We start from the raw sequence: 57671 nt of genomic DNA on the forward strand, positions 1-57671 counted from the left end.
TTACGTAAAAAATATAAAAGTGTTTGAAGGTTCTATAGCCACTACAATGGAATAGAACAGTAATGGTTATAATTTCACTAGCAGACATGGTAAACTTCCTATTTCTTGTCTTTTTTCCTGTAGTAAGCTGTCTTTTCTTTAAAGCAGGGTTAAAAACCTTGCAAAATTCATCAATAGAAAAGAAAATTTCAGTAATTTTATCTTTAGAAATCATAAGCAGAAATTCATTTAAATATTTGAATGTTAGATACTTAAATATAATGTTTTTCTGCTTTTTCTACAAGTAAAAACCCTTTTTTCTTACGTCGAACTCAGGTTGATAGGGCCTTTAGCCCAAAAATTATCGCTTATAAGGGTCTGTTTATGGGCTAAAGGGGGGCATAATGACCCTTCGAACCATCAATGTATCGGCTCGAACTACCTTGGAGTGGGCTCGACCCCATACCTGTAAGGGGGTACCCCCTTACAGGTATGGGGTAAAAGAGCTAAAGTATTAACCTACAGGTTCAATTTATCTAAAATAAGTCAGGTTAAGACATCCAAATAGTACCCGAACTAAGGTTAATCCTATTTATGTAGTAAAAAATCTATTACATCTTGTAGCTGCTGTAAATACAGACGCTTTGCTTCGTTTTTTAATTTAACCATAGCGATGCGATGCTAAAATCAAGAAAACGTCTGTGTTTATGGCATATTCAAGCTTCATTACGAAGTTCTACTGCATAAAGCGGGGTAATAGTTTTTTTTATAGCGAATTATAATACGCAAAGGAATTAAGAATCAATTCGTCAGAGACAATACAATTATAGCTAGCTTCTCCAATAGTATTTAATAATACAAAATAGATATTTCCTTTTTCATTCTTTTTGTCATGGATAAGGAGCTCCATAATTTTAGGATGATCATTAGGATCGATTTCTATTTTTGGAAATGTAGCAAGAATAACATCACTAATATTTTGCAAATCATCTATAGTTAGGGACAATAATTCTACAGAGATAAATGCTTCCATTATCATTCCTATAGCAATAGCTTCGCCATGCAAAAGGGTTGGTTTTTCTGGATTAGTGAGATAAAAGGATTCAATAGCATGACCAAGAGTATGCCCAAAATTAAGGTATTTTCGAACATTTTGTTCTGTAGGATCTTCGGTTACAATTTTATTCTTAATCACTACAGAGTCATAGATCATTTGATCTAAATCTTCTAGATTAAGTTGCGAAAGATCACTTATTTTTTCCCAATAATTTCTATCTTGAATTAATCCATGTTTTAGCATTTCGGCAAACCCGCTACACATTTGATTTACTGGTAACGTATTTAGGTATTCGGTATCGACTAGTACCATTTCAGATTCGCTAATAACTCCCACCATATTCTTTAAATTACCTAGATCTACACCTGTTTTTCCTCCAACAGAAGCATCTACCATTGCTAATAAAGAAGTAGGAATATTGATATAGCTAATACCTCTTTTATATGTACAAGCTACAAAACCACCAAGATCAGTAATAACACCACCACCAAGGTTGATCATTAATCCTTTTCTGTCTACTCCTAATTCAGAAAGGGCATTCCAGATACCACTACAGGTTTCAATATTTTTGTGAATTTCACCACTTTCGATTTCGATAATTTCAATATCATATTCTTTTTCAATTTTACTCATTAATAAAGATAAACAGTGCTCATGAGTATTGTTATCTACAAGGATGCATATTTTTGAATGGTTGGCTGTATCTAAATAGGAGTTTAAAGCAGTATAGCATTCTTGACTAAAATATACAACGGAATCTTTTGAGATTATCGGTTTCATAATAATGTAAAATTAACAAGTGCGAAATTAAGCAGAATTTGTAATAAAATAAACCCGCAAGTTCTATATTTGCAGATATTATAAAATAAGTGCTTTTATATTTATAGAAACCTGAGGTATTTCTATAAATATGCTTTAAAAAATGAAGATTCTATAAATTAACTTTTGATGAGACAAAATAAATTGTTTGATAATACTGAAACTGCATTTGCTTTAAAAAGTGATTCAGAGTTAGAAAGAGCATACTTTCTGTTTAAAATGATATCTAACGAGCCTTTAGTTAGAATAGGAACCGCAGTTACAAATTTTGCTATAAAAGCACACTTACCAGTAGAGGGGTTGATTAGAGCTACTGTTTTTGACCATTTTTGTGGTGGAGTTAGTGAGGAAGATTGTTTATCGGTGGTAGACAAAATGTATGATAAAAAGGTATGTTCTGTATTGGATTATTCTGTAGAGGGTAAGGAAGAAGAAATACAATTTGATGCAGTATTAAATAAAACTTTAAAACTATTAGAATTTGCCGATGAAAAAGAAGCAATGCCTTTTGGCGTATTTAAACCAACAGGTTTTGGTCGTTTTTTAGTTTGGCAAAAGAAAACAGAAGGAATTCCATTAACAGAATCTGAAGAAAAAGAATGGAAACGTATCAAAGAACGGTTTGATATGGTGTGTAAAAAAGCATACGATTGTGATGTAGCTTTACTGATAGATGGAGAAGAAAGCTGGATGCAAGATGCAGCAGATGATTTGGTAACCGAAATGATGCGTAAGTATAATAAAGAAAAACCTATTGTCTATAATACATTACAATTGTATAGACATGATCGTTTAGAGTATTTAAAGAAACTACATGAAGAGGCTAGAGTATACGATTTTAAAATAGGTGTTAAGATTGTTCGTGGTGCATATATGGAAAAAGAAAATGAACGAGCTAAAGAAAAAGGATACCCAACACCTATTTGTAAAGATAAGCAGCATACCGATGAAAATTTTAATGAAACCATGAGATATATTCTTAATAATTTAAATGACATCTCTGTTTTTATAGGTACTCATAACGAAAATAGCAGTTATATAGCAATGGAGCTAATGGAAGAATTAGGTATTGCAAAAAATGATTTTAGAGTTTGGTTTGGTCAATTATTTGGTATGAGTGATCATATAAGCTTTAATATGTCTGAAGCTGGGTATAATGTAGCAAAATACCTTCCTTTTGGCCCTGTTAGAGATGTCATGCCATATTTAATTCGTAGGGCTGAAGAAAATACATCTGTTGCAGGGCAAACAAGTAGAGAGTTAAATTTACTTTCTCAAGAAAAGAAAAGAAGAAAGTCTTAGAAAAATATACGCTCTCCCTTAAAAAGAGAGCGTATATTTTTAATCCACATTGTGTGGCGTTTAATTCTCCGAGGCTTGCCTCGAAAACAAATATAAAATCTTTATTTTCTTTTCCAGTAAATTGAAACAATGACTGGTATACTAAAAAGGATACCCGATGGCAAAATTATAAGCAGGTTTTTTAAGATTAAAATCAAATCTTTCTCCTTTTGGTAAAAAAGGTTTTCTTATAGGTATAGCGGCGTCAAAGCGAATTACAAAGTTTTGAATATCTACTCGTATTCCAGCTCCAGTACCAACTCCAAGTTCACTAATAAAATCAGAAGAAAAAGTACCATTACGTAAAGCTTCGTTTTCTTTGGTTAACCAAATATTTCCTGCGTCTGCAAATACAGCACCTTTAAAATAAGAAAATAAGGGAAACCGGTATTCAATATTAGCTTCTAACCTAATATCTCCAACTCTATCAAAAAACTCTCCGGTATCATTATTTTTAGGGACATAACTCCCTGGGCCTAAAGATCTACTTTTAAATGCACGTACACTATATGGCCCTCCAGAAAAATATTGTTTAGAAAAAGGCAAGGTTTCAGAATTACCGTATGGTAGTCCTAATCCTGCAAATAATCTGGTCACAATTCTTTGGTCTTTACCAATTTTTAAATGGTATCTAAAATCTACATCTACTTTTGCATATTGGGCATATTCTAAACCAAGGAATGTATTAGGTTCTTCACTATTATTTTTATCAAAAATGCTTAATGTATTTCCTGCAATATCAATATTAGTATTAAAAAAAATAGGTTTTTTAATACTGTTATCATTTAACTCATTGTATATGAATGTGTAAGTAAGTCCTGCTATAAATTTTTGTTGAAAACTATTACTTAAAAAAGGGTTTTCTTTTAGGATAGCATCAAATTCTTGTGTTGTATTAGAAAGATTGACATAATTTATATTAATAGGGTTTAACTCATGATAGACAAAACGGTTTGCTTTCCAATTATACCCAAATGAAGTGTTTACTGAAAATAAACTGTACAATTTACTTCTATCTAGAAATTCTCCTCCAATACTTATTTTTGTATTTGGAATAGCATATTTAAAATCATTACCAATATTAACAGGAAATAAAACACGAGGAAAAATAAGATCTCCTTTTACTCCTAATTGAATACTACTTAACCCAGCATTTTCTCCACTAACTATCTGAGTTTCGTAACCTGCTGTTGTAGTTAAGTTAAAGGTTTCTCCTCCTTTAAATAAATTGCGATTACTATAACGTGCTAATAGGGTAGGGCCAATAAAACTATTGGACTTAGAAACTCCTTGAAGTTCTAATCGTAAGGCTCTTTTGTTTAGGGGAGAAAGATACACATTAGCATCTATTTTTTTGGGAGTTATTCCATCATTTATACTATCTATTTCTTTATATCTAATGGTTACAAATTTATAGGTTCCTATAGAAGATAAACGATTACTAGTTAGTTTAGATGTTTTTGGATTATAAAGCTGTCCTTTTTTAAAAAGGATATGAGGGGATAATCGTTTTGGCTTAAAAAATACAGTGTCTTGTATAAATTTGGTGTCATTATGTACTATTGTGTCTTTTATAACTCCTTCTGTTTCTAATGAATAATTAGGGTATACATTAATAGAATTAATACTATACGGAACTATAGATTTTTTTGGCACTTCTTTTTTTAATCGAAGAAAAAGATCGAATTTTTTATTTTTATATCGATTGGTATCTGCTTCAAAAATTAAAAAGTCAGCATTAAAGTTATAGTATCCTTTTGATTTTAACTTTCTGTCTATTCTTTCACGTTCTATTTTGAATAAGGATAGGTCAAACCTATCTCCTTTTTTAATAAGAGATTTATTCATTGTTTCTTTTATATCTCTTTGTATGGCAAAAGGCATACTATCTATTTGATAGGTTTTTAGTGTATATGGTTTTTTTGTAATTATAGCGTATTCTATTCTAGCAGTCTTATTATTATCGGTGATTTTATAAGATATTTCATTTTTAAAAAAACCTCTATTTTTAAGTCTATTGTCTAATAGTTCTTTTGATTTTTCTTTATTAATATTAGATAAATAAACAGGTTTTTCTCCAAATTTTTTATTAAGAAATTTATATATAAAACCAGGTTTTTGTTTTTGAGTTTTATAAAAAAAATAAAGACCAGGTCTAATACCCAATAGGGTAGTATTTGGTTTGGGGTGTATCACTGTTTCTAACTCTTCCTTTATTTTATGGATATGGTTTATAGTGTCTTCAGATTTTAGGGTAATCTCGGCACCATCATATAATTTTTCTCCTTGTGGAATAAATTTGTGAATACTACAGGAATATGTAATACTTATGAATAGTAACAAATAGAGTATTGATGCGTTTTTCAAGACTTAATTATCTTTTTTGTTATTTTGTTTACCTTTTCTTTCTTGTTCTCTTTTTTTTAATTCTTTTCTAACAGAGGAACTCCATAGTTCTTTAAATTGATTAAACTCTCTGTTAAAAATAAAAGCAATCCCTGTAACAATAAGTTGTCCGTCTATTACACTTTCAAATTCATTTTTTCTAAAGCCTTTTAATCTATATCTTCCGTTTTCAGACAATAGATACTCTAAACTAACATTACCTATAATAGGGCTAACTTCTTCTGTTGTCTGGCTATTTCCTTCTACATTTACAGTACTTCCTACTTGAGCAATTAAACGATTATTCATAAATTTCTTTTGTGCATTAATTTCTAGTTCTGTTTTGGTATCGTAAGAGTCTCCTTCATAGGAAGAGTAACTGTTTAACCCAAAATTAAGATCTAAATTAGATTTGCCTATAATTTTATCTGTAAAATTATTTAATTGCCCAGCTAATACTTTGTTTACATTATCTCTAGCTAAAGAAGCAACACCTCCATTACTACCATCGTTACCAGATTCAGGAAAAAATCTATTTAAAACTAATAAAGAAAATACTTGTTTGTTGCGTTCTTCTTCTTGATTATTTAATTGTTGAATACGACTATATACAGATCCTCCGAGCAATCCTTGTTCATCTTCGGGCATATCTAAAGCAAAAGATATCTTTGGAGATAGTAATTCACCATTTACATTAAGGTATACCAAAAAGGGCATATTTCTACTATAGTTACTAAAATTTTCTGCAGATTTTGATGACGTTTTACTAGCCATTAATGCAGATGCCGAAGTTTCTAAAGTATAGATGGCTCTAACATCTAGTTCTGCTTCTAGAGGGTCTCCTTTCCAAGTTATAGTACCTCCAGGAGCAATATCAAATTCGCGACTTACCAAATCATAAAGACTTACTTTATATTTTCCATCCTTTATTTTATACTGTCCGGTTAATGTAGTTCTTCCGTTGGGCTCCATACCAAATAAAAAATCTCCTTCACCAGATACTTGAAGAAAATCATTATTTCTTTCATCAATTATTATTTTAAATAAGGATTGTTTACCTACATTTAATCTAGTATCAATATCAAAACCTCTTAAAAAAGAAAAGTCTGATTTGTTTTTCTCTACACGAGTTAAAATTGCATCGGGATTTTCGCGATTAACAAAAATTACAACACCTTCTTGTTCTTTTATTTCTAATTCTGATTCTGGTATGATAAAAGTAATATCCGAATTTTCTTCAATATTTATATTTCCTCGTATTTTTGGTACTACAAGATCTCCTTTTATAGAAAGGTTGGTATTGATATTTACTTTTCCGAAAAATAGATCATTATCTTCTTTGGAGGCATTTATAATTCTAAAATTATTTGCTTTTAAGGATAGATCAAAAATAGGGTTAGATAGTGTTTCTGTTTTTATTTTTCCGTCTATGGTAAATTTGTTTTTATTTTCATCTTCAATAGTAAATTGATTTATAGAAATTCCTTTGTTGTCTATATTAATAGTTTCTTCTGGAAATATAAATTTTGTGTTTAGAGTATTGATAATAGCCCCTGTATTGTTAAAATTAAAACTACTATTATATTTAGGAGCAGTAATGCTTCCTTTTATTTTAGCTTTTCCTGATAGTGTTCCGGTTGTATTAGATATATGTTTTTTTGCAAAACTCTCTACAGTTTTCATATCTAATTTATTCAACACAAAATCTAAATCAATTTTTGCTCCTTCTTTGGATGCGATATAATCTCCTTGAAGATACATATCTATAGGATTACCTTTTAGTTTGAGATCAAAATCATAGGAAGCATATTCTTTACTTTTGGCCTTTAAGGTAATATCTCCTAATGGGATTTCGGTAACAGCAAGGTTTTGTATGGAGAGGTCTGCTAGAATACCGGTTTTACCAAATGGCTCTTCTATACAGATGTCACCGTTTATTTCTCCAGCTACCAATAGTTGGGTTTCATTTAAGAAATTCGTAAAATGCGAAAGTTTAAATTTTTTAAAATCAATATTAACATGGCTCTTTTTAATATCTGGCCTTTCAGAATTTATGTTTATTTCCTGTTCATTTTTCTTGATAGTAAAATCTTTAAAAAAGATATGTTTGTCTGCAATAATAATAGAGTTGTTTTTATGAATTTTCCAAGGAGTTTTATCCAGAATTAAAGAAACTGGGTCTACATGAAAATATAAAGTGTCTTTTGCTATCTCTAATTCAGATACTACATGTGCAATGGGAGATTCTTTTTTATCAAAAGAATCAAAATTTAAACGTAATTTTTGGTTGGACAAAGTTCCTGCAAATTTGGTTTTATTAATGGCTATAGGACTAGACTTAATAGAATCCCAACCCATAGTAAACCCTATTTTTTTTTCAGAACCATCTATATTGACCCTAAAGTTATCTAAACTACTTTGATTATAAGTAATGTTAGGGGCTTTGATATGGGCAGATATAGTATGGTTACTTTCATCAAATTTGGCATACAGGCTAATAGTATCCGAGTTTTTGAGTCCTTCAGTTAAAACATCACTTAATACAGAGGTTTCTTTAAATGATAGATTTAATTCCATTTTTACAGGACTGGATTGTATCGTATCTATATCTTTAACTACTAAATAATTTGCAAAATGTTTTTCTACAGCATTCATTACAGGATTAATACCAGCATTAGCAAAAAGTTTTCCGTTTAAAAAACCGCTTTTTATAGTGAGGTTTGTTTTTTTATTATTAGTTAGAATATCCAGATTGACATTTTGTAAAGTATAGGGTTCATTTTGGTACACAAAGGTAGCGTTAGAAACATCTGTTTTTAAAGTGAACTCTTCAGAACTCCCTTCAAATATAGTGTGTAGATCAAATTTTGTTTTGATACTTTTTTTAGTAATGCCTAATTTGTATAGATCTGCTCCAATAATATTTGCTTTCATATCAAATCTTGGAGTTATGGTATCTAATTGTATATCGGCAATAGCATTTAGATTTAGATTTTGATCTTTAAAATCAGCTTTTAGTTGTCCTATACCATTTTTTATATTTGCATTAAGGTGCAATGCAGAAAAGTCATATCCTTTAATATCAAGTTTTTGAAAATTGGATTGTAAAGAAGCATTTAAAGTGTTTACAGAAGTTCCTGAACCAGATATATCAGCAGTAAAAGAAACAGCACCTAATTCTTTATTGCTTAAAATTTGATCAAGTCGAAGTGTTTTAACATCTATAGTTCCATCAAAATTAATACTTTTTTGATTTTTAAAAGTTCCATTTACTAAAATATCCCCAAGTGAAGTGGATAGTTGTGCATTACCCAAAATACTTTGTAGTGTTCCTCTTCCTTTTGCATGTAAAGAAACAGAATCTGGTATTTTGATAGACAGTTGTTTTTCTGAAATAAAGCGAATCAAATCTTTTCTATGAGTATTCACAAAAGCCTTTGTTACATCAAAAGATATAGAATCTGGTATGGTAACATTTTTTATATTTCCATCCAAAGACATTTTAGTAGCATCTCCCCATTGTAAAAAAGAACGATCAAAGGATATATTATTAATTTGTCCGTTAGCAAACAAACTACCTTTGATTTCTTTTTCTGAAAGTGTTTGGATATATAGGTTTTCCTTTAAAGAAGGTTGAAAGAAATATGCATCTTTAACAGAGGCTTGTATCTTAGAAAGAGACAATTTAACTCTGCTTTTTCCGGGTGTATTGATAAAATCATGTATAGTTGTAAAATCAGCATTTAGGTTTCCTAGGATGCTACTTTGGTTTGTTTTTACTTTTAAATCTGTTATGGTAAGAAAAGAATTTGTTGCCTTTAATTTTGCATTAAATTGCCGAAGAGAGAAACCACTTCGATCTCTAAACGATACATTATTTACATTAATAGTAAAATTATCTGGTTCTAAATATATATCCAATAGTTTTATATCTAAATCAGTAAGTGCAATAGATTTAGGGTCAAAAACATTTTTTTGTACGGGCTTATTACTAGACGTATAGCTTATTTGATTGTTTTCTAATACAATTTCATTTATTTTTAATTTCCAGTCTGGCCATTTAAATTCTGGATTATTATTTTTAGATATTTTATCCTTGTTATTTTCAGATTCTTTTAAATCTTTAAAGTTAATAGTAGAGTTTTCTATTAAAAAGGAAGAAACAGAAATGTTTTTCTGATTTAGATCTAGTTCAGAACTTTGTATTTGAACTTTATTTAATTTGGTATACAGATCTTGTTTTTCTGGTTCTGAAACATAGGATAAAATAATATTATTAAAGTTAATATTCTTAGCTTTTATATATGGTAGAATAGTTTCTTGTAAAGATTGTTTTTCTACAATTGATTTATTTTGTTTGTATACTATATTGGTGTTTGATATATTAAAATCATTTAACTCGAACCTCATTTCATCCAAATCAAAATTTTGAATATTAGTGTGTAAACTCCCTAAATTTAAAAAGCTTTGCATTCCTGACTCTTTATCATTAAAATTAAGCTTTATAGAGTTTAAAGTAATAGTGCCCAATGAAATCTTAAAGGAATCGGATGTTGGAGGAGAGGATATAGTATCTGTATTAGAAGAAAAAGCGTCTATCAAAAAATCATAATTATAATTTTTAGCTCCGTTTTCTTTAGAAATTTTGGCAACTACACCAGACCAGTCCAGAGATTTTAAATTTAGAGATTTTCCTTGTACTAATGGTATTATGCCTATGGACGCTTCTAATTTTTTTGAATATAGAAGAGTATCTTTTTTTTGATCTTCAATATAAAAACCTTTCATTAATAAATTACCAGAAAAAGTAAGGTATAGTTTATCAATATTAATTTTAGTGTTTGTTTTTTCTGAAAGATAAGTAATTGCCTTCTCAACAATTATCTGTTGCCCCCATTTACTTCGAATAAAAAGGATTAAGGATACTATTAAAGTTACAATAACAATAATAGTGACCAAAACCCTCTTAGCTAATTTATATTTTTTGTTTTTTTGCATAGAGATCATAGGCATAGTGCTATGATTTATTATAACGATTAATAAATAAAACTACTGTGTTTGTAATCTAATTTTGTGAAATTTATCATAATAATTCTGTCAAATATCAAATGCGATACAGAATTTTGTATTAGAGTTAAAAGAGCATTGTATTTGGTAAACAAAAGTATAATAAAACTATTGATAAATGAGTAATCTTATCCTTGATCAAACTTTTGAGAATAAAAATTTTACAAATCAGAAATTACCTGCCAAAGAATATGATAATTGCATATTTATGAAATGTGATTTTTCTAAAACAGATATGTCTGTAGTAACTTTTTTAGAATGTAAATTCGATACATGCAATTTTAATGGAACTATGTTAAAAGAAACTTCGTTTCAAGATGTAAATTTTATGGATTGTAAAATGTTAGGCACAGATTTTAGTATTTGTAATAATTTTTTATTTGCAGTAGAGTTTAACGGTTGTAATCTAGATTATGTGTCTTTTTATAACTTTAATATAAAAAAAACGATTTTTAGAAACTGTAGCATGAAAGAAATTGATTTTACAGAAACCATTCTTACAGGATCACAATTAGATAACAGTGATTTAACTGGAGCTATTTTTGAAAGAACTATTGCTGAAAAAGTAGATTTTAGAACTGCCAAAAATTTTGTGATAGATCCAGAATCTAATACTCTTAAAAAAGCTAAATTTACTACCCAAGGGCTTATGGGTCTTTTGGTAAAATATGATTTGGAAGTAGAGTAGAGGATGGTTTTAATTCGTTACAGTTGTTATAATAAGATTATAATGAAGTAATCATATGTAAAAGAATAAGGAATTTTTAGTTGGTATCATAGTTTTTCAAACACCGTTACCAATCGATTAATTGCCTCATGGATTTCTTCTTCATTTAAGGATGCAAATCCCATTCTAATACCATTGTGCCCAGAGTTATCATTGTCATAACGCCTCCAGTCGGGAGTTACTTCAAGTTGTACAGCTTTCGCTTTTGAGCAAATAATATCCCAGTTATATGCCTTATTTAAAGTTACCCAAACTGCCATCCCACCTTTAGGAACTTCAAAATCAAAATAATTATCTAATTTTTCTTTTAAGAGCAAACAAAATAAGTCTCGTCTGGCTTTATAAATCTTTACTACTTTATTACAGTGCTTTTGTATATCCCCAGTATGTATCATTTGTGCAAGAGTTTGTTCTAATATGGTATCTCCTTGTCTGTCTATAATACGTCTTAACCTTGCAGCTTCATCCACAAAATCTTTTGGAGCAATCAAATATCCAATTCGTAAAGCAGGAGCAATAATTTTGGTAAATCCTCCAATATAGATAACATTACCATTAGTATCATTACTAGCTAAAGGAAGAATAGGAGAGTTGCTATAATGAAAATCATAATCATAGTCATCTTCAATAATAGCAAAGTTATATTGTTGTGCAAGTTGTAATAAATGCATTCGTCTTTTTGCAGATAAAGTCACAGTAGTAGGGTGATGATGATGAGACGTAACATAAACAGCACTTATTTTTTTGATTTTACAAATTTTTTCGACTGCAATAGTATCTAAACCATCATTATCTGTGGGAACTTGCTCTATAATTCCGCCCGCTTCTGTAAAGGTATTATCTGCAGTCATATAGTTAGTTGATCCAGTAATAATTCGATTTTTATTAGTAAGCAATAATTGACTTGCTAAATAAATACCCATTTGGCTTCCCCGAGTAATTAAGATATTATCCATACTTACATTTAAACCTCTGGTTTCGTTAAGATAAGAAACTAAATTGTTTCGTAGCTCTGTGTTTCCGTATATAGAGCCATAAGTTAAGAGATTTTTATGGTAGCTTTTTTTCGTAATATTTCGATATATCCTCCCTATTTCTTCGTTAGGTGCTAATCGATGATCAGGAATACCATCATCTATAATTAATGTTTCTAAGCTATTTTTTGCATTTAATTTCCTTAGTAAATGAGGTCTGGTAACAAAAGAAAAACCACTTTTTTCTTTAGCTATATTATTTAAAGCTGAAAAATTAAACTTTTTAGGCTGAACAAGCGGTAGGGAGCTAGTAACAAAAGTTCCTCTAGAGGGTATGGTTTCAATCCATCCTTGAGAAATTAATTCATCATAAGCCGCAATTATAGTTTTACGATGTACATGAAGATCTTCAGATAATTTTCTGGAACTAGGTAGTTTTGTAGATGGAGGAATTTTTCCTGATTTTATAAAGCTAATTACCTGATCACATAATTGAAGATACAAATTACGAGAAGAACCTCGAGTAAGAGTAATATTACTTTTAAAAGAAAACATAAGTGGACTATTAAGTATTTGTAAACTGGAGTATAACAACACACCATAAAACTACTAGATTTGCACCATAAATAAAATAAATTATGGCAGAATATTCGATTTCAAACCTTAATAAAGTAGTTCGGGGTTCAAAAAGAGCTACTTATGATGTAGAAACTATTCATACTATTTTAGACGATGGTTTTTTGTGTCATATAGCGTATGTATATAATCATCAAGCAATAGTTATCCCTACTGCATATGCTAGAAAAGGGGATAAAATTTATATACACGGATCTCTAAAAAACCGAATGATGTTAAGTTTATTAGAAGCAGGAACAGCAAGTATATCGGTAACACATTTGGATGGTTTAGTGCTTGCAAGATCTGCATTTCATCATTCTGCAAACTATAGATCTGTAAATATATTTGGTACCGTAAAAAAAGTAGAGGATCCTATAGAGAAAATGGAGGCGCTAAAATATGTGTTAAATCATATGATCCCTGGACATTGGGATAATGTAAGGCAACCTAATGAAAAAGAATTTAATGCAACTTTAGTATTAGAGATTCATATAGAAACAGCATCTGCTAAAATAAGGGCAGAAGGAGTAGTAGATGATAAAGATGATTATAACTCATCGATATGGGCGGGAGTTGTACCTATCAAACAAGTTGCATATGATCCGATTTCTGATGAACAACTACCAGAAAATACTAAAATCCCAGAGGAAGTTTTAAGGTATGTGTCAAAAAATAAAAGTTGAAAAATAAGATGTTAATAGAATATATAATAAAGTATATACATAAAAGTGTTTTTATGCTGGTTAGCAATATCCTCCATTAATAATATGTCAAATGTATCCCCAAAAGAAATTTTTAGGCTTTATAAGATACGAATATAATTATAATAAATAATAGATATTCTTTATCCAAAAACTATAAAAAAAGAGCAAATCCTAAATGGATTAAAATAATATAAACCTTAAAACAATAAATAATGTTAGATATTAGAACTACTTGTGAGAATTGTGATAAAGTCCTGCTTAATTCTAGTAATGCCGCAATGATATGCTCTTTTGAATGCACTTTTTGTAAAAATTGTGTAGATACCATTTTGCATAATGTGTGCCCGAATTGTGGGGGAGGTTTTGAAAAAAGACCAACGAGACCTAAAAATTGTTTAACAGGTAGTTGCCTCGAAAAATATCCAGTAAGTAGTAAAAAAGTATATAAGCCAATTCATGAAGATACATTTAAAGAAATTTTAAACACTTTTAAAGATATAGAACCAAGAGAAAGATAACAAATGATACATATTAAAAAAGCTACAGTAAAAGATGCAGAGCATATTTCTTATCTGGGAAGAAAAACTTTTGAAGAATCTTATGGCGAATTTTTTGAAAATTCAAATAATTTAAATGAATATCTGGATTCGGCATTTTCATTACATAAAATAACTACTAGTTTACAAAAACCAGAAAATATATATTGGATAGCTATTAAAGAAGATTCCTCTGTACCTGTTGGTTATGCCAAGTTAAAATTGAATTCCCCAACAGAATTTATTAAAGACACTAATGTTTGTAAACTACAGCGTATATATGTCTTACAAGGGTATGAAGGTAAGGGGATAGGCAGCAAATTGCACGAATGTGTTATAAAAAAAGTAATCGATAACGACTATAATTACCTTTGGCTATCTAATCTAAAAATCAAAAAGCAGGCTGTTGAGTTTTATAAAAAGAAAGGATATTTGGTTGCTGGAGAGCATTATTTTACCATTGGAGAAGAAACTTTTGGGTTTTGGGCTATGAAAACAAAGTTGTGTTCAAAACCTAAAAAATCTAAAGATATATGAAAAAACAGGATTTACTAAAATTAAGGAAATCGAAAGATTTAGAAAGCAATACTTACTGGGTTTATAAAATGAAATTATAGTAAGTAATATGTTTAAGTAACATTATTCTTTAATGATATTCAAAACATTAATTTTAGCTACAGAATCACAGTTTTCTATAAGCATATTAATATTTTTATCCTTGCTATAACCTTCAATATAGTAAATCTTACAAGAATCTAGTTTAGTATTACTATTAGAAAAATCAACATCACCATTTTTTAAAATTTCTGAAATATCAGAGGTATCTATCTTATAGGTTTGCATATTTGCTAACACTTGCTCAGAATATTCTTTATTCTTTATTTTTATATTTTTAAGAACTCTGGCAGACGGGCTATAATCACAAGAAGCTTTTTTTCCTCCTAAAAAGAAAAATAAAAGAATAAGTCCTATCGCAAATCCTCCTAAATAATAAAATAATCGATGTGCTAATTTCATAAATTAAATACAATATTACGACGCCAAAAATAAGTAAAGTTTATGAGTATACCAGATTTAGACTGTAGTAGTTTTTAAGTTTTTGTATACTAATTTGGTAGTTCGTAAGATATTTTCATTGCTCTTAAAATTGAATATAGATATGTATTATAGAATCAATAAATTGATATCTCTGTACGAAAGATCAAACCAATCGGCAATAGGTCTACTGGTTAAAATACCGCGATAAAAATATAAACCATTTTTAAGACCTCGGTCAAAACGTACAGCATTTTCTATACCTCCTTCTTCGCCAATTTGTAGTATGTAGGGAGTGAATATATTACTTATAGAAAGCGAAGAGGTTCTAGCATACCTAGAGGGTATATTGGGCACACAATAATGTAAAACACCATGTTTTTCGAAAGTTGGATGATCATGTGTAGTGACTTCACTAGTTTCAAAACATCCGCCCATATCAATACTAACATCTATAACAACAGCACCTGGTTTCATTCGTTCTACCATGGTTTCTGTAATAATAATGGGTGCACGATTTTCTCCTCTAACAGCACCAATAACCACATCACAACGACGTAATGCTTTAAGAAGATTTTTTGGTTGTATTGTAGAGGTAGATAATGGTCTGCCAATATTTGTTTGTATAGTACGAAGTTTGGTAATAGAATTATCAAATACTTTTACATTTGCCCCTAATCCTATAGCAGATCTTGCTGCAAATTCACCAACAGTACCAGCTCCTACTATTACAACTTCTACAGGAGGTACGCCACTAATATTTCCCATCATTAGTCCAGAACCAGAAGTAGTTACACTACTCATTAATTCTGAAGCTATTAATACAGATGCGGTTCCTGCTATTTCACTTAAAGCCCTTACAGCTGGATATGCACCATCAGAGTCCCTAATAAATTCAAACCCTAAGGCTGTAATTCTTTTTTTTGCAAGTTCCTGAAAATATTCTTTAGATTGCGTTTTAAGCTGTAAAGCAGAAATTAATACCGTTTGCGGATTAATATGATCTAATTCTTCCTTAGATGGTGGTTCGACTTTAAGTATAATAGGGCATCCAAAGACTTTACTTTTGTCATTAGTGATTTCAGCACCAGCTTCACTATAATCCTGATCTGTAAAGCTAGCACCAGTACCTGCATTAGTTTCTAACAAAACTCTATGTCCATGAGCTGTAAGTGCTGCAACAGCATCAGGAGTAAGACACACTCGTTTTTCTTGATAATGTGTTTCTTTTGGGATTCCAATAAAAAGCTTTCCTTTTCTTCGGGCGACTTCAATCATTTCTTCCTGCGGCAACAGTTGCTCTTTTGTAAAAGGAGATCTAGATGTACTACTCATTTGTGTGAAATTCTATATCTCAAATTACGAATAAAAAAGCCAAGAAAACAAATAGGAATGTTTATTTGGTGTTAGTTTTTTAATAATCAAGCTTATTTATGCTTTTTGTAATTTGAACAAAAAGCATAAATAAGTTTACCAGAGATACTTCTAAAAAAAAATATTTTGTTTTCTAAGGTAAGTCTTAATGGATTAAAACTCTCAATGAAAGTTCAAAAAGAAAGTACCCGCTTTTGGTCATTCAATGCCTTAATATTAATTGTAATTACATTGTCAGGAAGTAATTTATAAACTTTATCTGGCCACTCTATAAATATCCAAGCTCCAGAATCTAAATACTCTTCAAAACCGATATGATATGCTTCTTCTTCTTCTTGTAATCTATAAAAATCAAAATGATAAATAATTCCACCCTTACATTCATATTCATTTACAAGAGAATATGTAGGACTGGAGATAGTGTTTTTCACTCCAAGATGTTTACAGATTTCTTTTATCAATGTAGTTTTTCCAACTCCCATTTCTGCATCAAAGAGTATGATTTTATCATGGATATTTGATATAATTTTATCTGCTATACCAGGAAGATCCTTTAGCGTATATTCTAAGGTCATTTTTATATAAAAGTAGATTTAGTTTTTAATCTCTTATTAGAGAGTTTATGTAAATGTTATTAATTATCTAGGGTTTAATACCACAAATGGTATTATCATTTCTTCTAAGGATACCCCTCCATGTTGATACGTGTTTCTATAATAACTTACATAGTGATTATAATTGTTAGGATATGCAAAGAAATAGTCTCCTTTTGCAAATATAAACGAACTACTCATATTTATGGACGGTAAACAAATAGCTTTTGGATCTGTAGCTTCTAAAACTTCCTTTTTCTCATAAGTAAGGCTTTTTCCTGTTTTATATCTTAAGTTTAAACTGGTATTTTTATCTCCAATTACTTTAGAAGGGTTTTTAACGTTAATGGTTCCGTGATCAGTAGTAATCAGCAATTTAAAGCCTAATTGTTGTGCTTGTTGGATCATATCTAACAAAGGAGAGTTTTTAAACCAACTTTGTGTTAAGGATCTATAGGACTTATCATTAGATGCTAGTTCTTTAATAACTTCCATTTCAGTTTTACTGTGTGAAAGCATATCTACAAAATTATATACCACAACAGTTAAGTCATTATCTTTTAATCCTTTAAAGTTAGCTGCTAAAGTTTTCCCAGCTCTTTCATTTGTGATTTTATAATATTCGTGCTTTATGTCTAGTCCTAATCTTTTTAATTGTGCAATAAGAAAATCATTCTCATTCATATTTTTACCTCCTTCATCTGTATCATCTAACCAAAGATCAGGATGTCTTTTTTTCATTTCTGAAGGCATAAGGCCAGAAAAAATAGAATTTCTTGCATATTGCGTTGCAGTAGGTAAAATACTACAGTATGTGCTTTCTTGTTCCTTTTTATAGTAATTATTCACTATTGGTTCAAAAGCTTTCCATTGATCATACCTTAAATTATCTATTACTACCAAAAGCGTTGGTTGTTTTTTACTAATTTCTGGAACCACTTTTTCTTTAAATAAAGTATGAGACATAACAGGAGCCTTTACTTTACCATCAAACCAATCTGGATAATTTTTATCTACGAATTTAAAGAATTGGGTATTGGCTTCTACTTTTTGTGATTCCAAAATTTCAAACATTCCAGTATCTTCAATACCTTCTAATTGAATTTCCCAGTATATTAATTTTTGATATAATTCAGACCACTCTTCATAGTTATTTACCATAGCCATATCCATAGCTATTTTTCTAAATTCTTGTTGATAATTTGAAGTAGTTTTTTCAGAAACCAATCGCGAATTATCCAGATTCTTTTTTAAACTTAGTAGTATTTGATTTGGATTAACTGGTTTTATAAGATAATCCGCAATTTTGCTGCCAATAGCTTCTTCCATTATATATTCCTCTTCACTTTTAGTAATCATTACTACAGGAATACTATCTTTTTTTTCTTTAATTTCTGATAATGTTTCAATCCCCGAAAGACCAGGCATATTTTCATCTAGAAAAATAATATCAAAATTGGTGTCTTCCAAAATTTCTAGAGCTTCGGTACCACTTTGACATTTAGTTACTTCGTAGTTCTTTTTTTCTAGAAATAATATATGTGGCTTAAGTAAATCAATTTCATCATCTACCCATAGTATCTTTATTTTATTCATCAAATTTTTGAATTTAATTATATATTACTCCCAAAATAGGATTTTTTTGTTCGATAAACATAAACTTCTTTAGTTTAAATTTCATTTTGAAATGCCTTATATGCTATGCATATATGTATATTTGTCCCAGCAAAGATAAAATGAACTTGAAAAAAAGAAATAAACTTAAAATACTAAACGATCCAATTTACGGTTTTATTACGATTCCGAATGAACTAATTTTTGATCTTATAGAGCATAAATATTTTCAAAGGCTTCGCCGGATATCCCAGATGGGACTTTCGTATTTGGTTTATCCAGGAGCGCATCACACTCGGTTTCATCATGCATTAGGTTGTATGCACCTTATGCAAAAAGCAGTAAGAGTGCTTCGTTTTAAAGGAATTAATATTTCAGAAGAAGAAGAAGAAGCCCTTTATGTAGCTATATTGTTACATGATATTGGTCATGGACCTTTTTCGCATGCAATGGAACATAGTATTGTAAACGAAGTAAATCATGAATCTATTTCTTTGCGGTTGATGGAGAAAATTAATGAAGAATTTAACGGTAGTTTAACGCTTTCTATTCAAATTTTTAAAGGAGACTATCATCGTGATTTTTTACATCAATTGATCTCTGGACAATTGGATATGGATAGGTTAGATTACTTAAAGAGAGATAGCTTTTATACAGGAGTTGCAGAAGGTAATGTAAATAGTGAACGATTGATTACAATGCTTACTGTGGTAGATGACGCTTTGGTTGTGGAAGAAAAAGGAATATATTCTGTAGAAAATTTTTTATTAGCCAGACGTTTAATGTATTGGCAAGTTTATTTGCATAAAACAAGTATTGTAGCAGAAAATTTATTAATACGAGTATTACAAAGAGCTAAAGAATTAGTAGAAAAAGGAGAAGAGTTAAATGCAAGTAAGGCCTTATCTTTTTTCTTGAAAAATAAAATTACTTCAGAAAACTTTACACCTGCAGTTTTAGAGACTTTTTCTAAGCTAGATGATTATGATATTATTTCGGCTATGAAAGAATGGTCTAACGCCAATGATTTTGTTTTACGTAAGTTATCCTCAATGATAATTGATAGAGATTTATTAAAAATAAAAGTAAAAAACAAGCCTTTTCTTAGTAATAAAAAAGAAAATCATTTAAAAAAAATTAAAGAAAAATATGAAATCTCTGATGAAGAAGCCCGTTATTTTATTTTTGAAGGATCTATTTCTAACCAAGCCTATCATCTTAATAAACAGAATATAAATGTTTTATATAAATCAAAAAAGATAGTAGATATCGTTAAAGCTACAGATCAGTTTAATTTAGAAGCTCTTTCGAAACCAGTAATCAAATATTTTATGTGCTATCCAAAGTACAAACATTAATACATTTTTTATACTTTTGCTAGAATGATTTTTACAGCCACACAAATTGCGGGTATTTTAAACGGAGAAATTGAAGGTGATGAAACCGTTGAAGTATCCAAGCTAGCTAAAATAGAGGAAGGAACCCAAGGTTCATTAACCTTTTTGTCAAACCCTAAATATACTCAATACATCTATTCTACAGATGCATCTATTACAATTGTAAATAAAACTTTTGAGGCAGAATCCGAAATAAAGTCTACTCTTATACGAGTTGAGGATGCTTATAAAGCTTTTTCTCAATTATTAGAGTATTACAATATGGTAAAGATGAATAAATCTGGGATAGAACAACCTAGTTTTATTTCTAAAACAGCTTCTTTTGGTGAAAATATTTATTTTGGAGCATTCTCATACATAGGAGAAAATGTTGTTATAGGAGAAAATGCGAAAATTTTTCCAAATGTATATATAGGAGATAATGTTGTTATAGGAAACAATGTTGTTGTTTTTGCAGGAGCCAAGATATATTCAGAAACTAGTATAGGAAATAATTGTGTAATACATAGTGGTGCTATAGTAGGAGCTGATGGTTTTGGATTTACACCTAATGAAAATGGAGAATATACTAAAGTACCACAAACAGGTAATGTAGTAATTGAAGATAACGTAGATGTTGGTGCAGGTACTACAATAGATAGAGCTACATTAGGATCGACTATAATACATAAAGGAGTTAAATTAGATAATCAGATACAAATTGCTCATAATGTAGAAATAGGAGAACATACTGCAATTGCTGCGCAGACAGGAATAGCAGGATCTACCAAAATAGGAAAACATTGCCTAATTGGTGGCCAAGTTGGTATTGCAGGACATCTTATCATAGGTAATAATGTAAGAATTCAAGCACAATCAGGAATAGGAAGAAATATAAAAGATGGAGAGGCCATACAAGGATCTCCTGCATTAGGATATTCTGACTTCAATAAGTCCTATGTGCATTTCAAAAATCTTTCTAAGATAGTAGATAGAATTTATAAACTAGAGAAAAAGACAAAGAATAATGAGTAACGTTGTCGTGAGCAAGCAAAGAACGATTAACAAGGAAATTAAACTTACAGGGGTAGGTTTACATACTGGAAAAGAAGTAACATTAACTTTTAAACCAGCTCCAGAAAATCATGGATATGCATTTTGCAGAATAGACCTTGAGGGTAACCCTATTATTGAGGCAGATGCTAATTATGTAGTAAATACACAACGAGGAACAAATTTAGAAAAAAATGGAGTTAGTATTCAGACTTCAGAACATGTTCTTGCTGCTTGTGTCGGTCTGGAAATCGATAATCTTTTTATAGAGCTAAATGCATCTGAACCTCCTATAATGGATGGTTCTAGTAAATTCTTTATTGAAGCACTGGAGCAAGCAGGTATTGTAGAGCAAGAGGCAGAAAGAGAAGAGTATATTGTAAAAGATGTTATTTCTTATCTAGATGAAGAATCTGGTAGCGAAATAATTGTTATGCCATCAGATGAGTATCAAGTAACTGCGATGGTAGATTTTGGAACCAAAGTTTTAGGAACCCAAAATGCATCATTAAAACATCTTTCTGATTTTAAAAAAGAAATAGCAAATGCACGAACTTTTAGTTTTTTGCATGAATTAGAAATGTTATTAGAACATGGTTTAATTAAAGGAGGAGATCTTAATAACGCTATCGTATATGTAGATAAAGAACTTAGTTCTAGTACTATGGAGAAGTTAAAGGTTGCCTTTGGAAAAGAATCGATAGCAATAAAACCTAACGGAATTTTAGATAATTTGACTCTACATTACCCAAATGAAGCCGCTCGACATAAATTATTAGATGTAATTGGGGATTTAGCATTAGTAGGAACAAGAATTAGAGGTAAAATTATAGCAAATAAGCCAGGTCACTATGTAAACACACAGTTTGCTAAGAAACTTTCTAAAATTATAAAGATAGAAAAGCGAAATAAAGTACCTCAATTTGATCTTTTTAAAGAACCATTGATGGACATTAATAAAATTATGGCCATGCTTCCGCATCGACCACCTTTTTTATTGATAGATAGGATTTTAGAAATGTCTGATAAGCATGTTGTCGGGCTTAAGAATGTTACTATGAATGAACCATTTTTTGTAGGGCATTTTCCTGGAGCACCTGTAATGCCTGGGGTATTACAAGTAGAAGCAATGGCACAAACAGGAGGAATACTAGCGTTAAGTACAGTTCCAGACCCAGAAAACTACCTTACCTATTTTATGAAAATAGATAAAGTAAAGTTTAAACAACAAGTACTACCAGGAGATACTTTAATATTTAAGTTAGAATTGATAACGCCTATTCGTCGCGGTATTTGTCATATGCAGGCTTTTGCTTATGCTAATGGTAAGTTAGTAACCGAAGCAGAGCTTATGGCACAAATTGTAAAATCAAAATAATAGATAAAATAGATGAATCAACCTTTAGCATACGTTCATCCAGGAGCAAAGATTGCAAAAAACGTTGTAATAGAACCCTTTACAACAATACATAACAATGTAGTAATAGGAGAAGGAACTTGGATTGGTTCTAATGTAACTATTATGGAAGGGGCACGTATAGGGAAAAATTGTAACATTTTTCCAGGTGCTGTTATTTCTGCTACCCCCCAGGATAAAAAATTTAATGATGAAGACACAATTACCGAAATAGGAGATAATACTACCATTCGAGAGTGTGTTACCATTAATAGAGGGACTACTGATAGAATGAAAACAAAAATAGGCAAAAATTGCTGGATCATGGCATACTGTCATATAGCTCATGATTGTATTGTTGGAGATAATTGTATATTTTCTAATAATAGCACATTGGCTGGCCATATTAATGTAGGAGATTATGTAGTTTTAGCAGGCATGGCAGCAGTACAACAATTTTGTAGTATCGGTAACCATGCATTTGTAACAGGTGGATCTTTAGTCCGTAAAGATGTACCTCCTTTTGTTAAAGCTGCTCGAGAACCATTATCTTATGTAGGAATAAACTCTATCGGCTTACGCCGAAGAGGATTTACTACAGAAAAAATAAGAGAGGTACAGAATATATATAGAATTTTGTATCAACAAAATTATAATAACTCTCAGGCAGTAGCAATTATTGAAGCAGAGATGGAAGCTACTCCAGAACGAGATGAAGTTTTAGAATTTATTAAAAACTCTCAACGAGGAATAATGAAAGGATATTTTTCTAATTAATAGACCTTCAAGTTTTTAAAAAACAATAATTATTTAAAGAATAACAGTAATGGCAAGTACTAGTGATATCAGAAACGGATTGTGTATCAAATATAATCACGATATTTTTAAAGTTATAGAGTTTTTACATGTAAAACCTGGTAAAGGTCCTGCTTTTGTACGGACAAAACTAAAAAGTGTTACTTCGGGTAAAGTTATTGATAATACATTTTCAGCAGGACATAAAATTGATGATGTACGTGTAGAAACTCATAAGTTTCAATATTTATATGCAGAAGGGGATACCTTTCATTTTATGAATACAGAAGATTATAATCAGATTACATTACAAAAATCTACTTTAGATGCTCCTGGTCTTTTAAAAGAAGGAGAAGTAGTAACTGTCATCATCAACTCAGAAGATCAAATGCCACTTTCTGTAGAAATGCCTGCAAGTGTAATTTTGGAAGTAACTGCTACAGAACCTGGTGTTAAAGGAAATACTGCTACTAATGCAACTAAACCTGCAACGGTTGAGACTGGAGCAGAAGTAATGGTGCCTCTTTTTATAAATGAAGGAGATAAAATTAAAATAGAAACAGAAAAAGGAACATATAAAGAAAGAATAAAAGAATAATCTTAATATATTTCTTTAATTTTTAGAAAATGAAATTTCCTCAGGCACATACTTTACAACAAATTGCCACTATTATTTCTTCAGAATATATAGGAGACTCTGATTTTCCAGTACTTGGTATGAATGAGATTCATGTAGTTTCTTCTGGAGATATTGTTTTTGTAGATCATCCTAAGTATTATGATAAAGCATTAGAAAGTGCTGCAACGATAATTTTGATCAATAAAAAAGTAGATTGCCCAAAAGGAAAAGCATTGCTTATTTCCGATGATCCTTTTCGGGATTTTAATAAACTTACCAAGTATTTTAAACCTTTTGAGAAAGCTAGTTCTTTAATTTCAGAAACCTCTCAAATAGGTAATAACACTATTATACAACCAGGTGTGTTTATAGGTAATAATGTAACTATTGGCAATGACTGTAAAATTCATGCCAATGTTAGTATTTACGATCATACCATTATAGGTAATAATGTAACCATACACTCCGGAACAGTCTTGGGAACAGATGCCTTTTATTATAAAAAACGACCAGAAGGATTTGATCAATTACTTTCTGGAGGTCGAGTAGTAATAGAAAACAATGTAGATATAGGGGCGTCATGTACTATAGATAAAGGTGTTACAGGAGATACTATAATAAAGGAAGGGACTAAAATAGACAATCAAGTACATATAGGTCATGATACAGTAATTGGTAAAAAATGTTTGATAGCCTCTCAAGTAGGTATTGCAGGTTGTGTTATTATTGAAGATGAAGTTACTATTTGGGGACAGGTAGGTGTAACTAGTGCTATCAAAATAGGTGCGAAAGCTATTATTTCTGCACAATCAGGAGTTAGTAAATCTTTAGAAGCTAACAAAAGTTATTTCGGAACACCTGCAGATGACTTTAGAAAAAAGTATAAAGAGATAGCTTCTATAAGACAAATCCCAGATTTAATAGAAAAATTTAAAAAGAATGAGTGATATTGTAAAAAGATTATAGTACAATCTTTTTATACTTTTATCTTATAGCACACTTTGGTAAGATGAGGGAGATTAATAATTATATATAATATCTTAAAAACTGTTATTTGGCAGTAGAAATTCTGTTATTGCAGAAATAGAAAAATAATAATAAAATTTTTTATTTTTCACTTTAACTATAGTTTTCAAAAGCTTACTTTTGAAACTCTTTTAAAAAATAAAAAAATCATAACGCAATGAGTGTTTTAGTTAATAAAGATTCAAAGATTATCGTACAAGGGTTTACAGGTAGTGAAGGTACCTTTCATGCAGGTCAGATGATAGAATATGGTACAAATGTTGTTGGTGGAGTTACTCCCGGAAAAGGAGGACAAACACATCTGGATAGACCTGTTTTTAATACTGTAGAAGATGCAGTTAAAGAAGTTGGAGCAGATACTACAATTATTTTTGTACCACCCGCTTTTGCTGCTGATGCAATTATGGAAGCTGCTGATGCAGGAATAAAAGTTATTATTACTATAACAGAAGGTATTCCTGTTGCTGATATGATTACAGCTTCAGATTATATTAAAAATAAAGATTGTAGACTTATTGGACCTAATTGTCCAGGGATTATAACTCCAGGAGAAGCTAAAGTTGGTATAATGCCTGGGTTTGTATTTAAAAAAGGAAATGTAGGTATTGTATCAAAATCAGGTACATTAACTTATGAAGCAGCAGATCAAGTTGTAAAACAAGGATTAGGAATTACAACTGCCATAGGAATTGGTGGTGATCCAATTATTGGTACTACTACAAAAGAAGCAGTAGAATTATTAGTAAATGATCCAGAAACAAAATGTGTTGTAATGATAGGAGAAATAGGTGGTCAATTAGAAGCGGATGCAGCAAAATGGATTAAAGAAAGTGGAACATCTAAACCAATTGTAGGTTTTATTGCTGGAGAAACAGCACCTGCTGGACGTACTATGGGACATGCAGGAGCAATTGTTGGAGGTAGTGAAGATACAGCTGCAGCAAAAAAAGCAATTATGCGAGAATGTGGAATCCACGTGGTAGATTCACCCGCAGAAATTGGTAAAAAAGTAGCAGAAGTACTATTAGGATAAAAAAATATTTTTATAATATTTTCCAGAACCTCTTGATTAATTTTCAAGAGGTTTTATATTTTTAAGTATTTTCTTGTTAAAAAAAACTTAAAAACTGTAATATTAATAATTACTCCCCGTATTATAGTACAAATAATAGGATACTAACTCATAATAACTAACTCAAGGTGTTAGAGTCACCAAAAATATTAAAAATAATATATGAAATTAATTAAGTCGGTTTTATTGTTTTGTATAATTACTTGTCTTAGTAATTGTAAAAAATCAACCTCAGAGACGAATGTTTCACAAGAAATTAAAGTCGAAAAACATACGGATGCTTCAGGTTTTAAGTATGAGACAGTAACTAATGATCCAACAGGTTTACGTTTATATACTTTAGAAAATGGACTAAAGGTGTATTTGGCGAAAAACGAAGAAGAACCAAAAATACAAACATATATAGCGGTTCGAGCAGGTTCAAATTATGATCCTAAAGAAGCTACAGGGCTTGCTCACTATTTAGAACATATGGTTTTTAAAGGAACAGATGAGATAGGTACTCAGGATTTTGAGAAAGAAAATGTTTTGTTAAAGCAGATATCCGATCTGTATGAGCAGCATAAAGGAGAATCCGATCCTGATAAAAAGAAAGAAATCTATAAAAAGATCGATGAAGTTTCACAAGAAGCTTCTAAAATCTCTATATCCAATGAGTATGATAAAATGATTAGTTCTCTTGGAGCTGAAGGTACAAATGCACATACTTGGTTTGAAGAAACTGTTTATAAAAATAAAATACCAACAAATGAGTTGGATAAATGGTTAAAAGTAGAAAGCGAGCGTTTTAGTCAATTAGTATTACGCCTGTTTCATACTGAATTGGAAGCTGTTTATGAAGAGTTTAATAGAGGGCAAGACAACGATGGTCGTAAAGCTTATGCAGCAATGTTAGAAGGATTATTTCCTAATCATCCTTATGGACAACAAAAAACAATAGGAACATCAGAGCACCTTAAGAACCCATCGATGGTAGCAATACATAATTATTTTGATAAATATTATGTACCTAACAATATTGCAATGGTATTAGTAGGTGACCTAGATTTTGATGAAACAATACAAAAAGTAAATAATACCTTTGGTCAGTTTGAGAAAAAAGAAGTAGTTCATCCTACATTGCCAAAAGAAAATCCAATAACTAGCCCGATTGTAAAAGAAGTTTTTGGACCAACAGCAGAATCTGTTTCTTTAGCATTTAGAACCGATGCAATAGGAACAAAAGAAGAAAAAATGCTTACGCTTGCAGATATGCTATTAGCTAATGGTAATGCAGGTTTAATCGATTTAAACTTAAATCAAAAACAAGCAGTTCAAAGTGCAGGTTGTTCTCCAACATTTTTAAATGATTATGGATATCATCAATTTTATGGATCTCCAAAAGCAAATCAAACATTAGATGAAGTAAAAGATCTACTATTATCGCAAATAGATAAACTGAAAAAAGGTGAGTTTGAAGATTGGATGATGTCTGCTGTTATTAATGATCTAAAACTTAATCAAACTAGACAATATGAGAATAATACGGCATTAGCTTCTGCATATTATAATGCTTTTATTCACCATCAAGATTGGAAAGATAAAGTAGCATATTTGGATGAACTTAAAAAGATATCAAAACAAGAATTAGTTGATTTTGCAAATTCTTTTTATAAAGATAACTACGTTGTAGTATATAAACGTAAAGGAGAAGACAAGAATATTAGTAAAGTAGAAAACCCAGGGATTACTCCTGTCGAATTAAATAGAGATAAAGAATCTAAATTTGTTCAGGACTTTAAAAAAATAGAAGCACCTGCTTTAAAACCTAAGTTTATAGATTATAAATCTGCGATTAAAGAGACTAAAACAGATAGTGGTTTACAAGTATCGTATATCGATAACCCTAATAATGATTTGTTTGACCTTAATATTATTTTTGATATGGGGCAGGATCACGATCGTAAAGCTTCCTTAGCTGCTGGATATTTAGATTATTTAGGAACAGATAAATACACACCAGAAGAATTAAAGAAAGAATTTTATAAATTAGGTATTAATTACAGTGTTAATACTGGTTCAGATAAAACTTATGTAGGTATTTCGGGATTAAAAGAAAACCTCGATGCTGGTTTAGCACTATTAGAGCATTTATGGAGTAACGCAGTCCCTAACCAAGAAACTTATGCTAAATATGTAGATCAAATAGCAAAAGGACGCCAGAATAGTAAACTACAAAAAGGAAATATTTTGTGGAGTGGATTAATGAATTACGGAATGTATGGAGATAACTCTCCTTTGCGTAACATATATACTATAGGAGAATTACAAGATATCAATCCTAAAGAATTAGTAGATAAAATTAAACAACTACGTGACTTTAAACAACGTATATTTTATTATGGAAAAAATGTAGATGCCGCGGTAGCTTCTATTAATAAAAATCATAAAATAAAAGGTGAACTATTAGACTATCCAGAAAAAACAAAATACATAGAAAAAGAAACAGGAGGAAATGTGTATTTTGTAGATTATGACATGGTACAGAGTGAAATGATATTTTTGGCAAAAGGAGCAGAATTTGATCCTAATAAAATGGCTGCTTCAAGGCTATTTAACACCTATTTTGGGAGTGGTTTATCTTCTATAGTATTTCAAGAAATAAGAGAATCAAAATCATTAGCATATTCAGCTTTTTCTGCCTATAGTACAGCACAAGAAAAAGGAGATTCTAATTATATTTATGCATACATAGGTACACAAGCAAATAAAATGCCTCAAGCAGTAGATGCTATGATGGATCTAATGACAAATATGCCAGAGGCAGAAGAGCAGTTTAATGCAGCTAAAGAAGCTACCTTAAAGAAAATTGCAGCACAACGTATCACGAAATCTAATATCTTTTGGACTTATGAAGGTTTAAAGAAAAGAGGTATTGAAAATGATAATAGAAAAGAAATGTATGAAACTATCAAGAACATGACCTTATCCGATCTTAAGTCCTTTTTTGATCAAAATATAAAAGGAGAAACATACAATGTTCTTGTAATTGGGAATAAGAAAGAAGTAGACATAAAAGCATTATCTAAGTTAGGAGAAGTTAAAGAAATGGATATCGATTATCTTTTTAATTATGAAAAGAAAAATGAAGATATAAAATTATAAGATTATATAAATTATCATTTTTTTATAAACCCTGTGAGAAATCATAGGGTTTATTGTTGATGACCTATTTGTAATTCTTATATTTGAATTTACATTTATAACACAAATTATAACAGTATATACATACAAAAATAGAAATATAAAGAATGAATCTTTTACAAGGTAAAACTGCTATTATCACAGGAGCTACTCGTGGTATTGGCAAAGGGATAGCAGAAGTTTTTGCGAAAAACGGAGCTAATATAGCTTTTACATATAGTTCATCTGTTGAGGCAGCTGAAAAATTAGAAAAAGAATTAAATACTCTAGGGATTAAAGCTAAAGGATACCAGAGTAATGCCGCAAACTATGAACAAGCTCAAGAATTAGCTCAAGATGTATTGAAAACATTTGGTAGCATTGATATATTAGTTAACAATGCAGGTATTACAAAAGATAATCTTTTAATGCGTATGAGTGAGGAAGACTTTGATAAAGTAATCGAAGTAAACTTGAAAAGCGTATTTAATATGACTAAAGCTGTTCAAAAAACAATGCTTAAACAACGAAAAGGTAGTATAATTAATATGAGCTCTGTTGTTGGGGTAAAAGGTAATGCTGGTCAAGCAAACTATGCTGCTTCAAAATCTGGAATTATTGGGTTTTCAAAATCTGTAGCCCTAGAATTAGGGTCTAGAAATATTAGAAGTAACGTGGTTGCTCCTGGTTTTATCGAAACAGAAATGACAGAGAAACTAGATGAAAAAGTAGTAGAAGGATGGCGAAATGCAATTCCTTTGAAAAGAGGAGGTACACCAGAAGATATAGCCAATACATGTTTATTCTTAGCAAGTGATTTAAGTGCTTATATTACTGGTCAGGTGCTTAATGTTGATGGAGGAATGCTAACATAAACTAAAAAAGTAAGGAGTATCGGTAAGAACTTATATATTTCATTATAGCTATATGTAATTTTCAATCTTTCGGCTTCTAGCTTTAAAATATGCAAACACAAACAATTTTACTGATTATCGCAGCTGTAGTAATTGCACTTACTATAGCTCTGTTTCAGTATGTATATAAGGCAAGAAACAAGAAAAAAAACATCTTGTTTCTTGCGCTTTTACGATTTTTAAGTCTTTTTACATTACTATTATTAATAATTAACCCTGCATTTAAACAAAATACGTATTATATAGAGAAACCAACTCTTGTTGTTGCAATTGATAATTCTTCTTCTATAAAATATTTAAATAAAGATCAGAACGTTAAGAACATCACAAGCCAAATCAGGAAAAATGAAAAATTAAACGATAGATTTAATATCGTATATTATACCTTTTCTGATAAATTAAAGGATTCAATATCTCTTACTTTTGATAAAACACAAACTAATATTTCAAAAGCATTAGACGAACTAGATCAAATTTATAAAAATACCACAGCTCCAATATTAATGATTACTGATGGTAATCAGACATATGGTAAAGATTATCAGTTTGGTAGTAGTAAATACAAGCAATCTGTATACCCTGTTATAGTAGGCGACACCATATCTATATTAGATACTAAAATAGAACAATTGAATGTAAACAGATATGCATATCTAAAAAATAAATTACCAGTAGAGACTATTCTTACCTACTCTGGTAAAGAGGATATCAATACTATATTTCAAATAAAATCAGGAACTAATATTGTTTTTTCACAACAAGTTTTATTTTCTGAACAAAAAAAATCTAATATAATTAACGTTACATTACCTGCAAATAGTGTCGGAGTTAATCAATATATGGCTATATTGACCCCTTTAGATACTGAAAAAAACACTATAAATAATACAAAAACTTTTGCAGTCGAAGTAATAGACCAAAAAACTAATGTTCTATTAATTAGTGATATTGTTCATCCAGATTTAGGTGCAATAAAGAAAAGCATAGAAAGTAATGAAAGACGTAGTGTTACGATTATTAAACCCAATGAAAAGAAAGATTTTAATGATTATCAGTTAATTGTATTGTATCAACCAAATACAAGATATAGACAGGTGTATGAAGATCTTAATGCGCAGAAAAAGAATCACTTCACGATTACCGGACCAAAAACAGATTGGGTTTTTCTTAATAAAATACAAAATAAATATACTCAAGAAATAACAAGACAAACGGAACATTATCTACCTAAATTTAATAACAACTATGGAGCATTTCTTTTAGAGGATATAGGCTTTAATAATTACCCTCCTTTATTAGGTACCTTTGGTGAGACAAGGTTAAATACAAGCCACGACCCTATATTATATAAAACTATAGGTAATATAGAAACAGATGAAGTCTTATTAACTACTATAGAACAAAATGGTATAAGAGAAGCAGTCTTATTTGGTGAAGGACTATGGAGGTGGAGAGCTCAAAATTATTTAGATACTCAAGGATTTAATGAGTTTGATGAGTTTTTCGGCAAATTAGTACAATATCTTGCATCCAATAAAAGAAAAAGTAGATTAAATACAATAGCAGAATCTTTTTATTATGGTAATGCTAATATTGCAATAAAAGCAGAATATTTTACTAAAAATTATGAGTTTGACAGAAGAGGTAGTTTAAGAATAACTCTTAAAAACAAAGAAACTGAAGCCTCTCAAACAATACCTATGTTGTTAAAAAACAATACGTACGATGTAGACTTAAGCAATCTAAAAGCAGGAAATTATGAATATACTGTCACTGTATTAGGGGAAAACATAACACGTTCAGGAGATTTTAAAATTCTTGAATACAATGTAGAACAACAATTTCTTAATGCAGATGTAACAAAATTAAAACACGTTGCCACTAATACAAAAGGGAAAGTATATTATTTAAATCAAAAAGATGCAGTAATTAAGGAACTTCTCGAAGATAAAAGATATCAAGCCATCCAGAAAAATAAGGAAAATGTAGTATCTTTATTAGATTGGAAATATCTCTTAATACTACTTATTTTATTACTTACTATAGAATGGTTTGTGCGAAAGTATAACGGACTTATTTAAAATTAAAAACTCAAAAATTATTATGGAAAAATTACCAAAAATAGGATTACCTATATTAATTCTTATTGTTATAGGAATTGTTTTTATTACTAAATCAACACTTACTATAGGTTCGGGAGAAGCTGGAGTATTATATAAAACTTTTGGAGGAGGTGTAGTAATTGATGAAGCACCATTAGGAGAAGGATTTCATTTGATTGCTCCATGGAATAAAGTAATTGTTTATGAAGTAAGACAACAAGAAGTATTTGAAAAAATGCAAGTTCTTTCTTCTAATGGATTAGAAATTAAATTAGACGCATCTGCATGGTTTCAGCCAGATTATAGTAAATTAGGATTATTGCATCAGCAAAAAGGAGAAAATTATGTGGCTAGAGTATTATTACCAACCATACGATCTGCAGCACGTAGTGTGGTAGGAAGATATACACCAGAACAATTATACTCTAGTAAAAGAGATGCAATTCAAAAAGAAATTTTTGAAGAAACACAAAAAATAGTTAAGCATGAACATATTCAACTTAATGAAATTTTAGTTCGGGATGTAACACTTCCTACTACAATTAAGGAAGCAATAGAGCGTAAATTAAGACAAGAACAAGAGTCTTTAGAATATGAATTTAGAATAGAAAAAGCTACCAAAGAAGCAGAAAGACAACGGATTGATGCAGAAGGTAAAGCAGCTGCTAATATTATCTTAAGTGCTTCATTAACAGACAAAATACTTAAAGAAAAAGGTATCGAAGCTACATTACAATTAGCTAAATCACCTAATGCGAAAGTAGTAGTTATTGGTTCTAGTAAAGATGGAATGCCATTAATTTTAGGTAACCAATAATTATTTTAGAACAATATTTAGGACTTACTTGATTTTTTAGATACTACTTTTTATTAAAATTTTAATTTTATAGACTTCACAGGTTTCAACAAACCTGTGAAGTCTTTCTGTTTTTAAAAATTAATTTTTGTAATGTATTAAGATAAGTAGCACCCTGTCAATGGATTTGATCTATATGTGATTTTAAGTGTTTTTGATATTAAAAATTTTATTTTTTGTATATTCATTCTTTACTGGATACACAAATATAAAACGAGTATCAATTATTAAAAAATAAAACACTTTGGAGAAATGGAAAGCATACTATATTATTTCGAAACAATTCCCTCTTCTCATCGTAGTATAATTTTAATAGGAGGTATTGCTTTTTTTTGGTGTATCGAGTATGCTACTCCTTTATTTGGATTTAGTTATAAAAAGTTTAAGCATGCCATACCAAATATTTTTTTTACAGTAACAACCATAATTATTAATTTTGTTTTAGCATTCATATTATTTCAAACCAGTGATTGGACCATAGCTAATTCTTTTGGAGTTTTACAATGGTTATCTCTTCCATTATGGGCTACTATATTGCTAGGAGTTGCTTTATTAGATTTAATAGGAGCTTGGTTAGCACATTATGCACAACATAAAATAAAACGGTTATGGATGTTTCACTTAATACATCATACCGATAACTATGTAGATACTACAACAGCAAATAGACATCATCCTGGAGAAAGTTTTATCAGATTTATTTTTACAACGCTAGCTGTGTTTATTGTAGGAACTCCAATAGATATAATAATGTTATATCAATCTTTATCGGTTATCTTATCGCAATTTAACCATGCTAATATTTCCTTACCCAAACAAGTAGATCGTGTAATTAGCTGGATAATAGTTTCTCCAGATATGCATAAAGTGCATCATCATCACATGTTACCATATACAGATACTAATTACGGTAATATTTTTTCTATTTGGGATAGGATTTTTAGAACCTATTCTAAATTACCTAATCAAGATTTAGTATATGGAGTAGATACATACCCAGAAGTAAATTCTAATACTACTATTCTAAAATTATTAAAACTTCCGTTTACAAAATATCGTCTACCCATAAATACAAAAGTTAATTCTAAATTTTTTTAGTGTATTAAAATCATAACCTCGAGGAAGGCGTAAACCTCCTTCTTAAACACTAGAATATACTACCTTCAAATTTAGTACCTTTATATTCAATAATTTAACCATATTTAACACAAATAAATTTAAAACCGAAATACTAACTCAATTTAAATTACTCTTAAAACCAATGAAAAAATACACAATGCTAATGCTATTAGTGCTATGCACTATAAGCATATCTCTTTTTGCACAAAAAAGCAATAAAGAACTCGCCAAGGAATACCTTCAATTAAAGGGGGAAGTTATCTTTAGTTTTACGATAGAAAACAAATCAGAACTAAGTTCTATTACCAAAGAACTTGCCATTGTAAACTTTGATAAAAAAAATAATATAGTAAAGGTAATGGCCAATACGGCTCAGTTTACATCTTTTTTAGAAAAAGAAAAAACTTTTACCCTTTCTTCAGAAGATAATATAGTAGGGTATAGGACAATGACTTCTGATTTGGGTAATAAAGCAGCTACTTTTCCTCTTACAGCGTATCCTACATATACAGATTATGTATCTATGATGAATGATTTTGCAACAAATAATCCATCTTTATGTAAGATTGAAAATATTGGCGCAACAGGAGAAGGAGACAAATCCTTATTGTTTGTGAAATTATCAGATAATGCAAATCTTAATGAGCAAGAACCAAGAGTTATGTATACCTCCTCTATGCATGGGGATGAAATAGCTGGGTATCCTATGATGCTTAATCTTATAGACTATTTATTAGGTGCTTATAAAGATACTAGCCACCCAAAACATACCGAAATTAAAAACCTTTTAGATAACAACGAAGTATGGATTAACCCTTTGGCAAACCCAGATGGCACTTTTCGAAATAGTCCCAATAACACTTCTGTAGCCAATGCTACCAGAGGTAATGCTAATAATGTGGATTTAAATAGAAATTATCCAGATCCAGATGATGGAGTACATCCAGATGGTAATTCTTACCAAACAGAAACCATTGCCTTTATGAATTTTGCAAATTCTAAACATTTTGTTTTATCCGCTAATTTTCATGGAGGAACAGAATTAATTAATTATCCGTGGGATACTTATGCAGGAGCGCATCCCGATGAAGATTATTTTTTACATATATCTAAAGAATATAGAGATCTTTGCCAAGCAAATAGTCCTTCAGGGTACTTTACTGCGCAAAATAACGGAATTACTAATGGTTATGCATGGTATGAAGTACAGGGAGGAAGACAAGATTATCAAATATACAATCAAAAAGGAAAAGAGGTTACCGTAGAGTTATCGAATGCCAAAACTCCTCCTGCTAACCAATTAGTAAACTATTGGAATTATAACAGAGAAGCTTTACTAACTTTTTTAAAACAGATAAACTATGGTATACGAGGTGTAGTAACCGATGCGGTAACCAACCAGCCAATACAAGCTAAAGTAACAGTAGTTGGGCGAGAGAGTTATGACTCATGGACTCCTACAGAGTTACCAGAAGGAGATTACTACAGACCTATTAAAGCAGGTACTTATAATATTCTTTATGAAGCAGAGTGCTACGAATCTGTTACTTTAACCGGGGTTGCTATAGCAGATTATACAGCTGTAATTAAAAATGTACAACTTATTCCAGTAGCAGGAGTTTCTCCCTCTGGACTTGTTGCATCTAGTATTGAAGCAACAACCGCAACTATACAATGGAACTCTAATTCTGCAGCTACTTATGATATACGATATCGTATTATAGGAAGTACAAGTTGGACTACGGTATCTTCAGCAACAAATACAATTAATATTACAGGGTTACTTGCTTCTACAGCTTATGAAACTCAGGTAAGAAGTAATTGTGCAAGTGGGGCAAGCTCTCCTTACAGTTCTTCAGTAAACTTTACCACTGCAGATCCTCAGGTATGTACAGGTATAAGTAGTTTTCCATATACAGAAAGTTTTGAATCAGGTATGGGACTTTGGACTAACGCAACAGGAGATGATATCGATTGGACCAGAGACTCTGGAGGAACCCCTTCTGGCACAACAGGGCCTGCGACAGGGCAAGATGGTTCTTTTTATCTGTTTACAGAGGCTTCAACTAATGTTACACCACCAGGAAGTCCAAATAAAATAGCACTTCTTAATAGCCCATGTATGGATTTAACTTCTCTTTCAGGTATATCTTTACAATTTGGTTATCATATGTATGGGGCAAATATGGGAACTATAGAAGTATTAGTAAGTACTAATAATGGAGTTAATTATACTTCGTTATGGACAAAGACTGGAGATCTAGGAAATATATGGAATCAGGCAAGTATAGATCTTACTACATATGCAGGAACTACTATCCAATTACAGTTTAAAGGGACTACAGGATCAAGTTATAGAAGTGATATGGCAATAGATAATATTAAAATACAATCTTCTGATGTAGATACCGAAGCTCCTTCAGTACCTGCTAATCTAATAACCAATGCTATAACTGCAACAAGCATAGATCTTTCTTGGAGCGCCTCTACAGATAATATTGGGGTATCTGGTTATGATATATACCAAGCAACTACTTTATTAAGTACTGTAACAACAACCAGTTATACTGTTACTGGATTAAGCCCAAATACAACATATTCTTTTTCGGTTAAAGCTAAAGATGCTGCTGGAAATATCTCTGCTTCTAGTAATACAATAAGTGCTACAACCACGAATACTTCTGTAAATTATTGTACTTCTAAAGGTACCAATGTATCTTATGAATACATAGATTATGTAGAGATAGGTGGTATCACAAATTCTACAGCTGCTAATGCTGGCTACGGTGATTTTACCAGCTTAGTGGGTACTATTGGATATGGAACAAATACAATTATTGTAAGCGCAGGTTTTGCAAATACTGCATACAGAGAGTATTGGAGTGTTTGGATAGATTATAATCAAAATGGAGTTTTTGAAACTACAGAACAAATAGTATCTAATTTATCGAATAGCAGCGATAATCAATCTTTTAATTTTGATGTTCCTTCTACTGCATTATCAGGTAATACCAGGATGAGAGTATCTATGAAATATAGTACAGCAGCAGGAGCTTGTGATACATTTACGTATGGTGAGGTAGAAGATTACACCGTTAATATCAATACAGCTTCTGTATCTAAAATAAACGAACTATCTCTGAGCCAAGATTTCAATGATTTAATATTATATCCAAACCCTGTTCATCAAGGTGTGCTATTTGTAAAAACGAAAATGAAAAGTAATACATCGTTCAAAATTGTTAATTATTTAGGTCAAGTAGTTTTACAGGACAAATTATCTGAAGATAATATTAATGTAGGACACTTACCTAATGGAATGTACATGTTAGAAGTAGATAATGGTAAACAGGTACAAATTAAAAGATTTATTATAACAAAATAAATTTAGGTCTTTATAATACTTACTATCTATAAATAGGCGAAGTCAAGAAAATCAAAAATATTGATTCTCTTGACTTCGCCTATTCATAGTAATTCAAATTACCGCCTAATAAGTATATAAAAGGCGTATCATTAGTGTTTGTTTAGGTTACCATAAGAAATAAAATTTCAAATAGTTTTTTTATTAAAAAAACTGTAATAGATTAATCTACTCCTAAATCTTTTATACTACCAAAGAAATTATTTGTCTTTCAAATCAATAATATCTCTTATTTCTACACCCATATAATCTGCAATTTTTTGTAGTCTCTCAAAATCTTTTACCAAATCTTTTCGCTTTACTACATAATCTCCTGCCTGAGGACTAACTCCAAGAACCTTAGATATACCATATACCGTTTTTGCTCCTTTACTTTTTTTAAGGAGCCTTTTTAGTTTCTTATTTACCATAAAACAAACATACATATAATATTTGATTATTAAAATAAATTTTTATTAAAAATATATTTGATTATTAAAAATATGTTTGTATATTCGATCCATACAAAATCAAATCATCCACTATGAAACTTTTATTTGCAACAGTAGTATTTTTTGTGTTTTTTGGAAGTGCTGCTACTTTTAAAACAGAACCTGTATCTTTTGATGAAAAGAAAAAGACAGAAAAGAAAAAAGAAGAAGTGAATACAGTACAAAAGAGAAATGTTCACTCCATTAAAAAATGGAAAATGACAATTGAATATGCTAATGGTAATATTATTTCTAAAACCATAGTAGTTAGTAAAAACTCTAACCTAAGTGCTTTAGAAACAGCTTTTAAAGAAGCAGATAAATATTTAGAGAATAGAAAAAACGTAAAAGAATACAGTATATCCCCATTAAGTGACACTTATGTTTTACTAGCAGGAGATTAAGAAGTATAAAAAAGCCATGAACAATAACCTACTATTTATAAAAAAGACCGTTTTGAACGGTCTTTTTTTATTACAAATAAGAGATAATTATAAAAAACAGTATATATTTAGTCCCTATGAAAAATATCTACTTACTTATATTCCTATTAGGAAACGTTACATTTTCTTTTTCTCAAACAGAGAGTGAAGCAAAACAGTTTTGGAACTCTTTACAAAATTTATGTGGAAAATCTTATGAAGGTAAGCTGGAATTACCCGTTAATGATAAACAATTTGGAGAAAAACGTTTAGTAATGAACGTAAAATATTGCAATGAAAGCACCATTAAAATACCATTTTTTGTTGGGGATGATAAATCTAGAACTTGGGTGCTAACGTATAAAGATAACCGTATAAGTTTAAAACACGACCATAGGCATAAAGATGGTTCTGAGGATGAAATTACCCAATATGGTGGTGTCTCAACTAATTCTGGGCAAAAAAATATACAAATTTTTCCAGCAGACGAAGAAACAAAAATAAGGATACCATCTGCTTCTACTAATGTTTGGTGGATAACTATAGACGATAAAACATTCTCATATAATTTACAACGAATAGGAACACAACGAATATTTAAAGTGGTTATGGATCTTACAAAACCAATAGAAAATTCGGATATACCTTGGGGATGGAAAGAGAAATAACCGTAGTCAAAATCTTCAAAATAAATAACCTATATAATTTAAAATAAAAATTAAACTTCTGTTAAACAAAACGTAGTATATCTATTTTTTGTAAATTTGTTTTGTATATGAAAAGTGTTATTCACAAAATATGGTCTGTTATAATGGCGTTGGTAGTGGTATTCTCTACCATGTCATTTACTTTAGATATGCATTATTGTGGTAACACTTTAGTAGATGTAGCGGTATTTAAAAAAGCAAAATCTTGTGGAATGGAGAATTCTGTTTCTAAATCAAGTTCTTGCGATATAATTAAAAAAAGTTGTTGCACCGATAAGCAGGTTAGTATAGAAGGTCAAGATGAATTAAAAATTTCACTAGACAAAATTACTTTACAACAACAAATTTTTATAACTTCTTATTATTTTTCTTTTATAAATCCTTTTATAGATTTAGAAGATAACATCTTTTCTTTTGTAGAATTTCCTCCTCCGTTTTTTGTCAGAAATATATATGCAGTAAACGAATCCTTTCTTATTTGATTTATTATTTAATTTTTAGACCCATGATCATTGGGTAAAAGTTGTTGTTAGTAGCCTAAGAACACTTATTTTCTAAAATATTTAATAATCAGATTCATATGCTAAATAGAAGCATTAAATTTCTTATAGAAAACAAACTTGTAGCGTTTTTGATACTTATCCTTTTTATAGGATGGGGGATTGTAAACGCACCATTTGATTGGAAAACAGGAATATTGCCGAGTAACCCTGTAGCTGTAGATGCTATTCCTGATATAGGCGAAAATCAACAAATTGTTTTTACCAAATGGCAAGGGAAATCGCCGCAAGATATTGAAAATCAAATAACCTATCCTTTAACAACAGCACTTTTAGGTATGCCAGGTGTTAAAACGATTAGAAGCTCTTCCATGTTTGGGTTTTCTAGTATTTATATCATTTTTGAAGAAGATATAGAGTTTTACTGGAGTCGAAGTCGTATTCTTGAAAAATTAAACTCTTTACCAAACGGGGTTTTACCAAACAATGTAACTCCAGCATTAGGACCAGATGCTACTGCATTAGGTCAAATTTTTTGGTATACTCTAGAAGGAAGAGACAAAGATAGAAATGTTACAGGAGGGTGGGATTTACAAGAATTACGTAGCATACAAGATTATTACGTTAAATATTCATTATCCTCGTCAAAAGGTGTTTCAGAAGTAGCATCTATAGGTGGTTATGTGCAAGAATATCAAGTAGATGTAGATCCTGAAAAAATGCGACAATACAATGTATCTCTTGGACAAGTTGTAAAAGCAGTTAAAGAAAGTAATCAAGATATTGGGGCGCAGACATTAGAAATCAATCAAGCAGAATATTTAGTACGAGGATTAGGATATATAAAATCTGTAGCAGATATTGAAAACGCTGTAGTAACTTCCAAAAATTTTACTTCCTTACGTATTAAGGATATCGCTATAGTTACATTGGGACCTGCCGCCAGGAGAGGTATTCTGGACAAAGAAGGAGCCGAAGTTGTTGGGGGAGTGGTTGTAGCTCGTTATGGTGCAAACCCTATGGAAGTCATTACAAATGTGAAGGCAAAAATAGAAGAACTTAAAGATGGACTACCATCAAAAGTATTAGTAGACGGGCGTACTTCTCAACTTACTATAATACCGTTTTATGATCGTACAGAGCTTATTGAAGAAACCCTAGATACACTCAATGAAGCGCTTACTTTAGAAATCCTGATTACTATTTTAGTAATTATCATAATGGTATTTAATCTTAGAGCATCTATTTTAATTTCGGGCTTATTACCAGTTGCCGTATTAATGGTTTTTATAGCTATGAAGTTATTTAATGTAGATGCAAATATTGTTGCACTTTCGGGTATAGCTATTGCTATTGGTACAATGGTTGATGTAGGTGTTATCCTAGCCGAAAATATGATACGACATCTGGACGATGAAAAATTACGTCTCAACCAGAGTGGAGAACCTTATTCTACTAATGAAATTATCTACAATGCAACCGCCGAAGTTTCTGGTGCTATATTAACTGCCGTATTAACAACCATTATTAGTTTTGTTCCGGTATTTACAATGATAGGAGCAGAAGGCAAGTTGTTTAGACCCTTGGCATTTACAAAAACGATGGCACTTTCGGCATCACTAATTATTGCTTTATTTTTAATCCCACCATTTGCAGCCTACTTATTTAAAAAAACACAAATAAAAGCGCTTTCAAAATATATATTGAATGTGATTTTAATTCTATCAGGAATTGTTGCAATTTTTTATGGATATTGGTTAGGATCTATTCTTGTCGCTTTCGGGATTACAGGAATCTTATTTGTAAAACGAGAAGGCAAAGCATACGACTTATCTGTTTTTGCTTTTCACTTTAAAGGGAATCAAAACATAATAAATATTATTATTTCTTCCATCGCCATTATATTTTTGCTTGCCCAATATTGGCGACCTCTTGGCTTTGATAGAAGTATTGCCATCAATCTTATTTTTGTATCGATTATATGCTTTGGGATTTTAGGAATATTTACCATTTTCAGAAGATTTTATGAACGTATTTTACAATGGGCGCTGGCAAATAAACTGTTGTTTATCCTAATTCCGTTAACTGTGCTTATTTGTGGAGGTCTTATTTACAAAAACACAGGAAAAGAATTTATGCCATCTCTTAATGAAGGTTCGTTTCTTTTAATGCCTACATCGCTCCCTCATGCTGGTGTTCAAGAAAATAAACGCGTGCTGCAACAATTAGATATGGCAGTGGCAACGATTCCTGAAATTGAAACTGTAGTAGGGAAATCAGGAAGAACAGAATCAGCATTAGATCCGGCACCGCTATCGATGTACGAAAATATGATTCAGTATAAACCTGAGTATATGCACAATACCAAAGGTAAAAAACAACGGTATAAAGTAAATGAAGATGGGCTTTTTGTGAATACAGATGGAAAACTTACTAATAATCCAAATAACAATGCCTTTTCAAAAAATAAGAATTATGAAGCTTCAAAACTAAGAGACCCGTTTCATATCCATAGAGAGCAATTAATTGAAGATAGAAATGGAGATTACTACAGAAACTGGCGACCAGAAATAAAAAATCCTGAGGATATCTGGGATGAAATCGTAAAAGTTACAAAACTTCCTGGGGTTACATCAGCACCAAAATTACAGCCTATCGAAACCAGACTGGTAATGCTTCAAACAGGGATGCGCGCTCCAATGGGGATTAAAGTAAAAGGGCAGGATTTAAAGCAAATTGAAGCTTTTGGACTGCAATTAGAATCCATACTAAAACAAGCAGAAGGCGTTAAAGAACAAGCCGTTTTTGCAGATCGTATTGTTGGCAAACCTTATTTGTTGATGGATATCAATAGAGAGCAATTGGCAAGATACGGTATCTCGATTATAGATGTTCAGGAAGTATTAGAGATAGCAGTAGGAGGTATGCCACTCACACAAACGGTTGAAGGAAGGGAGCGTTATGATGTGCGTGTACGTTACCCGAGAGAGTTACGAGGGAATCCAGAAGACTTAAAGAAAATCTATATCCCTGTAGAAAAAGGTAGTCCCGTTCCGCTAGGCGAATTAGTAGATATTCGATATGAACAAGGAGCACAAGTCATAAAAAGCGAAGATACTTTTTTAGTTGGCTATGTGCTTTTTGATAAGCTAGACGGTTTTGCCGAGGTAAATGTAGTCGAAAATGCTCAGGAATTAATCCAACAGAAAATCAAAACAGGAGAACTACGTGTACCAAAAGGTATTAGCTATCAATTTACTGGTACTTATGAAAATCAGATAAGAGCAGAAAAAACACTTTCTGTTGTAGTACCTCTGGCGCTGGCTATTATTTTCTTGATTTTGTATTTTCAATTTAAATCGGTTTCTACATCCCTGATGGTATTTACAGGAATCGCGGTAGCCTTTGCAGGGGGATTTATTATGATTTGGTTATATGGACAAGATTGGTTCTTCAATTTTAACTTGTTTGGCGAGAATATGCGGGATTTGTTTCATATGAAAACAATAAATCTAAGTGTAGCAGTCTGGGTAGGTTTTATAGCATTATTTGGTATTGCTACAGATGATGGAGTGGTGATGGCAACATACCTTACTCAATCTTTTAATCTTGAAAAACCTGCTAACAAAAAAGATATCAGGCATGTAGCTCTTGAAGCGGCAAGTAAAAGAATCCGACCTTGTTTAATGACAACAGTAACCACAATTTTAGCGCTCCTGCCAGTACTAACATCTACCGGAAAAGGAAGTGATATTATGATACCTATGGCTATACCAATTTTTGGAGGAATGGTGATAGATATTACCTCTTATTTTATTGTCCCCGTACTTTATAGTTGGAGAGAAGAGTTTAAGTTGAAAGTGAAAAGTGTAGAGTGAAAAATTGAATTATGCCAGAAAGTATTTTAAAACTTAAAAGTTATCCATTTGCTATACAAATCGTTAAAGTTTTTCAATCTCTTATTGGAGAGAAAAAAGAATATGTAATGAGTAAGCAATTAATACGAAGTGGAACCGCAATAGGTACTTTAATTAGAGAAGCTGAATTTGCGCAAAGTAAAAAAGACTTTATTAATAAAATGAGTGTTTCTTTAAAAGAGGCTAATGAAACACTGTATTGGATTGATTTATTAAAGGATACAGATTATATCGATTTGAAGAATCTAATGACATCAGACTGCAAAGAATTAATAGCAATGCTAGTAAGTTCAATCAAAACTACAAAATCAAGATTGTAATATGAAAGGGATTATAAATAATACAGAAAAACTAAAAGAAAAAGAAACGGTACAAATTACAATTTCTATTCTCTCATTTATTATAAATAAACTAAAAGGTACTTTTTATTTAAAAAGTATTTTTAACTCTTCTCTTTTTACTATTCGTGTTTCATTTTCCGCTTATAACTATTCACTTATATCTTTTCACTACAAAAAAGCATTAACCTTCATTTTTCTATTATTCTTTTTTCATTTTTCCTATGCCCAACAATTAGAATCCTATATTAAAGAGGCAGAACAAAACAACCCTCAAATACAAGCTTTTGAATTGCGGTATGCTATTGCTAATGAAAAAACTAATGAAGTAAGTAATATACCCAATACCCAGTTTAGTGCAGGTTATTTTGTGAGTGAACCCGAAACACGAACAGGAGCACAACGAGCAAAGTTTTCTGTGCAACAAATGCTACCATGGTTTGGAACCATTACTGCAAGAAAAAATTATGTAACAAGTATTGCAGAAACAGAATATGTAGATATTACTATTCTTAAGCGAAAATTAGCCCTTTCGGTTTCTACCTCTTTTTACCAATTGTTTTCTTTGTATAAAAAACAAAAAATACTAGAAGATAATATAGGGCTTTTAAAAACTTATGAAAAATTGGCATTAACATCTGTTGAAGTAGGAAAAGCCTCTGCTGTAGATGTATTAAAATTACAAATACGGCAAAATGAATTGAAACAAAAAAAGGAAATTTTAGAACAAGAATACCTTTCAGAAGTAGCAGTATTTAATAGCTTTTTAAATCGAAAATCTAATCTAGAGATAGTATTACCAACAGAAATGAATTTGCCAGTAACAAATTTTAGAATTGATGAGGAAGATCTATCTCTTAATCCAGAATTACTTAAATATGATAAATTGTATGAAAGCATACAACAATCTGAACTACTTAATCAAAAAGAAAGAGCCCCGCAAATAGGATTTGGATTAGATTATGTTCCTGTATCTCAAAGATCAGATGTTATGATGAGCGATAATGGTAAAGATATCATCATGCCAATGGTATTTGTTTCGATACCTGTATTTAACAAAAAATATAATTCTAAAACTCGCCAAAATGAGCTCCGTCAACAAGAAATTGAAGCAGAAAAAAACGAAAAACATAACCAATTAAAAGTACTTTTAGCTAAAGCGATATCTACTATGAACATAGCTAAGATTCAATTTAAAACCCAGCAAGAAAATTTAATACAAACTAAGAATGCAGAACAAATTTTAATAAAGAATTATGAAACAGGAACGGTTAATTTTAATGATATTTTAGATATTCAGGAATTACAACTTAAATTTAAAACCCAACAAATAGAGAGTATACAGTTATTTTATATACAAGCGGCAATACATAATTATTTAACAAATTAAAAAACTAAATATTAAACACCAAAACAATGAAAAACTTTAGAATACACTTAAAAATAATAGTAGTAGTATTTGTTACCATGACTATAATTTCATGTAAAGAAAACAATAACAAAGTTGAAGAAAAAAAATCTTCAGAAGTTACTCTTAAAAAAGAAGAATCTAACACCAATAAAAATAGCGCAATAACGGCTGAATTTAGAAACTCTAAAGCAACCGAGGCTTTTAAACATTATATAGATATTAAAACCGCTTTGGTAAAAAGTGATTCTAAAAAAGCAAAAAAATCGGCAGAAGAATTAGTTAAAGTATTACCTAGTATTGCTCTTAAAAAAGCTGCAGAAATAATAATTAATACAGATAATATTGAAGATCAACGAAAAGCTTTTTCTACAGTATCTTTATTAATAGAAACCATAGTAAAAGAAACCATGACCACTGGCGAAATATACAAACAACATTGTCCTATGGCATTTGATAACAAAGGGGCATATTGGTTATCTAAAGAAAAAGAAATCAGAAACCCATATTTTGGAGATCGTATGTTAAAATGCGGATCGGTTACAGAGACTATAAAAAAGTGAAAAGTATTTTTATAAAAAATATGGTCTGTGATAGATGCAAAAACGTATTGCAACAGGAATTTCGGCATGCTGAAATTCCTGTTAAAACAGTAAAGCTAGACGAGATTGTTTTTGATGAAACACAAACCAAAAATTATAAAATACTACAAGAAATCGTTACCCGTAATGGTTTCGAAATCATAAATAGCGAGTCCACTATTCTTGTAGAGCAAGTAAAATCGTATTTAATAAATGAATTATCTAAGAATAGTAAATCCAATTCAAAACATATAAATAAAGAATACTCCACTATAAGTAAGTTATTTAGTAACAGCCAAGATATTACTATCGAGAAGTATTATATTCTTCTTAAAATAGAAAAAGCTAAAGAACTGGTACAAATGGGGAATTTAAGTTTTTCGGATATTGCCTATTCCTTAGATTATAAAAGTGGAAGTCATTTAGCAAAGCAGTTTAAATCCATTACAGGAATGTCTATGAGTGACTATAAAAAAAATACGATTATGGGATCGACAATCTCTGGACAAAATTATATAAATACAAACCAATATTGTAAAAACAAAAATGTAAGGAATACTCTAGTTTTGTAATCCATAATCTCGGAGCAAGCTCAAGAGGTATACTTCCGAAAATATATTTTGTTTTCGATGTAAGCCTCGGAAAATTAAATTCCACAATGTGGGTTAAAAATATAAAATTATGAGACAGACATATATAATATCAGGAATGACATGCAATGGTTGCAAAGATAGTGTTGAAAAAAAATTAAGCGCTATAAAAGGAGTTACAAACGTATTGGTGGATTTAGAAAAAGCAGAGGCATCTTTGGATCTACAATCACCTGTTTCTTTATCGCAATTACAGCAATCTTTACCAGATAAATATGTAATTTCAGAAAAGAAAAACATTTTTGATACGTCTGTTCTAGATAAAAAATCTATAACACCACAAAAAACTAAAATACAAGAATTACAACCATTATTTATCATATTTGGATATATAACAATTACCAGTGTTTTATTAAATTATAGGGATTGGAATATAAACGATGCAATGTTAGACTTTATGGGGTTGTTTTATATAGTATTCAGCTTTTTTAAGATTTTAGACCTTAAAGGATTTCCCGATTCGTTTAGAATGTATGACCCTTTAGCAAAGGTAATCCCTCTATATGGTTGGATATATCCTTTTTTAGAAATAGCTCTAGGTTTGCTCTTTTTAATGAGATTTCAGATAATTACAGCACTTATAGCCACTATAATTATTCTTGGGATCACTACTATTGGTGTTACAAAAACATTAATGGATAAAAAATCAATACAATGTGCCTGTCTGGGTACGGCACTTAAGTTACCAATGACGCAGGCTACCTTTATAGAAAATACCATAATGATTATTATGGCAATTACTATGTTAACGCAACTTTTTTAAAAAATGGTAAAAAGACAGACAGCAATACGTATAAGAAAAACACATCGATATTTAGGACTTTTTTTAGGGATTCAATTTTTAATGTGGACAATTAGTGGCTTGTATTTTAGTTGGACAGACATTGATGAGATTCATGGAGACCAATTTAAAAAGGAAAATGTATCTACTATATCGTCTAAAAATCTAATAAGTCCAGCATTATTAGATTTAGATAGTCCTATACAATCCTTACAGCTACAGGAAATAGCAGATAATCCGTATTATTTGGTAAATAAAGAACAGCTTTTTGATGCCAGAACGGGGAAACCTAAAAATGAGATCACAAAGGCTGAAGCTTTAAAAATAGCAGAAAAAAATATGCTGCCTGAACTAGAAGTAAAAAGCATAGAAAAAATAAATGAAGTTGGCAAACATCATGAATACAGAGGAAGACCACTACCTGCTTATGTAGTATCCTATACACATCCAGATGCTGTAAAAGCATATATATCTATAACAGACGGAGCTTTTCAGCGGGTACGCCATCGATCTTGGCGATGGTTTGACTTTTTATGGATGACGCACACTATGGATTATGAAGGAAGAGATAATTTTAATACAACCGTTCTAAGGTTATTTTCTCTATTAGGGTTAATAACTGTTTTAAGTGGATTTACATTATGGTTTGTATCCTCTCCAACCCTTAGAAAAATTAAGAAAAGAAAATAATATGAATAAAAATGGTATTTATATAGGAATAGCCCTTATTATAGGGCTGTTAGCAGGATATTTTATTTTCGGAACCAATAATGCTTCTGTACAACAAGAAAAACAAAACCATCCACAAGAAGAAATTACTAAGGTAATGTGGACCTGCTCTATGCATCCTCAAATTATGCAGGAAGAACCAGGAGATTGCCCTATTTGTGGTATGGATTTGATCCCAGCAGAAACTAGTGCTGAAGGTCTGGCTGCAGATCAGTTTAAAATGACCGAGAATGCCATGGCTTTGGCAAACATACAAACCACAATAGTAGGGGAGAACCAAAGCGATAGCCAAAATATAATTACACTTTCTGGAAAAATTAATGAAAACGAAGAAAAAAATGCAATACAGGCAAGTTATTTTAATGGTAGAATAGAAAAATTAAGTATTAATTATAAAGGGCAGGAAGTAAAAAAAGGACAAAAATTAGCTACTATATATTCTCCAGACCTTATAGCGGCACAACAAGAATTAATTACGGCTTCTTCTTTAAAAGAATCGCAACCACAATTATACAGAGCCGTTCGAAATAAGTTAAAATTATGGAAACTATCTGAAAAACAAATAAAAGCAATAGAATCTTCTAGCAGAATTCAGGAAAAATTTCCTGTATACGCTACAGTTTCTGGTACCGTTGCCGAGGTTATGAGTGCAGAAGGAGATTATATAAAACAAGGACAGCCTATATTAAAAGTAAGTAACCTTACCACAGTGTGGGCAGAATTTGATGGGTATGAAAACCAAATATCGCAATTAAAAAAAGGGCAAAAAATTACCATTTCTACCAATGCTTATCCTAATAAACAAATCGAAACCACGATTTCGTTTATAGACCCTATTCTAAATACAAACTCCAGAACCACTACTATAAGAGCCGTGCTTAATAATAAAGATCAGATGTTTAAACCAGGAATGTTTGTAGTCGGCAAAGTTACTCGAACAGAAACAACAACAAAAAATATCATAGTCCCATCCAGTGCAGTATTGTGGACAGGTAAACGATCTGTTGTATATGTAAAAACCGATCCTAATACACCTATTTTTGAAATGAGAGAAGTAGTGTTGGAGAATACTACAGGAGATACCTATACCATACTTAATGGACTTAATAATGGGGACGAAATAGTAACCAATGGAGTTTTTACCGTAGATGCGGCAGCGCAACTGCAAGGTAAAAAATCAATGATGAACAAAAAAGGAGAGGACATAGTGAAAAGGCATGAAAATCATGTAGATATAACAGTATCCAAATCTTTTCAACAAGAGTTTTTGCCCGCACTTGTACCGTATTTAAAAATGAAAGATGCATTAATACAATCTGATAATAAACAGGTTACTGTTTTTGCAAAAACAATGCTTGCAATACTTAAAAAGAGTAACGCTTCAGATTTAGGTAAGATGGAAAAAGAGCTTTTTATAAAAAGCTGGGATATGTTAGAAAATATAACAAAAAAGGAAGCGTTGGAAGATCAAAGAGCCTATTTCGTTACCCTTAATGAAAATATAGTAAAACTCATCTCTGGATTTAATAACTTAGAAACAACTTTTTATATACAAAAATGCCCAATGGCAAATACCAATAAAGGCGCAGTTTGGATAAGTACCGAAAAAGAAATACGCAACCCATATTTTGGCGAAGCTATGCTAACCTGCGGTAGTGTAATCGATACAATTAATTAGAAAGGGTAGTAGTGTAATACACAAATATGTGTTTACATCAAACAAATGACCACGTACAGTACATAAATAGGCATTTAACATCAAGCAAAAGAGTATTGTTTATTAAAGTGCGTCTCTTTTTGTCATTCCGTTGCAAAACGGAATCCATTAACAATACTAGGTAGTATTTGTTAAAGTACACAATTACATGTAATTGGATTAACAAACAATTTGACATCTATTAAAAATCTGCTAGATTTGTAAGTAATATAAGAAAAATATACCTGATTAGAGGTGTTTCATTTTTGTAGCTAATTCACCAAGATGACTATGATTAAATTAGATATATCCCAAAATAATTTTACTATTAATGATACTTCTTTAAATTTTCCAATTGAAATTGAGGTTTTAGATAAAATACTGTTAGCTAATAAAAGAACAGTAAAGAAAAAACATAACATAATTTACACTTGGGATGATTTAGGAATATTAGCGTATTCAAAAAATGGTCAAGTTGTAGAGAGTTTGTTATTGGAGTTGAAAAAAGGGGATTTTGATTTTAGTTCCAAAGATATTTTTAAGGGACAATTTTATTTTGATAATGAAGAAGTTATAACCTATTATAAAACCAATAAAGACAAGAGGGTTAAGCTTTTTGACGGAGATTCAAATGGAGCTTTAGTTCTAAATAATATAAGTGTTTGGTTCGATTCTGATAAAAACAATATGGAAGCAATTGAAATAGCTGCTTTTAAAGGCGTATCAATTCAAAAAATACCAAAAGATAAGTATACAATTAAGGAGGTAAATGAAGAACTGATTGAATTTTCAGATTTTGGTTTTAAGTTATCTATCATTCAGGAATTGATGTATACCAAAGAAATCTTAGAACCCAAATTTGACCTATTTGAATTTGTTATATGGTATACTAAAAGAGATATTGATCTTGAGAAAGAAGGTTATGAACCAATACCAGAGGTAACTCAATACTTCAAGGATTTACCCATACCTAAAAAATTTGCAACAGAAATAACTGAAATCTATCAAGATGGCGGAAATGAAATTTATATGCAACTTCTACGATTTGGAGAAGGTTGGGAAGGCTATTGGGATATTGAAAATGCAAAAGATGCAAAACACTTTCCTAATCTAAAAAAGGCCATATTATGCTATGCAAAGGAAAATGTTCTTAATGAATTAAATGATATGGGCATTAAATCAGAATGGATATAACCCCAGTATATTTTAAGATAAAACTAAAAGAAACTAATCGAGTTCAGTTTATCTTGTATTTTTTTAACTTGTACAACAAGCACAAATATCTAATTATAACACTTAGCCTTATAATGTCTTGTCATGAAATAAGTTTATACAAAACATTCAAAAATTGAAATAAAAAAGTAGATATGAAGAAAATAAATAGAATAATGACGAATATCTGTTCGGATAATTTAGCGAAAAGTCGAGATTTTTATACAAAACTGTTCGACTTCAACGTAGATTATGATAGTGATTGGTTTGTTCATTTAATCTCGAAGGACAAAAAACTGGAATTAGGAATAATTGAACGAACAAATGAGATCGTGCCGAACGGCTTTCAGAATAATCCGCAAGGATTTTATGTTACATTTGTAGTGGATAATGTGGATGAAATATTTAAAATTGCAGAATCGGAAAAATTTGAAATCATCAACGAACCTATCGACACTTTTTATGGACAAAGAAGATTATTGCTCAAAGACCCAAACGGAGCTTTAGTAGATATTTCTTCACCTATTAAGGATTTTAATTTTAATTAAAAACTAATTGAAACCAAAGTAAAAATAGCACGATAAAGCTATCAGGCTCTACTCTACGTGCAATTGCCTACGAAACAGAAATTTTGTTAAACCCCTAATGCAAAGCAATAGACTTTTAAGGTTTTTAATGTTGCCCGATTATGATGGTTGAGTGCAAAATGTCGGAACAAACTGTAAGTCAGATACACTTCTAGCATTAAATAAGATAGAAGGTCGATCCTGCAGTCATAATTGAATACGATCCACATAATTAAAACCAACTGGTAAGATGAATGGAAAGAAAATCATTGCGGAATATAATAATGATTTCAAAAAAGTACATTCTAATCGACTATCAAATAAATCATAATATTCTAACACTAAAAGTTGCAGAATTTAAAAGACTTGAATATATAAATTTTATATCTCTAATATTGAGATAGAAAACTTTATTTTAGCATTTGTTTTCAAAAAAAATATTTAAAGAACTATCAAATCTGTGTTTAAATCCAACCATTTATTATTTATTATCCCTGCTTTAATCTGGGGGTCTACATGGTATATTATTAAATACCAACTTGGTACGGTAGATCCAATAGTTTCTGTGTCATACAGATTTGGATTAGCAGGTATTTTATTACTAGGATATTCTAAGGTCAGAAAACTCCCTTTATCCTTTACAAAAGAGCAGCATTTTTTTATTGCATTACAAGGCATATTATTGTTTGGTACTAATTATTGGTTGGTATACATTTCAGAACTATATTTAAGTAGTGGGCTGGTTGCAGTAGCATTCTCCACATTAATTTTTTTAAATATATTTTTTGGAGCTTTGTTTTTAGGAGATAAAATCAAAAAAAATATTATTATTGGAGCAGTTTTTGGTCTTCTTGGAACCATTTTAATTTACCAATCTGAATTTAGAAGAATTGATTTTACTCAGGATCAGATTAAAGGATTGTTATTTTGTATTGCTTCTATTACTTTTGCATCTTTAGGAAACATAACCTCGTCACACAACCAACGTAAGTTTAAGCTTCCTGTTATTCAAACCAATGGTTTTGGAATGGTTTATGGGTCTATTGCTATGCTACTTATAGCAATACTTACAGGTAAACAGATTACTATAGATACCTCTGTCTCTTATCTTTTTTCATTAGGATATTTAACTATTTTTGGATCTATTATTGCATTTACAGGATACCTTACCTTAATTGGCAGGGTTGGAGCAAGTAAAGCAGCGTATACGATAGTTATAATTCCTGTAATAGCATTAACTATTTCTACTATTTTTGAAGGGTATTCTCCAGATATATATGCTTTTATCGGGATGGCGCTTATTATTTTTGGAAATGTTTTAGCATTAAAAAACAAGAAGTAAACACTATAGATACCTCAAATTACTTCTATTTATACTATTAACATACCATTTATGCTTAAAAACAAGTGTGTTACAATAAAAAGATGTAGTTTCGCGCCTGCAATAAAAAACCCTAATTATGAAGCGCATAAAAGAGTATAAAAAGTTATTTTCTGTAGAAAAAGAAATCGATCTTAAAATTCTAAAAAAAAGCTATAGAGATTTAGTAAAAGAATGGCATCCTGATAAATTTCAAGATGGAGATCCACAAAAAGAAGCAGCAGAAATAAAAAGCAGACAAATAATAGATGGGTATCATTTTTTAGTTAGTATTGCTCCAGAAACTAAAGCTGCAAATCTAGAAGAATATATTATTACTACTTCAGAATCTGGTATTGCAGATTATCATCATAAAGGTATGTTGTTAGAAATTTCGTTTTTAGATGGAAATACGTATGAATATTTTGGTGTTCCGAAAAATGTTTACATTAAAATGGTGAATTCTGACAAATTAAATAGATTTGCTAAAAGAAATATTTTTAATTCTTATTTATACAGAAAATCAAAAAAGACACTGCAGGAAGCATAGGTTTAACTTATCCTTTTTTTTAGTTCTTGTATTGTAAAAGAGCATTCATTTTTGCCAAAATTATCTTATGTCGAAACATTTTTCAGAACTAGGTATTGCAACGCCTATACAAAAAGCATTAGCCGATCTAAATATTAGTATACCAACAGATATTCAAAGAAAGGCTATCCCGATTTTATTACATCAGAAAGAAGATTTTGTTGGTTTGGCAAAAACAGGAACTGGTAAAACGGCTGCTTTTGGATTGCCGTTATTGCAATTAATTGATAGAGAAAAAACTTCGATTCAGGTAGTTATTGTTGCTCCAACAAGAGAGTTAGGGCAACAAATTTATACTAACCTGTTGTCTTTTGCTATATATACACCAGAAATATCTATTGCTTCTATTTGTGGAGGAACACCTATTAAACCACAAATAGAGCTTTTAACTAAGACAACTCATATTGTTGTAGCAACCCCGGGACGCTTAATAGATTTAATAAAAAGAAAAGCCATTTCTATTAAAGATGCACAATATTTGGTGTTAGATGAAGCAGACGAAATGGTGACTTCACTAAAAGATGGTTTAGATGAAATTGTAAAAGAACTCCCTAAAAAGAGAAGAACTATTTTGTTTACTGCCACAATGCCAGGTACTATTAAGCAACTGATCCAGAATTACATGTCAAAGCATGTAGTGCATGTAGAGTCTGAAATGGAAACAGTCGGCCATCAAGGAATTGACCATCAGTATGTGGTAGTCGAGCCTATCGAAAAGTTAGATGTTTTAATGCATTTTTTAACATTACATGAAGGGAAACAAGGTATTATTTTTTGCAAAACAAAAGCTGCAGTAAATAAATTAGCAAAAAACTTAGCCATTCATAAATTTTCTTCAGGAGCGCTTCATGGTAGTTTATCGCAACCTATTCGAGATAGAATTATGGAGCAGTTTAGAGAAGGCCATATTAAAATATTAGTGGCAACAGATCTGGCAGCCAGAGGTATTGATGTAAAAGATATCGCATACGTAGTAAATTATCATTTACCCGATCTTTATGAAACCTATGTACATAGAAGTGGAAGAACAGCTAGAGCAGGAGCAAAAGGGTTATCTTTAACCGTAGTGCAAAAAGAAGAAGAATATGAAATAGCTGATTTCGAAAATGAATTAGGAATATCGTTTCATAAATATCAAAAAGCAGATACGCAAAGTATTGAAGATAACAATACATTATTGTGGGCAAAAAAAGTATTTAAAACAAAACCTAACAGAGAGGTTTCTTCAGAATTAAAAGATAAAATATATACCATCTTTCATCATCTTACCAAAGAGGAATTGATGGATAAGATTTTAGCGAATCATTTAGAACAGAACAAAAAAAGTATTCTTTCCACAGAAGAAAAACAAATACCTAAAAGAAGAAAACGTTAGTTTGTTAAAACACAACTTATGGCCAATACAATCAGATCACAAGCAGAAATTCTTCAAAAACTTAATATTCATGAGTTAAATCCTATGCAAGAGGAGGCTATTCCTGTAATAAAAAATAAGTCAAATGTTATTTTACTTTCTCCTACAGGTACAGGGAAAACTTTGGCATTTTTATTACCAATCATAGATCTTTTAGATGCTGATTGTAATGAGATTCAGGTATTAATTTTAGTGCCCTCTAGAGAACTTGCAATACAGATTGAACAAGTGGCTCGTAATATGGGATCTGGGTATAAAATAAATGCTGTTTATGGCGGTAGAGCAACATCAAAAGATAAAATAGAATTAAAGCATACGCCAGCTATTCTTATTGGCACTCCTGGTAGAGTAGCAGATCATCTAAGACAAGAACGATTTTCTACAACCAATATAAAAACGTTAGTACTAGATGAGTTTGATAAATCTTTAGAAGTAGGTTTTGAAGAAGAAATGAAGAATATAATATATTTACTTCCAAATTTATCTAAACGTATATTAACTTCGGCAACACAAGGAGTTAGTGTGCCTGGATTTGTAAAATTAGAGCAACCAACGATTATAAATTATGTAAAAGAAGGAACCTCTAAACTGGTATACAAAACTGTAATTTCTCCTACAAAAGATAAATTAGGAAGTTTATTAAAGGTTCTAAACCATATAGGTAATGCTCCTGGTATCGTATTTTGTAATTTTAAAAAAGATATTCAGGAGGTGAGTTCTTTTTTAGATCGTAATAGAATTAACCATGGTACTTTTCATGGTGATATGGAACAAAAAGATAGAGAGCGTTCTTTGATTAAATTTAGAAATGGAACACACCAAATACTACTCGCTACAGATTTGGCAGCAAGAGGAATTGATATTCCCGAGTTAAAATTTATTATCCATTATCAGCTTCCGTATTCTAAAGAAGAATTTACACACAGAAATGGTAGAACTGCCAGAGTAAATGAAAAAGGAACAGCTTATATATTAAAATGGGAAGAAGAATCTTTACGGGATTTTATTCCTGAGACAGATTTGGCAGATATCACGACAAAGATGACACGTACACCACAATACTGGGAGACTTTATTTATTTCTGGTGGAAGAAAAGATAAAATATCTAAAGGAGATATAGCAGGTTTGTTTTTTAAACAAGGAAATATAACTAAAGAACAATTGGGTGTCATAGAGTTAAAACAAGATTGTGCCTTTGTTGCGATCCCACTGGACAATGCTCAAGAGCTTGTAGAAAAGTTAAACAATAGTAGGTTAAAGAAAAAGAAAGTACGAATTACTATTCTTTAAAACATAAATAATAGAATCATCTAACTTCTGGCATCATATTTGAATACCTAATAGTAATTATTAAAATTAAAATTATTTAAAATGAGTAAAGGAACAGTAAAATTCTTCAACGATGCCAAAGGTTTCGGTTTTATTACAGAAGAAGGTTCAAACAAAGAGTATTTTGTTCACATTTCTGGATTAATAGATGAAGTTCGTGAAGGTGATGAGGTTGAATTTGATCTTACAGAAGGTAAAAAAGGATTAAACGCAGTAGACGTAAAAGTTATCTAACATATACGCTTAAAACTTTGTATCAAGCCTATCCAAATTTGGATAGGCTTTTTTATTTTCTATGTCTTTTTTTTAATATTATACGATTTACGAATAAAAATCTCGCATATAATCGCATTCTTTTTCTACTATATTTTCTTCATAAAATGAAACAATAGCTATGACTATTCTTTAATTTGATTCATCAATCTAGCGAAAAACCTTTGCAATTATTTATACGCAATTATCATCCGTAAATCGTATTACAAATTAATAAGCCATAGTTACGATTTTTTCAACATCGTTGGGTGCTAGGTTTTTATGTTCGCCCAGACCAAGCCAACCACGCTCTGTAAAACGTTTTGATATTAGCTCTGCAGTACCTTTATAATTATTGGTATATTTGGATAGTTTTGTATCAATACCTAATTCATTAAAAAAAGTTTCTGTTTTTTCTATAGCTATATGAGCTTTTTCCTCTATCGTTCCTTCCGTTATATTCCAAACACGTTCAGCATATTGCGCTAATTTTTCTTTTTTAGCTTCAAAATTGTATGTATAATGACTTGGTGCAATAATCGCCAGTGTTCTGGCATGATCAATACCATAAAGAGCTGTTAATTCATGACCTATTGCATGAACAGCCCAATCTGTAGGCACTCCTTTTTGGATTAATCCATTTAACGCCATGGTACAACACCACATAAAATTAGAAGCTTCTGTGTAGTTTGTTGGATCTTCTATTACCTTTGGAGCAATCTGAATTAATGTTTGTAAAATACTTTCTGCAAAGCGATCTTGCAGATAAGCACCAGATGGATACGTCATATATTGTTCTAATACATGTGTAAAAGCATCGGTTATACCATTAACAAGCTGTCTTTTAGGGATAGATTGTATTACCAAGGGGTCCAGTATAGAAAATACAGGAAAAAGCCCAACTCCTCCCATTGCTAGTTTTTCTTTTGTTTCTTTACGAGTAATTACGGCACCAGAGTTCATTTCTGATCCTGTTGCCGGCAGAGTTAAAACGGTTCCAAATGGCATTCCTT

At 30.8% G+C, this 57671-nt stretch carries 46 protein-coding genes and 1 pseudogene (1 of these 47 running past the window's edge); 36 read left to right on the plus strand and 11 right to left on the minus strand.

Features of this window, described 5'->3' with window-relative positions; translation table 11 throughout:
- Both H527_RS24405 and aroB read right to left on the minus strand, forming a co-directional pair.
- A pseudogene (locus tag H527_RS24405) lies at positions 1-214 on the minus strand (IS982 family transposase); the annotation flags it as partial.
- Positions 215-745: 531 nt separating this feature from the next.
- Positions 746-1816: a 3-dehydroquinate synthase gene (aroB, locus tag H527_RS0111255; protein ID WP_027412813.1), complete on the minus strand. Its 1071-nt coding sequence runs from the start codon at positions 1814-1816 to the stop codon at positions 746-748.
- A 168-nt stretch (positions 1817-1984) separates the two neighbouring features.
- On the opposite strand from aroB, the gene H527_RS0111260 reads away from it, so the two are divergent.
- Positions 1985-3157, plus strand: coding sequence for a proline dehydrogenase family protein (locus H527_RS0111260; protein WP_027412814.1), 1173 nt, complete (start codon positions 1985-1987; stop codon positions 3155-3157).
- Positions 3158-3298: 141 nt separating this feature from the next.
- On the opposite strand, the gene tamL is transcribed toward H527_RS0111260, so the two are convergent.
- Positions 3299-5563 carry a translocation and assembly module lipoprotein TamL gene (gene tamL / locus H527_RS0111265; protein WP_027412815.1) on the minus strand — a complete coding sequence of 755 codons (2265 nt, stop codon included), beginning with the start codon at positions 5561-5563 and terminating at the stop codon, positions 3299-3301.
- Positions 5564-5566: 3 nt separating this feature from the next.
- On the minus strand, positions 5567-10594 hold the full coding sequence (locus H527_RS0111270) for a translocation/assembly module TamB domain-containing protein (RefSeq protein WP_051316731.1): 5028 nt from the start codon (positions 10592-10594) through the stop codon (positions 5567-5569).
- 172 nt (positions 10595-10766) lie between these two features.
- Here H527_RS0111270 and H527_RS0111275 point away from each other — a divergent pair, with 172 nt between their 5' ends.
- Complete coding sequence (locus tag H527_RS0111275; protein WP_027412817.1) at positions 10767-11336, plus strand: pentapeptide repeat-containing protein; 570 nt, start codon at positions 10767-10769, stop codon at positions 11334-11336.
- An 86-nt stretch (positions 11337-11422) separates the two neighbouring features.
- On the opposite strand, the gene pdxR is transcribed toward H527_RS0111275, so the two are convergent.
- Entirely contained in the window at positions 11423-12904 is a 1482-nt protein-coding gene (gene pdxR / locus H527_RS0111280) for a MocR-like pyridoxine biosynthesis transcription factor PdxR (RefSeq protein WP_027412818.1), read from the minus strand.
- 83 nt (positions 12905-12987) lie between these two features.
- Between pdxR and H527_RS0111285 the strand changes: the two genes are divergently transcribed.
- The 3 genes from H527_RS0111285 to H527_RS0111295 all read left to right on the plus strand — a co-directional run bounded on the left by H527_RS0111285 (position 12988) and on the right by H527_RS0111295 (position 14744).
- Complete coding sequence (locus tag H527_RS0111285; RefSeq protein WP_027412819.1) at positions 12988-13650, plus strand: pyridoxamine 5'-phosphate oxidase family protein; 663 nt, start codon at positions 12988-12990, stop codon at positions 13648-13650.
- A 233-nt stretch (positions 13651-13883) separates the two neighbouring features.
- A complete protein-coding gene (locus H527_RS0111290; protein ID WP_027412820.1) occupies positions 13884-14189 on the plus strand; it encodes a DUF1272 domain-containing protein in 306 nt (101 codons plus the stop codon).
- A 3-nt stretch (positions 14190-14192) separates the two neighbouring features.
- A complete protein-coding gene (locus H527_RS0111295) occupies positions 14193-14744 on the plus strand; it encodes a GNAT family N-acetyltransferase (RefSeq protein WP_027412821.1) in 552 nt (183 codons plus the stop codon).
- Between the two features lie 102 nt (positions 14745-14846).
- Here the strand turns inward: H527_RS0111295 and H527_RS0111300 are convergent, their stop codons facing one another.
- The 4 genes from H527_RS0111300 to porX all read right to left on the minus strand — a co-directional run bounded on the left by H527_RS0111300 (position 14847) and on the right by porX (position 18805).
- Positions 14847-15224 carry a DUF4258 domain-containing protein gene (locus H527_RS0111300; RefSeq protein WP_027412822.1) on the minus strand — a complete coding sequence of 126 codons (378 nt, stop codon included), beginning with the start codon at positions 15222-15224 and terminating at the stop codon, positions 14847-14849.
- Positions 15225-15371: 147 nt separating this feature from the next.
- Complete coding sequence (locus H527_RS0111305) at positions 15372-16577, minus strand: alanine dehydrogenase (RefSeq protein WP_027412823.1); 1206 nt, start codon at positions 16575-16577, stop codon at positions 15372-15374.
- A gap of 212 nt (positions 16578-16789) precedes the next feature.
- Positions 16790-17191 (minus strand): tRNA (adenosine(37)-N6)-threonylcarbamoyltransferase complex ATPase subunit type 1 TsaE, encoded by a 402-nt coding sequence (gene tsaE / locus H527_RS0111310; protein ID WP_027412824.1) that lies wholly within the window; start codon positions 17189-17191, stop codon positions 16790-16792.
- A gap of 63 nt (positions 17192-17254) precedes the next feature.
- A complete protein-coding gene (gene porX / locus H527_RS0111315; RefSeq protein ID WP_027412825.1) occupies positions 17255-18805 on the minus strand; it encodes a T9SS response regulator signal transducer PorX in 1551 nt (516 codons plus the stop codon).
- 146 nt (positions 18806-18951) lie between these two features.
- On the opposite strand from porX, the gene H527_RS0111320 reads away from it, so the two are divergent.
- The 13 genes from H527_RS0111320 to H527_RS23145 all read left to right on the plus strand — a co-directional run bounded on the left by H527_RS0111320 (position 18952) and on the right by H527_RS23145 (position 37698).
- Positions 18952-20181, plus strand: a complete 1230-nt coding sequence (locus H527_RS0111320) for an HD domain-containing protein (protein ID WP_027412826.1) — start codon at positions 18952-18954, stop codon at positions 20179-20181.
- Between the two features lie 24 nt (positions 20182-20205).
- On the plus strand, positions 20206-21234 hold the full coding sequence (lpxD, locus tag H527_RS0111325) for a UDP-3-O-(3-hydroxymyristoyl)glucosamine N-acyltransferase (protein ID WP_027412827.1): 1029 nt from the start codon (positions 20206-20208) through the stop codon (positions 21232-21234).
- A complete protein-coding gene (locus H527_RS0111330; protein ID WP_027412828.1) occupies positions 21227-22630 on the plus strand; it encodes a bifunctional UDP-3-O-[3-hydroxymyristoyl] N-acetylglucosamine deacetylase/3-hydroxyacyl-ACP dehydratase in 1404 nt (467 codons plus the stop codon). Before lpxD ends, H527_RS0111330 begins: the two co-directional genes overlap by 8 nt.
- Positions 22631-22642: 12 nt before the next feature.
- Entirely contained in the window at positions 22643-23425 is a 783-nt protein-coding gene (lpxA, locus tag H527_RS0111335) for an acyl-ACP--UDP-N-acetylglucosamine O-acyltransferase (RefSeq protein WP_027412829.1), read from the plus strand.
- A 49-nt stretch (positions 23426-23474) separates the two neighbouring features.
- Positions 23475-24041 carry an elongation factor P gene (gene efp, locus H527_RS0111340; RefSeq protein WP_027412830.1) on the plus strand — a complete coding sequence of 189 codons (567 nt, stop codon included), beginning with the start codon at positions 23475-23477 and terminating at the stop codon, positions 24039-24041.
- 29 nt (positions 24042-24070) lie between these two features.
- Positions 24071-25009, plus strand: a complete 939-nt coding sequence (locus H527_RS0111345) for a UDP-3-O-(3-hydroxymyristoyl)glucosamine N-acyltransferase (RefSeq protein ID WP_027412831.1) — start codon at positions 24071-24073, stop codon at positions 25007-25009.
- Positions 25010-25245: 236 nt separating this feature from the next.
- Positions 25246-26121, plus strand: a complete 876-nt coding sequence (gene sucD / locus H527_RS0111350) for a succinate--CoA ligase subunit alpha (RefSeq protein ID WP_027412832.1) — start codon at positions 25246-25248, stop codon at positions 26119-26121.
- Between the two features lie 201 nt (positions 26122-26322).
- Positions 26323-29304 (plus strand): M16 family metallopeptidase, encoded by a 2982-nt coding sequence (locus tag H527_RS0111355; RefSeq protein ID WP_027412833.1) that lies wholly within the window; start codon positions 26323-26325, stop codon positions 29302-29304.
- A gap of 146 nt (positions 29305-29450) precedes the next feature.
- Positions 29451-30197 (plus strand): 3-oxoacyl-[acyl-carrier-protein] reductase, encoded by a 747-nt coding sequence (gene fabG, locus H527_RS0111360; RefSeq protein ID WP_027412834.1) that lies wholly within the window; start codon positions 29451-29453, stop codon positions 30195-30197.
- A gap of 89 nt (positions 30198-30286) precedes the next feature.
- On the plus strand, positions 30287-32317 hold the full coding sequence (locus H527_RS0111365) for a vWA domain-containing protein (RefSeq protein WP_027412835.1): 2031 nt from the start codon (positions 30287-30289) through the stop codon (positions 32315-32317).
- 22 nt (positions 32318-32339) lie between these two features.
- A complete protein-coding gene (locus H527_RS0111370; protein WP_027412836.1) occupies positions 32340-33155 on the plus strand; it encodes a prohibitin family protein in 816 nt (271 codons plus the stop codon).
- Positions 33156-33446: 291 nt separating this feature from the next.
- Positions 33447-34292, plus strand: coding sequence for a sterol desaturase family protein (locus tag H527_RS0111375; RefSeq protein ID WP_027412837.1), 846 nt, complete (start codon positions 33447-33449; stop codon positions 34290-34292).
- Positions 34293-34455: 163 nt separating this feature from the next.
- Entirely contained in the window at positions 34456-37698 is a 3243-nt protein-coding gene (locus H527_RS23145) for a M14 family zinc carboxypeptidase (RefSeq protein WP_081414597.1), read from the plus strand.
- A gap of 239 nt (positions 37699-37937) precedes the next feature.
- Here H527_RS23145 and H527_RS0111385 read toward each other — a convergent pair whose 3' ends face one another.
- A complete protein-coding gene (locus H527_RS0111385; protein ID WP_155837872.1) occupies positions 37938-38147 on the minus strand; it encodes a hypothetical protein in 210 nt (69 codons plus the stop codon).
- A gap of 113 nt (positions 38148-38260) precedes the next feature.
- On the opposite strand from H527_RS0111385, the gene H527_RS0111390 reads away from it, so the two are divergent.
- The 18 genes from H527_RS0111390 (at position 38261) to H527_RS0111475 (ending at position 56640) form a co-directional block, all read left to right on the plus strand.
- Positions 38261-38611: a hypothetical protein gene (locus tag H527_RS0111390; protein WP_027412840.1), complete on the plus strand. Its 351-nt coding sequence runs from the start codon at positions 38261-38263 to the stop codon at positions 38609-38611.
- A gap of 116 nt (positions 38612-38727) precedes the next feature.
- Positions 38728-39297, plus strand: coding sequence for a hypothetical protein (locus H527_RS0111395; protein WP_027412841.1), 570 nt, complete (start codon positions 38728-38730; stop codon positions 39295-39297).
- 107 nt (positions 39298-39404) lie between these two features.
- The gene (locus H527_RS0111400; protein ID WP_027412842.1) at positions 39405-39818 is read left to right on the plus strand and encodes an HYC_CC_PP family protein; all 414 of its coding nucleotides are present in this window, start codon (positions 39405-39407) and stop codon (positions 39816-39818) included.
- Positions 39819-39916: 98 nt separating this feature from the next.
- Entirely contained in the window at positions 39917-43714 is a 3798-nt protein-coding gene (locus tag H527_RS0111405) for an efflux RND transporter permease subunit (protein ID WP_027412843.1), read from the plus strand.
- Between the two features lie 11 nt (positions 43715-43725).
- On the plus strand, positions 43726-44073 hold the full coding sequence (locus H527_RS0111410) for a four helix bundle protein (protein WP_035087966.1): 348 nt from the start codon (positions 43726-43728) through the stop codon (positions 44071-44073).
- Position 44074: 1 nt separating this feature from the next.
- Entirely contained in the window at positions 44075-45481 is a 1407-nt protein-coding gene (locus H527_RS0111415; protein WP_081414598.1) for a TolC family protein, read from the plus strand.
- A gap of 26 nt (positions 45482-45507) precedes the next feature.
- Positions 45508-46062: a DUF3347 domain-containing protein gene (locus H527_RS21915; RefSeq protein WP_081414599.1), complete on the plus strand. Its 555-nt coding sequence runs from the start codon at positions 45508-45510 to the stop codon at positions 46060-46062.
- Between the two features lie 47 nt (positions 46063-46109).
- Positions 46110-46652 (plus strand): helix-turn-helix domain-containing protein, encoded by a 543-nt coding sequence (locus H527_RS21920; RefSeq protein WP_248601258.1) that lies wholly within the window; start codon positions 46110-46112, stop codon positions 46650-46652.
- Between the two features lie 109 nt (positions 46653-46761).
- Positions 46762-47493 carry a heavy-metal-associated domain-containing protein gene (locus H527_RS0111430; RefSeq protein ID WP_027412846.1) on the plus strand — a complete coding sequence of 244 codons (732 nt, stop codon included), beginning with the start codon at positions 46762-46764 and terminating at the stop codon, positions 47491-47493.
- A gap of 3 nt (positions 47494-47496) precedes the next feature.
- Positions 47497-48201, plus strand: a complete 705-nt coding sequence (locus tag H527_RS0111435; RefSeq protein WP_027412847.1) for a PepSY domain-containing protein — start codon at positions 47497-47499, stop codon at positions 48199-48201.
- A gap of 1 nt (position 48202) precedes the next feature.
- Complete coding sequence (locus H527_RS0111440; protein WP_027412848.1) at positions 48203-49918, plus strand: efflux RND transporter periplasmic adaptor subunit; 1716 nt, start codon at positions 48203-48205, stop codon at positions 49916-49918.
- Between the two features lie 309 nt (positions 49919-50227).
- A complete protein-coding gene (locus H527_RS0111445; protein ID WP_027412849.1) occupies positions 50228-51130 on the plus strand; it encodes a DUF6892 domain-containing protein in 903 nt (300 codons plus the stop codon).
- A 194-nt stretch (positions 51131-51324) separates the two neighbouring features.
- The gene (locus H527_RS0111450) at positions 51325-51696 is read left to right on the plus strand and encodes a VOC family protein (RefSeq protein WP_211235732.1); all 372 of its coding nucleotides are present in this window, start codon (positions 51325-51327) and stop codon (positions 51694-51696) included.
- Positions 51697-52174: 478 nt separating this feature from the next.
- Positions 52175-53056: a DMT family transporter gene (locus H527_RS0111455; protein ID WP_035087974.1), complete on the plus strand. Its 882-nt coding sequence runs from the start codon at positions 52175-52177 to the stop codon at positions 53054-53056.
- A 118-nt stretch (positions 53057-53174) separates the two neighbouring features.
- A complete protein-coding gene (locus H527_RS0111460; protein ID WP_027412852.1) occupies positions 53175-53624 on the plus strand; it encodes a KTSC domain-containing protein in 450 nt (149 codons plus the stop codon).
- Positions 53625-53691: 67 nt separating this feature from the next.
- A complete protein-coding gene (locus H527_RS0111465; RefSeq protein WP_027412853.1) occupies positions 53692-55038 on the plus strand; it encodes a DEAD/DEAH box helicase in 1347 nt (448 codons plus the stop codon).
- 18 nt (positions 55039-55056) lie between these two features.
- On the plus strand, positions 55057-56367 hold the full coding sequence (locus H527_RS0111470; protein WP_027412854.1) for a DEAD/DEAH box helicase: 1311 nt from the start codon (positions 55057-55059) through the stop codon (positions 56365-56367).
- A gap of 81 nt (positions 56368-56448) precedes the next feature.
- Complete coding sequence (locus H527_RS0111475) at positions 56449-56640, plus strand: cold-shock protein (RefSeq protein ID WP_027412855.1); 192 nt, start codon at positions 56449-56451, stop codon at positions 56638-56640.
- A gap of 249 nt (positions 56641-56889) precedes the next feature.
- Here the strand turns inward: H527_RS0111475 and H527_RS0111480 are convergent, their stop codons facing one another.
- Positions 56890-57671 carry the 3' portion of an iron-containing alcohol dehydrogenase gene (locus H527_RS0111480; RefSeq protein ID WP_027412856.1) on the minus strand. The gene runs 379 nt beyond the window's last position, so the window shows 782 of its 1161 coding nt (coding positions 380-1161); its start codon lies beyond the right edge, outside the window; it ends in the stop codon at positions 56890-56892.

Origin of the sequence: Aquimarina muelleri DSM 19832, assembly GCF_000430665.1 — a bacterium.
GTDB lineage: Bacteria > Bacteroidota > Bacteroidia > Flavobacteriales > Flavobacteriaceae > Aquimarina > Aquimarina muelleri.

Coding starts and splice junctions, on each gene's coding strand:
- efp (WP_027412830.1), top strand. CDS start 23,475: ATGGCAAGTACTAGTGATATCAGAAACGGATTGTGTATCAAATATAAT.
- H527_RS0111430 (WP_027412846.1), top strand. CDS start 46,762: ATGAGACAGACATATATAATATCAGGAATGACATGCAATGGTTGCAAA.
- H527_RS0111290 (WP_027412820.1), top strand. CDS start 13,884: ATGTTAGATATTAGAACTACTTGTGAGAATTGTGATAAAGTCCTGCTT.
- H527_RS0111375 (WP_027412837.1), top strand. CDS start 33,447: ATGGAAAGCATACTATATTATTTCGAAACAATTCCCTCTTCTCATCGT.
- fabG (WP_027412834.1), top strand. CDS start 29,451: ATGAATCTTTTACAAGGTAAAACTGCTATTATCACAGGAGCTACTCGT.
- lpxA (WP_027412829.1), top strand. CDS start 22,643: ATGAATCAACCTTTAGCATACGTTCATCCAGGAGCAAAGATTGCAAAA.
- H527_RS0111415 (WP_081414598.1), top strand. CDS start 44,075: ATGAAAGGGATTATAAATAATACAGAAAAACTAAAAGAAAAAGAAACG.
- H527_RS0111390 (WP_027412840.1), top strand. CDS start 38,261: ATGAAACTTTTATTTGCAACAGTAGTATTTTTTGTGTTTTTTGGAAGT.
- H527_RS0111410 (WP_035087966.1), top strand. CDS start 43,726: ATGCCAGAAAGTATTTTAAAACTTAAAAGTTATCCATTTGCTATACAA.
- H527_RS0111435 (WP_027412847.1), top strand. CDS start 47,497: ATGGTAAAAAGACAGACAGCAATACGTATAAGAAAAACACATCGATAT.
- H527_RS0111285 (WP_027412819.1), top strand. CDS start 12,988: ATGGCAGAATATTCGATTTCAAACCTTAATAAAGTAGTTCGGGGTTCA.
- H527_RS0111300 (WP_027412822.1), bottom strand. CDS start 15,224: ATGAAATTAGCACATCGATTATTTTATTATTTAGGAGGATTTGCGATA.
- H527_RS0111475 (WP_027412855.1), top strand. CDS start 56,449: ATGAGTAAAGGAACAGTAAAATTCTTCAACGATGCCAAAGGTTTCGGT.
- H527_RS0111275 (WP_027412817.1), top strand. CDS start 10,767: ATGAGTAATCTTATCCTTGATCAAACTTTTGAGAATAAAAATTTTACA.
- H527_RS0111345 (WP_027412831.1), top strand. CDS start 24,071: ATGAAATTTCCTCAGGCACATACTTTACAACAAATTGCCACTATTATT.
- H527_RS21915 (WP_081414599.1), top strand. CDS start 45,508: ATGAAAAACTTTAGAATACACTTAAAAATAATAGTAGTAGTATTTGTT.
- H527_RS0111365 (WP_027412835.1), top strand. CDS start 30,287: ATGCAAACACAAACAATTTTACTGATTATCGCAGCTGTAGTAATTGCA.
- sucD (WP_027412832.1), top strand. CDS start 25,246: ATGAGTGTTTTAGTTAATAAAGATTCAAAGATTATCGTACAAGGGTTT.
- H527_RS0111260 (WP_027412814.1), top strand. CDS start 1,985: ATGAGACAAAATAAATTGTTTGATAATACTGAAACTGCATTTGCTTTA.
- H527_RS0111305 (WP_027412823.1), bottom strand. CDS start 16,577: ATGAGTAGTACATCTAGATCTCCTTTTACAAAAGAGCAACTGTTGCCG.
- H527_RS0111445 (WP_027412849.1), top strand. CDS start 50,228: ATGATTAAATTAGATATATCCCAAAATAATTTTACTATTAATGATACT.
- H527_RS0111355 (WP_027412833.1), top strand. CDS start 26,323: ATGAAATTAATTAAGTCGGTTTTATTGTTTTGTATAATTACTTGTCTT.
- porX (WP_027412825.1), bottom strand. CDS start 18,805: ATGAATAAAATAAAGATACTATGGGTAGATGATGAAATTGATTTACTT.
- lpxD (WP_027412827.1), top strand. CDS start 20,206: ATGATTTTTACAGCCACACAAATTGCGGGTATTTTAAACGGAGAAATT.
- H527_RS0111295 (WP_027412821.1), top strand. CDS start 14,193: ATGATACATATTAAAAAAGCTACAGTAAAAGATGCAGAGCATATTTCT.
- H527_RS0111395 (WP_027412841.1), top strand. CDS start 38,728: ATGAAAAATATCTACTTACTTATATTCCTATTAGGAAACGTTACATTT.
- H527_RS0111330 (WP_027412828.1), top strand. CDS start 21,227: ATGAGTAACGTTGTCGTGAGCAAGCAAAGAACGATTAACAAGGAAATT.
- H527_RS0111460 (WP_027412852.1), top strand. CDS start 53,175: ATGAAGCGCATAAAAGAGTATAAAAAGTTATTTTCTGTAGAAAAAGAA.
- H527_RS0111405 (WP_027412843.1), top strand. CDS start 39,917: ATGCTAAATAGAAGCATTAAATTTCTTATAGAAAACAAACTTGTAGCG.
- H527_RS0111450 (WP_211235732.1), top strand. CDS start 51,325: ATGACGAATATCTGTTCGGATAATTTAGCGAAAAGTCGAGATTTTTAT.
- tsaE (WP_027412824.1), bottom strand. CDS start 17,191: ATGACCTTAGAATATACGCTAAAGGATCTTCCTGGTATAGCAGATAAA.
- H527_RS0111440 (WP_027412848.1), top strand. CDS start 48,203: ATGAATAAAAATGGTATTTATATAGGAATAGCCCTTATTATAGGGCTG.
- H527_RS0111400 (WP_027412842.1), top strand. CDS start 39,405: ATGAAAAGTGTTATTCACAAAATATGGTCTGTTATAATGGCGTTGGTA.
- H527_RS0111270 (WP_051316731.1), bottom strand. CDS start 10,594: ATGCCTATGATCTCTATGCAAAAAAACAAAAAATATAAATTAGCTAAG.
- H527_RS23145 (WP_081414597.1), top strand. CDS start 34,456: ATGAAAAAATACACAATGCTAATGCTATTAGTGCTATGCACTATAAGC.
- aroB (WP_027412813.1), bottom strand. CDS start 1,816: ATGAAACCGATAATCTCAAAAGATTCCGTTGTATATTTTAGTCAAGAA.
- H527_RS0111370 (WP_027412836.1), top strand. CDS start 32,340: ATGGAAAAATTACCAAAAATAGGATTACCTATATTAATTCTTATTGTT.
- pdxR (WP_027412818.1), bottom strand. CDS start 12,904: ATGTTTTCTTTTAAAAGTAATATTACTCTTACTCGAGGTTCTTCTCGT.
- H527_RS0111465 (WP_027412853.1), top strand. CDS start 53,692: ATGTCGAAACATTTTTCAGAACTAGGTATTGCAACGCCTATACAAAAA.
- H527_RS0111470 (WP_027412854.1), top strand. CDS start 55,057: ATGGCCAATACAATCAGATCACAAGCAGAAATTCTTCAAAAACTTAAT.
- H527_RS0111385 (WP_155837872.1), bottom strand. CDS start 38,147: ATGGTAAATAAGAAACTAAAAAGGCTCCTTAAAAAAAGTAAAGGAGCA.